We start from the raw sequence: 57,671 nt of genomic DNA on the forward strand, positions 1-57,671 counted from the left end.
CGCAGCTGGGTCGTCTTTAACCTGCGACCCGAAGCCCGCTTTCATGATGGGACGCCGATCACTGCCTACGATGTTGCCTTCTCCTACGACCTGTTACTAAAAGAAGGTCATCCGCAGTACCGCACCAATCTTCAGGAAGTCCAGCGGGTCGATATCCTGGGCCCCAAACGAATTCGTTTTGTCTTCAAGCGCTCAGGCAACCCGTTGCTGATTTTGCGCCTGGGCGAACTGCCCGTGTTGCCCCAGCATTACTGGGTAAAGCGCGACTTCAAAGCCACCACCTTCGAGCCACCGCTGGGTAGCGGCCCCTATCGCATTACCCGGGTTACCCCCGGGCGCCAACTGGTCTTTGAGCGCGTCAAGAACTGGTGGGGCGCCAACCTGCCGGTCAACCGCGGCAAATACAACTTCGACCGGGTTGAAGTGGAGTTCTACCGCGACAGCGATGTCGCCTTCGAGGCGTTCAAGGCCCGCGAGTTCGACATTTACATCGAGCACCAGGCCAAGAACTGGGCCAATGGCTATAACTTCCCGGCGGTACGCCGCGGCGATGTGATCAAGGCCGAAATTACCCACCAGATCCCGACACAAACCCAGGGGCTGTTTATGAACAGTCGCCGCGCCACCTTTGCGCAAAACAAAACCCGTGAGGCCCTGGGCCTTATGTTTGATTTTGAATGGACCAACCGCACCCTGTTCAACGGCGCCTACCAGCGCGCCGTGAGCCATTACCCCAACAGCGAATTCTCGGCCAGCGGCATTCCCCAGGGGCATGAGTGGCTGATGCTGTCACCCTGGCGCAGCCAACTACCGCCCGAACTGTTCAACCAGGCCTTTACCTTGCCGCAAACCGACGGCCGCGGCATCCCCCGCGCAACTCTGCGCCAGGCACTGGCACTGCTGGATGAAAGCGGCTGGAAACTGTCGGGCCAGCGCCTGGTCAATAGTGAAGGCAAACCCCTGCGTTTCGAAATATTACTGGTAAACCCGAACCTTGAGCGCATCCTGCAACCCTATGTGGAGAACCTGGCCAGCATTGGCGTCGATGCCCGGCTGCGCACCGTGGATCGCGCGCAATACAAGCAGCGCCTGGACCAGTTCGACTTTGACATGATCCTGATGACCCTTGACCAGACCCTGAGCCCCGGCCTTGAACAGTGGCAGTACTTCCACTCCAGCCAGGCCAACGTCAAGGGCAGCAAAAATTATGCAGGGGTAGCCAGCCCGGTGGTGGACCAACTGCTCGAGCGCCTGCTGGCCGCACGGACCCGCGACGAGCAATTGTCTGCCGGCCAGGCCCTGGACCGCGTGTTGCTTTGGCAGCACTACATCATTCCCAACTGGTATCTGAACTATCACCGCCTGGCGTACCGCAACCGGTTCGCCTTTGTGACTACGCCGCCCTACACCCTGGGCCTCAGCGCGTGGTGGCTTAAGCCTACGGAGAAAAAACAATGATGCCTTTGCGTACATGGCTAAAGCCCCTTGCCAGCTTGTTGTTTGCCGGTTTTGCCTGCACGGCCATGGCCGCTCCCCAGCATGCCTTGACCCTCTATGACGAGCCGCCGAAATATCCTGCCGACTTCAAGCATGTCGACTACGTCAACCCGCAAGCCCCCAAGGGCGGTACCTTTCGCAAGTCTGCGCTGGGCAGCTTTGACAGCCTCAACCCGTTTATCAATAAAGGCGTGCCAGCCGACGACATTGATCTGACCTTCGATACCCTGGCCCGGCAAACCCTCGACGAGCCTTTTACGTCCTACGGCCTGATTGCCGGGAAAATCGAGAAAGCCCCGGATAACAGCTGGGTGCGGTTTTACCTGCGCCCGGAAGCGAAGTTCAGCGATGGCCATCCGATTCGCGCCGAAGATGTCGTGTTCAGCTTCGATACCCTGATGAAAAGTGGCTCGCCGCTGTACAAGGGTTATTACAGCGATGTCGACCAGGCCATCGCGGAAAACCCACTGCAAGTGAAATTCACCTTCAAGCACAACAAAAACCGTGAACTGCCGCTGATTCTTGGCCAGCTTCCGGTTCTGCCCAAGCATTGGTGGGAAACCCGCGACTTCAACAAGGGCAACCTTGAAGTCCCGCCCGGCAGCGGCCCCTACACCATCGCCGAGATCAAGCCCGGGCGCTCGATCCGCTACGAGCGCAACAAGGACTATTGGGGCAAGGACCTGCCCATCAACAAGGGCCTGTACAATTTTGATGCCATCACGGTCGATTACTTTCGCGACAACAGCGTTGCCTTCGAAGCCCTCAAGGCCGGTCAGTTTGATTACTGGCTGGAGATCAGCGCCAAAAACTGGGCCGGAGCCTACAACTCTCCGGCATTTACTCAGGGCCGCCTGAAAAAAGAAGAAATCCGCAACCACAATCCAACAGGCATGCAGGGATTTGTCTTCAACCTGCGCAGGCCAATGTTCCAGGATGTGCGCGTACGCGAGGCACTAAGCCTGCTGTTCGACTTTGAATGGGCCAACAAGCAACTCTTCAACGGTGCCTATGCGCGCACTGGCAGCTACTTCGAAAACTCGGAAATGGCCGCCAAGGCGCCGCCGACCGAAGCTGAACTGACCATTCTGGAGCCCTTGCGCGGCCAGATTCCCGAGCAGGCGTTCAGCCAGGTGTTCAAGCCCAGCGTCACCGACGCCAGCGGCATGATTCGCGAGCAACAGCGCCGCGCCTATCAACTGCTGCAAGACGCCGGCTGGCGCATCGTCGATGACAAGATGGTCGACGCCCAGGGCAAGCCGGTGAAGATCGAATTCTTGCTGGCACAAACCGAATTCGAGCGCATCCTTCTGCCGTTCAAGCGCAACCTCAGCGACCTGGGCATCGATTTGCAGATTCGCCGGGTCGACACCTCCCAATACCTCAACCGCCTGCGCTCAAGGGATTACGACATGATTGTCGGCAGCTTCCCGCAGTCCAGCTCACCCGGCAGCGAGCAGCGCGAGTACTGGGAATCACAAAGTATCGACAAACCCGGCAGCCGAAACTTTATCGGCCTCAAGGACCCGGCCATCGACCAGTTGACCGAGGGCCTGATCAACGCCGAGTCACGGCAAAGCCTGATCAACCATGCCAGGGCGCTGGACCGTGTGTTGCAGTGGGGCTTCTACGTGATCCCCAACTGGCATATCAAAACCTGGCGCGTGGCCTACTCGAACCATATCGGCCATCCCGAAGTTACGCCCAAATACGATATCGGCACCAACACCTGGTGGGCCAAACCTGACGCAAAACCTGCACCCTCTACCAAACCTTCAAGCGCGAGCCAGGAGCCTTAAATGCTGGCTTATATTTTCAGGCGACTGCTGCTGATCATTCCGACACTGTTCGGGATTCTGTTGATTAACTTCATCATTATCCAGGCGGCCCCCGGCGGCCCGGTTGAACAGATGATCGCCAAGCTCGAAGGCTTTGACGGCGCCACCAGCCGCATCGCCGGTGGTGGTTCGGAAGTGTCGGTGGCGGGCTCCAACTACCGTGGCGCCCAAGGGCTGGATCCGGAACTGATCAAGGAAATCGAAAAGATGTACGGTTTCGACAAGTCGGCGCCGGAACGCCTGTGGATCATGATTAAAAACTACGCCCGACTGGACTTCGGCGAAAGCTTCTTCCGCGACGCCAAGGTCATCGACCTGATCAAGGAGAAAATGCCGGTCTCCATCTCGCTGGGGTTGTGGAGCACCCTGATCATGTACCTGGTGTCGATCCCCCTCGGGATCGCCAAGGCCACGCGCCACGGCAGCCACTTTGATGTCTGGACCAGTTCACTGATCATCATCGGCTACGCCATCCCGGCCTTTCTGTTTGCCATCCTGCTGATCGTGCTGTTTGCCGGGGGCAGTTACCTGGACTGGTTCCCTCTGCGCGGCCTGACGTCCAACAACTTTGACGAACTGAGCCTGGGCGGCAAGATTCTCGATTACTTCTGGCATCTGGCATTGCCCGTTACGGCACTGGTTATCGGCAACTTCGCCACCATGACCCTGCTGACCAAAAACAGCTTTCTCGACGAGATCAACAAACAGTATGTCGTCACTGCCAAAGCCAAGGGCCTGACCAACCACCGGGTGCTCTATGGCCATGTGTTCCGCAATGCCATGCTGCTGGTTATTGCCGGTTTCCCGTCGGCCTTTATCGGAATTTTCTTTACCGGCTCACTGCTGGTCGAAGTGATTTTCTCCCTCGATGGCCTGGGCCTGATGAGTTTCGAGGCTGCTATCAATCGCGACTACCCGGTTGTCTTCGGCACCCTGTTTATCTTTACGCTGGTCGGGCTGGTGGTGAAGCTGATCGGTGACCTCTCATACACCCTGGTCGATCCGCGTATCGACTTTGAAAGCAGGGAGCATTGAGATGAAGCTATCCCCCCTCAATCGACGCCGTTTTGCCCGTTTCAAAGCCAACAAGCGTGGCTGGTGGTCGCTGTGGATCTTCCTGGTGCTGTTCGGGCTGAGCCTGAACGCCGAGTTCATTGCCAACGACAAACCCTTGGTGATCAATTACGACGGGGAGTGGTATTTCCCGGCGCTCAAGCGCTATCCAGAGACCGACTTCGGCGGTGAATTCCCCCTCGAAGCCAACTACAAAAGCCCGTATATCCGTGAACTGCTGGCCAAGAAAGATGCCTGGGTTGTGTGGCCACCCATCCCCTACAGCTATCAAAGCATCAACTACGACCTGAAAGTCCCTGCCCCTGCCCCGCCCTCCGCCGAGAACTGGCTGGGCACCGACGACCAGGGCCGCGACGTGCTGGCCCGAGTGATTTATGGCTTTCGCATATCGGTGCTGTTCGCCCTGACCCTGACGGTACTGAGCTCCATCATCGGCGTGATCGCCGGGGCCTTGCAGGGCTTTTATGGTGGCTGGGTCGACCTGGCCGGTCAGCGCTTTCTGGAAATCTGGTCAGGCTTGCCCGTGTTGTACCTGCTGATCATTCTCGCCAGTTTTGTGCAGCCCAATTTCTGGTGGCTGCTGGGCATCATGCTGCTGTTCTCGTGGATGAGCCTGGTGGACGTCGTGCGCGCCGAATTCCTGCGTGGGCGCAATCTGGAGTATGTGCGCGCCGCCCGCGCCCTGGGCATGCAGGACATGGCCATCATGTACCGCCACATCCTGCCCAACGCCATGGTCTCCACCATGACCTTTATGCCGTTTATCCTCACTGGCGCCATCGGCACCCTCACTGCCCTGGACTTCCTGGGCTTCGGCCTGCCCCCGGGCGCGCCGTCGCTGGGCGAACTGGTGGCCCAGGGCAAGTCCAACCTGCAAGCGCCCTGGCTGGGCATCAGTGCATTCGCAGTGCTGGCCATCATGCTCAGCCTGCTGGTGTTTATCGGTGAGTCCGCTCGCGATGCCTTCGACCCGAGGAAATAAGATGACGCAGGACAATCTGATCGAAGTGCGCGACCTCAGCGTCGAGTTTGTAGCGGGTGACACACCGCAGCGGGTGGTGCAAGGCGTCAGTTTTGATATCAGGCGCGGCGAAACCCTGGCCCTGGTGGGCGAAAGCGGTTCGGGCAAATCGGTGACCGCGCACTCGATCCTCAGGTTGCTGCCCTACCCCCTTGCACGCCACCCCAGCGGCAGCATCGCCTACGGCGGCGAGGATTTGCTCAGCGTGGACGAGAAAAAGCTGCGCAACATTCGCGGCAACCGCATTGCGATGATTTTTCAGGAGCCCATGACCTCCCTGAACCCGCTGCACAGCATTGAAAAACAAATCAATGAGGTGCTCGGCATTCACAAGGGGATCACAGGCAAGGCCGCTACCCTGCGCACCCTGGAGCTTCTGGAGCTGGTAGGCATACCCGAGCCTCACAAACGCCTCAAGGCGCTGCCACACGAGCTCTCAGGGGGCCAGAGGCAGCGCGTGATGATTGCCATGGCCCTGGCCAATGAACCCGAACTGCTGATTGCCGACGAACCTACCACCGCCCTGGACGTGACCGTTCAGCTTAAAATCCTCGACTTGCTCAAGGATCTGCAAGCCCGCCTGGGCATGTCGTTGTTACTGATCAGTCACGATTTGAACCTTGTACGAAGAATTGCGCATCGCGTATGTGTCATGCAGCGCGGTTTAATCGTCGAACAAGCATCGTGCGAGCAGCTGTTCCGTTCGCCGCAGCATCCTTACACCCGGGAACTGCTCAGCGCAGAGCCCAGCGGAGGCCCGGCCAGCACCATTGCCGGTCCGCCATTGCTGCAAGTCGAGGACCTGAAGGTATGGTTCCCGATCAAGAAAGGCCTGCTGCGCAAGACCGTCGATTACGTGAAAGCGGTGGACGGTATCAATTTCAGCTTGCCCCAGGGGCAGACCCTGGGAATTGTGGGTGAAAGCGGATCGGGCAAATCAACGCTGGGCTTGGCGATTTTGCGTCTGATTGCCAGCAAGGGCCTGATCAGCTTTGAAGGCAAACGGCTAGACTGTCTGTCACAGAAAGAAGTCAGGCCATTGCGACGGGAAATGCAGGTGGTATTCCAGGACCCGTTTGGCAGTCTCAGCCCGCGCATGAGCGTCAGCGAGATTGTCGGTGAAGGGTTGCGCATTCACCGTATGGGCACCGAAGCGGAACAGGAAAGTGCAATTATTGAAGCCTTGCGAGAAGTAGGTCTGGATCCGGAAACCCGGCACCGTTACCCTCACGAGTTTTCAGGCGGACAACGGCAAAGAATCGCCATTGCCCGCGCACTGGTGTTAAAGCCGGAGTTGATATTGCTGGACGAGCCAACCTCTGCGCTGGACCGCACAGTACAACGCCAGGTTGTTGAACTGCTGCGCTCACTGCAAGCCAGGCACAACCTGACGTATTTGTTTATCAGCCATGACCTGGCTGTCGTCAAAGCGCTGAGCCACCAGTTGATGGTGGTCAAGCATGGCCAAGTGGTCGAACAGGGTGATGCGCAAAGTATCTTTGCCTCACCGCAACATCCATATACACAACAGCTGCTGGAAGCCGCCTTTTTGGCACCAGTGGCTGTCGATTAACCTGATAGAGGAACAACACATGGGTTTTCTCACCGGTAAGCGCGTACTGATCGTTGGTGTCGCTAGCAAATTGTCCATCGCTTCTGGCATTGCTGCCGCCATGCACCGTGAAGGCGCCGAGCTGGCTTTCACTTATCAGAACGAAAAGCTGAAAGGTCGTGTTGAAGAATTCGCCGCAGGCTGGGGTTCGAACCCTGAGCTGTGCTTCCCTTGCGACGTTGCCAGCGATGAAGAAATCGCCAAGGTCTTCGAAGACCTGAGCAAGAAGTGGGACGGTCTGGACTGCATCGTTCACTCAGTAGGTTTCGCTCCTGGCGACCAGCTGGATGGCGATTTCACCGACGCCACCACCCGTGAAGGCTTCCGCATCGCTCACGACATCAGCGCCTACAGCTTCGTGGCCCTGGCCAAGGCTGGTCGCCCGATGATGAAAGGTCGCAACGGCAGCCTGCTGACCCTGTCCTACCTGGGCGCCGAGCGCACCATGCCTAACTACAACGTGATGGGCATGGCCAAGGCCAGCCTGGAAGCCGGTGTACGTTACCTGGCAGGCAGCCTGGGCCCTGAGGGTACTCGCGTTAACTGCGTATCGGCAGGCCCGATCCGTACCCTGGCAGCGTCGGGCATCAAGAACTTCCGCAAAATGCTGGCGGCCAACGAAGCGCAGACGCCACTGCGTCGCAACGTGACCATCGACGAAGTCGGCAATGCCGGCGCCTTCCTGTGCTCCGATCTGGCATCGGGCATCAGCGGCGAAATCATGTACGTAGACGGTGGCTTCAACACTACCGCCATGGGCAGCCTCGAAGAGTAAACCCTTCGTTACAAGCGCTACTCAAAAACGCCCGGTGCAGAGATTGCATCGGGCGTTTTTTTGCCTCGCGACAATCTCTGGGAGATGATCTGTGGGAGCGGGCTTGCCCGCGATACGTCAGACAGAGCGCATGGATGCCATCGCGAGCAAGCCCGCTCCCACAAAAAAACCAGCGCAAAAAAACGGCCGCTCAATGAGCGGCCATTTTTAGCGAAGCAGGCTGAACTTAGTAGCGCTCAACCTTGGCTTCGTTTTCCAACTGCTTGCGGTAGGCAGCAAAGTCTTGCTGGCCAACACGCGAAGCGAGGAAGCGGCGATACGACGCTTTCTCTTCTTCAGTCGGCGCTACTGCATCGTTGACGCCGTTCAAACGCAATACAACCACAGTGCCATCTGCCAGGGTGACACTGCTGAATGTCGGCTTGTCCTTGGCTGCAGGTTTCGGCATGCGGAACACCGCTTGCAGCACGGCAGGATCAATACCTTCCTGACCACGAGCAACCGCTTCCTGGACCTTCCACGCCTGACCATCAACCGGCTGGTTCAACGGCAGCTTGCCATCGCGCAGCTCTTTGATGATTTCTTCGGCACGGGCTTTGGCCGCAGCACTGGCGTGCTCCTTGACCAGTTGCGCACGAATGCTCGAGGCAACAGCCTCCAGCGGCAACTGCTCAGGCTTGCGGTGCTCCTTGACGCGCAACACCACTACGGTCTCAGGGTCCAGCTCCAGGGCTGTACTGTTCGCGCCCTCATCCATCACTTCGGTGCTGAATGCGGCCTGAATCACAGCGCGATTGGCGGTGACACCCTCGCCCCCCTCGCGACCAAATGGCGCAGAGGTATGCACAGTCAGCTTAAGCTCTTGAGCTGGCTGAGCCAGATCGGACGCTTCAAATGCCGAGTCTTCCAATTGCTTGGTTGCATCGACAAACAGGCGTTCAACCTGCTGGGTTTTCAGGTCATGGGTCAGCTTGTCTTTCAGGCTGGCAAAGCTCGGCACTTCAGGTGCTTCAACACCCAGCAGCTTGATCAGGTGATAACCGAAGCTGGTGCGTACCGGCTCCGAAACCTGGTCCTGCTTCAACCCGTAAACAGCCGTTTCGAACACAGGATCGTAAACACCAGGGCCTGCGAAGCCCAGGTCACCGCCATTGGCAGCCGAACCCGGATCCTGGGAGAACTCCTTGGCCAGAGCTTCGAAGCTTTCACCTTTGGCCAGACGCTGCTGAATCTCGGCGATCTTGGCTTTGGCCTGCTCGTCGCTGACCTTGTCGTTCACTTCGATCAGGATATGCGCAGCGCGGCGCTGTTCGGCCAGGTTGGCGATTTCCTTTTGATACAACGCTTGAAGCTCATCATCCTTCACGGCTACCTGGTCAAAGAAAGAAGATTTCTTCAACTCGATATAGTCGATCACGACCTGATCAGGGGTCATGAATTCCTTGGCGTGCTCGTCGTAGTAAGCCTTGATTTCGTCATCGCTCAGTTTCACCGCAGCCGGGTCGGCCTTGATGTTCAGCGAAGCGAAATCACGGGTTTGTTTCTCAAGACGGGCGAACGCATTCACCTGTTCGTCGGTCACGAAACCACTGCCCGCCAGACCGGCACGCAGCTGACCAATCAGCATTTCTTCGCCCAGCATGTTACGGAACTGCAAGCGACCGTAACCCAGTTGACGGATCACCTGGTCGAAACGCTCAGGGCTGAATTTGCCGTCTTCCTGAAATTCAGGAGTCAACAGAATGACTTGGTCCAAAGCGGCTTCAGAAAACGAAAACTTCGCGTCTTTGGCGCCTTGCAGCAACAGCTTGCGATCGATCAACCCTTTGAGGGCCGCTTCACGCAGCATTTTTTCATCCAGCAACGACGAGTCGAAATCCTTGCCCAACTGCTGCAGCAGCTGCCGGCGTTGCATATCGACGGCCTGGCTCAGTTCAACCTGGGTGATTTCTTCACCGTTAACCTTGGCAGCATCCTGGCTGGTAGAGGTGGCTTGAAAAATGGCATCGAAACCGGTCAACGCCATTAACGCGACGATGACACCGATGATGGTCTTGGCAATCCAGCCTTGTGAATTGTCCCTGATATTTTGCAGCATGCTTCCCCCAGAAACGGTCTTGCATAATGAGCAACCGTGGAGCGTGGGTAGAGTCCGGATAGAAGAAAGGCGCATCCGAGGATGCGCCTTCTCGTAACTGGCGGAGCGGACCGGGCTCGAACCCGCGACCCCCGGCGTGACACATCGATGTTGCCACCGACTGCACTACCGCTCCGCTGCCAAGCCTGGCGTGCGCCTGACCCGGTTGGGTAAAAGGTGTTACAGAAACTTAGTTAACCGCTTCTTTCAGTGCTTTACCGGCTTTGAAGCCTGGCTTTTTGGCAGCAGGAATTTCCAGCGTTTTACCGGTCTGTGGGTTACGACCAATACGGGCAGGACGATCGGTTACAGAGAAAGTACCAAAACCAACCAGTACCACAGAGTCGCCAGCCTTAAGAGCGCCAGTGACGGATTCGATTACTGCGTCCAGCGCACGGCCAGCTGCAGCTTTCGGGATATCAGCAGATGCAGCGATAGCATCAATCAGTTCCGACTTGTTCACTCTAAGTCCCCTTATATCTGTCTGAGTATGTTTCTAAAGTTTTTTGGTAAAAGCAAAACGACTGCTGAAGCACTTACGGACACTTATAGAGCCGCTTTATAACAAGGGCTCTAAAAAGCGTCAAGAAAGCCCGTCAGGCGAATCCGTATTAATGCGTGCTAATTCTTTCCTTAGAGTCAGATTCTCGTTTGTCGTCCTTGGCAACAATCTCGGGAGCCACATCCGGCAAGGGCTCCGGGGCGTATTGCAGCGCAATTTGCAGGACTTCGTCAATCCATTTAACCGGTTTAATCTGAAGATCCTGTTTGATGTTGTCAGGAATTTCCTTCAGGTCACGAACGTTCTCTTCAGGAATAATTACAGTTTTGATGCCACCACGGTGAGCAGCAAGTAATTTTTCCTTCAGGCCACCAATCGCCAACACCTGACCACGAAGGGTAATTTCACCGGTCATGGCAACATCGGCGCGTACCGGAATCAGGGTCAATGCAGAGACCAGGGCAGTACACATTCCCACACCAGCACTAGGGCCATCTTTAGGCGTAGCGCCTTCGGGCATGTGAATGTGAATATCGCGTTTTTCGTGGAAATCCAACGGGATACCCAGGCTCTTGGCGCGGCTGCGCACCACCGTCAATGCAGCGGTGATGGACTCTACCATCACGTCGCCCAGCGAACCGGTCTTGATCAGCTGGCCTTTGCCAGGAACAACGGCCGCTTCGATGGTCAACAACTCGCCACCCACCTGGGTCCAGGCCAGGCCGGTCACTTGACCGATCTGGTCCTGAACTTCAGCCAAACCGTAGCTGAATTTTCTTACGCCCAAAAAGTGCTCAAGTAGCTCCGGCGTGACGGTGACCGCAAAGCGTTTTTCCAGCGCATGCTCTTTGACCGCCTTGCGGCAGATCTTCGCAATCTGGCGCTCAAGGCCCCGCACACCGGCTTCGCGGGTGTAGTAGCGGATCATGTCGCGGATGGCTTCGTTATCAAATGCCAGCTCGCCCTTCTTCAAGCCATTGGCTTCAATTTGTTTCGGGGCCAGGTATTTGACAGCAATGTTGATTTTTTCGTCTTCGGTGTAGCCAGGCAGACGAATGACTTCCATCCGGTCCAGCAAGGCTGGCGGGATGTTCATCGAGTTGGACGTACACAGGAACATCACATCGGACAGGTCGTAATCAACCTCGAGGTAATGGTCGTTGAAATTGTGGTTCTGCTCGGGATCGAGCACTTCAAGCAGTGCAGACGCCGGATCGCCGCGCATGTCACTGCCCATCTTGTCGATTTCATCAAGCAGGAACAGCGGGTTGCGCACACCAACCTTGGTCATCTTTTGAATCAATCTTCCTGGCATCGAACCGATGTACGTACGGCGATGGCCACGAATTTCCGCTTCGTCACGCACGCCACCCAAGGCCATACGCACGAATTTGCGATTTGTTGCGTGGGCAATGGACTCAGCAAGCGAGGTTTTGCCTACACCCGGAGGACCGACCAGGCACAGAACCGGACCACGAATTTTCTTCACACGCTTTTGCACGGCAAGATATTCGAGAATCCGCTCTTTGACTTCGTCCAGACCGTAGTGATCTGCGTCCAGAATGTCTTCAGCACGCTTGAGATCCAGGCGCACCTTGCTCTGAGCCTTCCACGGCACCTGCACCAGCCAGTCGATGTAGGAGCGCACCACGGTGGCTTCTGCGGACATTGGCGACATTTGCTTGAGCTTGTTCAGCTCCGCCTGGGCCTTGGCCATTGCATCTTTCGGCAAACCGGCAGCATCGATGCGTTTTTTCAGCTCTTCGATTTCATTGTGACCTTCGTCACCATCACCCAGCTCTTTCTGAATGGCCTTCATCTGCTCATTCAGGTAGTACTCGCGCTGGCTGCGCTCCATTTGCTTTTTGACGCGACCACGGATGCGCTTTTCGACTTGCAGCAAGTCGATCTCGGCATCCAGCAGGGCCAGAACGTGCTCGACACGGGCCTGCAGATCGATGATTTCGAGGATTTCCTGCTTCTGCTCGATCTTGAGTGCCATATGGGCAGCCATGGTATCGACCAGACGGCTTGGCTCGTCAATGCTGTTAAGCGATGACAGAACCTCGGCCGGGACTTTTTTGCCCAGTTGCACGTATTGCTCAAACTGCGAAAGCAGGCTGCGCACAAAGACCTCGGATTCGCGATCCGGGGCAGCCACTTCGTCAATCAGGGAGACTTCGGCACTCAGATAACCATCTGCCTGACCAAAATGCTCAACCGCACCGCGCTGCTCACCCTCAACCAGCACTTTGACCGTGCCGTCCGGGAGCTTGAGCAGTTGCAGAACAGTTGCAATGGTACCAACGCGATACAGGGCGTCTTCGCCCGGATCGTCGTCAGCCGGATTCTTTTGAGCCAACAGCAAAATTTGCTTGTCGCCCGTCATCGCAGCCTCAAGGGCCTCGATCGACTTCTCGCGTCCCACGAACAGTGGGATCACCATGTGCGGATACACAACAACATCACGCAACGGCAGGAGAGGCAATTCGATGGTTGTCTTCATGATTTCGCCTCTACGGCGGCCATAAGGCCGTAATCAGATGGATGTAAGCTTGAAGCCAAGATGGGGGCAGTCTTGAAAAAAAACAAGCGTTGAACGACAGGAAAAACAAAGGGGCCCGAAGGCCCCTTCTTTAACACGCAATGTGGAATGCCAGCATTACATTTACGCGTCAGGTGCAACCTTGGCAGTCGCTTCGTTGTTTTCATAGATCAACAACGGCTTGGACTTGCCTTCTATAACGCTTTCGTCGATCACAACTTTACTCACCTCGGATTGCGAGGGGATTTCATACATTGTGTCGAGCAGCACGCCTTCAAGAATCGAACGCAGGCCACGAGCGCCCGTTTTGCGCTCCAGAGCACGCTTGGCCACGGCCTTCAAGGCGTCGGCACGGAACTCAAGATCTACACCTTCCATCTCGAACAGCTTGCCGTACTGCTTGGTCAAGGCGTTCTTCGGTTCGGTGAGGATCTGCATCAAGGCAGCCTCGTCCAGCTCGTCCAGGGTTGCCAGCACAGGCAGACGACCCACGAATTCCGGGATCAGGCCAAACTTGACCAGATCGTCAGGCTCGACTTCACGCAGGGATTCGCCAACCTTCTTGCCCTCTTCCTTGCTGCGCACTTCGGCACTGAAGCCGATGCCGCCGCGAGTCGAGCGCGCCTGTACAACCTTCTCAAGGCCCGAGAACGCACCACCGCAGATAAACAGGATGTTGCGGGTATCAACCTGCAAGAACTCCTGCTGCGGGTGCTTGCGGCCGCCTTGAGGCGGTACGGAAGCCACGGTACCTTCGATCAGCTTGAGCAATGCCTGCTGCACACCTTCACCGGAAACATCACGGGTAATCGAAGGGTTGTCAGACTTGCGCGAAATCTTGTCGATTTCATCGATGTAGACAATGCCCATCTGGGCTTTTTCTACGTCGTAATCGCATTTCTGCAGCAGCTTCTGAATGATGTTTTCAACATCTTCGCCCACGTAACCGGCTTCAGTCAGCGTGGTTGCGTCAGCGATGGTGAAAGGTACATTCAACAGGCGTGCAAGGGTTTCTGCCAGCAGGGTCTTACCCGAACCGGTAGGGCCGATCAGCAGGATGTTGCTCTTGCCGAGTTCGACGTCGTCGTTTTTCTTGTCACGCTGGTTGAGGCGCTTGTAGTGGTTGTACACCGCTACAGCCAAAACCTTTTTGGCACGTTCCTGACCAATGACGTATTGATCAAGGATGCCGCTGATTTCTTTTGGCGATGGTAATTTATGCGCGCTGCTCTCGGCCTGGGCTTCCTGCACCTCCTCACGGATGATGTCATTGCACAGGTCAACGCATTCGTCGCAGATAAAGACCGAGGGGCCGGCAATCAATTTGCGCACTTCATGCTGGCTTTTGCCACAGAAGGAGCAATAGAGCAATTTGCCGTTGTCCTCGCCGTTGCGGGTGTCAGTCATTCGATCGATCCAAATCCGATAGGCTTGCAACACAAGATGAAGGCAACTGCGGGCTTTTTCAAGCCCGCAGGTGGTCGGTTAACCCAACCACCCACATTTGAGCTGCTTAAGCGGGCATTTGACGCTTGCTGAACACAGAGTCGATCAAACCGTATTCGGCTGCACGCTCGGCGCTCATGAAGTTGTCACGCTCGGTGTCGCGCTCGATGGTTTCGAGAGTCTGGCCCGTGTGGTGAGCCAGCAGCGAGTTCAAACGGTGACGGATGTTGAGGATTTCCTTGGCATGAATGTCGATATCCGACGCCTGGCCCTGGAAACCGCCCAGTGGCTGGTGAATCATCATGCGCGAGTTCGGCAGGCAGTGACGCTTGCCCGGTGCGCCACCGGCCAACAGGAAGGCACCCATGCTGCAGGCCTGGCCGATGCAGATGGTCGACACGTCAGGCTTGATGAATTGCATGGTGTCGTAGATCGACATGCCTGCAGTCACCGAACCGCCCGGCGAGTTGATGTACAGGTGGATGTCCTTGTCCGGGTTCTCGGCTTCAAGGAACAGCAGCTGCGCAGCCACCAGGTTGGCCATGTAGTCTTCTACGGGGCCGACCAGGAAGATGATTCGCTCCTTCAGGAGGCGCGAGTAGATGTCGTAAGCGCGTTCGCCACGGGCGGACTGCTCGACAACCATCGGGACCAGGCCGCCAGCGGCGTGGATATCAGAGTTCTGCTGAATATAAGAATTGCGGGACATGTCCGGCAGTCACTCCCAAATAGTCTTGTCTGGATACGCATAAGCCAGCTCGAGGCTGGCTTATGGTTGTGTTTTCTAACGAGTCAGAAATCAGTCGGCTTGTGGAGCTTCCACCGGCTTGACAGCTTCTTCGTAAGAGACCGCTTTATCGGTCACCTTGGCCTTCTGCAGAACAGTATCCACAACTTGCTCTTCCAGCACAACCGAACGAACCTCGTTCAATTGCGCGTCGTTTTTGTAGTACCAGGCTACAACCTGCTCTGGCTCCTGGTAAGCGGAAGCCATTTCCTGAATCATTTCGCGAACGCGATCTTCGTCAGGCTTGAGGTCGAACTGCTTGACCACTTCAGCCACGATCAGACCCAGCACTACACGGCGGTTGGCTTGCTCTTCGAACAGCTCTGCCGGCAGTTGATCAGGCTTGATGTTACCACCGAACTGCTGAACAGCCTGCACGCGCAGACGGTCAACTTCGTTGGCCAGCAGCGACTTCGGCACTTCGATCGGGTTGGCAGCCAGCAGGCCGTCCATTACCTGGTTCTTGACCTTGGACTTGATGGCCTGACGCAGTTCACGCTCCATGTTCTTGCGAACTTCGGCGCGGAAGCCTTCCAGACCGGTTTCCTTGATACCGAACTGGGCGAAGAACTCTTCGTTCAGCTCTGGCAGCTTAGGCTCGGAAACAGTGTTCACGGTTACGGTGAACTCGGCTTCTTTGCCAGCCAGGTCCAGATTCTGGTAGTCAGCAGGGAAAGTCAGTTTCAGAACGCGCTCTTCACCGGCTTTGGCGCCTACCAGGCCTTCTTCAAAGCCAGGAATCATGCGGCCCGAACCCAGCACCAGCTGAGTACCGGTGGCGGAGCCGCCAGCGAATACTTCGCCGTCTACCTTGCCAACGAAATCGATGTTCAGCTGATCATCGTTCTGGGCAGCACGGTCAGTCACTTCAAAGCGGGTGTTCTGCTTGCGCAGCACGTCCAGCATCTTGTCCAGGTCGGCATCAGCCACTTCGGCGCTCAGGCGCTCGATAGCGATGGTGTCCAGACCGGTCACTTCGAATTCAGGGAATACTTCGAAAGTAGCAACGTATTCCAGATCTTTGCCTTTTTCGAAAACCTTAGGCTCGATCGAAGGAGCACCAGCCGGGTTCAGCTTCTGCTCAACCACAGCTTCGTAGAACGAAGACTGGACTACATTGCCCAGCGCTTCCTGGCGCGCATCAGCTTCGTAACGCTGACGGATTACGCTCATTGGCACCTTGCCTGGACGGAAGCCCGGGATCTTGGCCTTTTGGGCAGTCTGTTGCAGACGCTTGTTGACTTCAGCCTCAATACGCTCAGCTGGCACGCCAATGGTCATGCGACGCTCAAGAGCGGAAGTATTTTCAACAGAAACTTGCATGGATATTCCTCGTTGCACAGACATTAGCCGGCCGTTTCCGACCCCATAATCAAGGGCAAGCATTCTAGTGGGTCAAACTCAAGAAGTCACCCTACCGCAAACACCCTAAGAAACGGCCGACAGAAATTAAGTAAAAGCAGCCATCCGCCTCGCCTTCTATATAGATAGAAGACTGCACTGATCAATTGGCGATAACGGGCAGCCTTTGGAGCTACCCCGATCTGCGCGCATTGTCACACAAATCACAGAGGACGCTAAGCATGCGGGAAACAAGGCGCCGAACGACACCCCTATACGCGATTCTCAAACCGCAGATACAAAAAAACGCCAGAGGGTTAGTCTGGCGTTTTCTTTTAATATGGGGTGGACGAAGGGGATCGAACCCTCGACAACGGGAGTCACAATCCCGTGCTCTACCAACTGAGCTACGCCCACCATAGTGCGCTTACAACGCTGCCTGCTCCTGGAAGCCGACAGTTACAACCAAAGAAAAAGCCGCTACAAGCGGCTCTATCAAAATTTGGTGCGGACGGAGAGACTCGAACTCTCACACCTTGCGGCGCTGGAACCTAAATCCAGTGTGTCTACCAATTCCACCACATCCGCATTTCAAACTCTTGAAGCAAAGACGCCAGACTTTTAATCTGGCGGCTTTCTAAATATGGGGTGGACGAAGGGGATCGAACCCTCGACAACGGGAGTCACAATCCCGTGCTCTACCAACTGAGCTACGCCCACCATATTGCCTGTACTGCTTTACTTGTGCCAAAGCTGCCTAATGGCGCACCCGGCAGGACTCGAACCTGCGACCATCCGCTTAGAAGGCGGATGCTCTATCCAGCTGAGCTACGGGCGCATTGTTAGCCTGTATTCTTTGACGACTACAAACCAAGTGCTTTCAGTATCACCAAGCTGGACAACAACTTCGCTCTACCTTCTTAACCAGTGCTAGGCTGTGCCCGACAAGTGCGACGAATGTTATAGGTGAGCCCGTAAGTCGTCAACTGTTTTTTAAAAAAAGTTTAGAAATATAAAGGAGTTAGGGCAATAAACAGACCAGGCGCCTTTGCCCTCGCGCCGCGGCATGCGAGAATGCACGTCCTTTTTCCACCCTTTACGATGGTTAATCACGCGTAATGACTGCACAACTAATCGACGGCAAAGCGATCGCCGCCAGCCTGCGCCAGCAGATTGCCAAACGTGTCGCCGAGCGCCACGAGCAAGGCCTGCGCACCCCTGGTCTGGCAGTGATTCTGGTCGGCAGCGATCCTGCTTCCCAGGTTTATGTTTCGCACAAGCGTAAAGACTGCGAAGAGGTAGGCTTTATTTCCCAAGCCTATGACCTGCCCTCCGACACTACCCAACAGGACCTCACCGACCTGATCGACCGTCTCAATGACGACGCGAACATCGACGGCATCCTGCTGCAACTGCCTCTGCCTGCCCATCTGGATGCCTCCAAACTGCTGGAGCGTATCCGTCCGGACAAAGATGTCGACGGTTTCCACCCCTATAACGTCGGTCGTCTGGCCCAACGCATCCCGCTGCTGCGCCCATGCACCCCCAAAGGCATCATGGCCCTGCTGGAAAGCACCGGCCAGGACCTGTACGGAATGGACGCGGTCATTGTCGGCGCCTCCAATATCGTTGGACGCCCGATGGCCATGGAATTGCTGCTGGCTGGCTGCACCGTGACCGTAACCCACCGTTTCACCAAGGACCTGGCCGGCCACGTTGGCCGCGCCGACCTGGTGGTGGTAGCTGCCGGCAAGCCTGGCCTGGTCAAAGGCGAATGGATCAAGGAAGGCGCCATCGTCATCGACGTGGGCATCAACCGCCAGGCTGATGGCAAGCTGGTGGGCGACGTGGTGTACGAGACCGCCCTGCCCCGCGCGGGCTGGATCACCCCGGTACCGGGCGGCGTAGGCCCGATGACTCGTGCCTGCCTGCTGGAAAACACCTTGTACGCAGCCGAAGAATTGCACGGCAGCTAGTGCAAAGCGCTGCAAAAAAACGGCACCTTCGGGTGCCGTTTTTATTGGCGCCGCTAAAATCCGGGCAAACAAAAGCCCGCACTTGGCGCAATGCCATGACCTCAATTGTGGGAGCGAGCCTGCTCGCGAAAGCCCACCCGAGACCTTCGCGAGCAGGCTCGCTCCCACAAAATCATCAGCATCACGCCCCGTACGGGCTTTTGTTCACACAACGGGCAATCTAGTCAGCCAAGCGCCAGGTTGTCCCGCCTTTACTGTCTTCCAGCACCACACCCATTGCCGCGAGCTGATCACGGATACGGTCAGACTCCGCCCAGTCCTTGGCAGCGCGGGCAGCCAGACGCGCATCGATCAAGGCCTGCACCTGAGCGGCATCGATCTTGCCTTCAGCACCGGCCTGCAGAAAGTCATCCGCTTCAAGCTGCAACACACCCAGCACATCGGCCAATTGCTTGAGACGTGCCGCCAGACCGGCAGCCGCCTGCAGATCGGTTTCGCGCAACCGGTTGATCTCGCGAACCATCTCGAACAGCACCGCACAGGCTTCCGGCGTACCGAAGTCGTCGTTCATGACCTGGGTAAAGCGCTCAACAAAGGCTTCACCACCGGCCGGAGCAACCTTGGGCAACCCTTTCAGTGCGTTATAGAAGCGATCAAGGGCTGCCTTGGCATCCTTGAGATTGTCTTCCGAATAGTTGATCGAACTACGGTAGTGGCTCGACACCAACAGATAACGCACAACCTCCGGGTGATACTTCGCCAGAACGTCGCGAATGGTGAAGAAGTTGTTCAAGGACTTGGACATCTTCTCGCCATTGATGCGAATCATCCCGCAATGCATCCAGGCATTGGCGTAGGTTTTACCCGTAGCCGCCTCGCTTTGGGCGATTTCGTTCTCATGGTGCGGAAACTCCAGGTCGCTGCCGCCGCCATGAATATCGAAGGTCTCACCCAGGCAGCAGGTAGACATCACCGAGCATTCAATGTGCCAGCCCGGACGACCCGGGCCCCACGGCGACTCCCAGCTCGGCTCGCCAGGCTTGACGCCTTTCCACAACACGAAGTCCAGCGGATCGTCCTTGGCCTCGTCGACCTCGATGCGCGCGCCGATGCGCAGATCTTCGATCTTTTTGCGCGACAGCTTGCCGTAGCCCATGAACTTGGCAACGCGGTAGTACACGTCACCATTGCCCGGGGCATAGGCGTAACCCTTGTCGATCAGGGTCTGGATCATCGCGTGCATGCCAGGGATATGATCCGTGGCACGAGGCTCCATATCCGGCTTGAGGATATTGAGCCGCGCTTCATCTTCATGCATGGCCGCGATCATGCGCTCGGTCAGCACCTCGAAAGGCTCGCCGTTTTCACGCGCACGATTGATGATCTTGTCTTCAATGTCCGTAATGTTGCGCACGTAGGTCAGGTTGTAGCCGCTGAAACGCAACCAGCGGGTCACCAGATCGAAGGCAATCATGCTGCGACCATGGCCGATGTGGCAGTAGTCGTACACGGTCATGCCGCACACGTACATGCGCACATTGTTGCCGTCCAGCGGCTTGAAAACTTCTTTGCTCTTGGTGAGCGTGTTGTAGATCGTAAGCACGGCTTGTTCCTTCAAAACTTGATCACTGGCCCCACGAATCACGCAGGGTCACGGTACGGTTGAATACCGGGTGACCGGGTTTCGAGTCCTTGATATCTGCGCAGAAGTAGCCTTCGCGCTCGAACTGGAAACGGTCTTCCGGCTGTGCATTGCCCAGCGAGGGTTCAGCACGACAACCGGTCAGTACCTGCAGCGAGTCAGGGTTGATGTTTTCCAGGAAGCCCGCGCCGTCTTCGGCCTTTTCAGGGTTCGGCGAGCGGAACAGACGATCATACAAACGCACTTCGCATTCGACGCTGGCAGCCGCCGGCACCCAATGCACAACACCCTTGACCTTGCGACCTTCAGGGTTTTTACCCAGGGTCAGCGGATCGTACGAGCAATGCAGTTCAACGATGTTGCCATCGGCATCCTTGATCGCTTCGTCGGCACGGATCACATAGCTGCCGCGCAAACGCACTTCGCCCGCAGGCTCAAGACGCTTGTAGCCTTTTGGCGGCTCTTCCATGAAGTCTTCACGGTCGATGTAGATTTCACGGGCAAACGGCAGCACCCGTACACCCATGTCTTCTTTCGGGTGGCAAGGCAGCTCGAGGTTTTCGACCTGACCTTCCGGGTAGTTGGTAATAATCACCTTCAATGGACGCAGCACGCACATGGCACGCGGCGCGCTGTGATCAAGGTCGTCACGGATGCTGAATTCCAGCATGCCGAAGTCAACAACACCGTCAGAACGGTTGGTGCCGACCATGTCACAGAAATTACGAATCGATTTAGGCGTGTAACCGCGACGGCGGAAACCCGACAGCGTCGACATGCGCGGGTCATCCCAGCCGTTGACGTGCTTTTCATCGACCAGCTGCTTGAGCTTGCGCTTGCTGGTGATGGTGTAGTTGAGGTTCAGACGGCTGAACTCGTACTGACGCGGGCGCGCCGGTACTGGCAGGCTGTCCAGGAACCATTCGTACAGCGGACGATGGCTTTCGAACTCCAGGGTGCAGATCGAATGGGTGATGCCTTCAATGGCATCCGACTGACCGTGGGTGAAGTCATAGTTGGGGTAGATGCACCACTTGTCACCGGTCTGGTGGTGATGGGCATGACGGATGCGGTACATGATCGGGTCGCGCAGGTTCATGTTCGGCGAGGCCATGTCGATCTTGGCGCGCAGCACACGCTTGCCGTCTTCAAACTCACCGGCGGTCATGCGGGCGAACAGATCCAGGTTCTCTTCAACGCTGCGGTCGCGGAACGGGCTGTTCTTGCCGGGCTCGGTCAGGCTGCCACGGTATTCCTTGGCTTGCTCGGGCGTCAGGTCGCAGACGTAGGCCTTGCCTTCTTTGATCAGGTAAATCGCCCACTCGTGCAGTTGATCGAAGTATTGCGACGCGTAACGCACTTCACCGGCCCACTCGAAGCCCAGCCACTTGACGTCGCTTTCGATGGCGTCGATGTATTCCTGGTCTTCTTTTGCCGGGTTGGTGTCGTCAAAACGCAAATGCGTCACGCCGCCAAACTCTTGAGCCAGCCCAAAGTTCACACAAATGGATTTGGCATGACCGATGTGCAGATAGCCGTTTGGCTCCGGCGGAAAGCGGGTCACGATCTGTGTGTATTTACCCGAGTCTAGGTCCGCCTGAACGATTGGACGCAGGAAGTTAGCCGGGACAGCAGGGCCAGCCTTTGGATTCAGAGTGGGGTCGACAGTGGGCTTGCTCATAGGATCCTTGAACGTAACAGGGTGCGCGGCCTGGGTCGGCCGACTAAATCAAAGCGCCTATCATAGCCGATGCCGCCAAGTCACTGACAGAGCAGGTGCTCAATCAAAGCGATTGAAATGCCGGCTTTTAGTCCCCATATGGGAAAAACACCATCGAAATGCCGTGCGAGCACGCTAAACTCCGCCCGCGGCTGTATCTACCCAGCCAGCCCGGGAGATTGAGGTGTGTTCACCCCGCTCCCCGGCCCGACGAATTCCCTGATAGAGCGATACGACCATGACCCAAGTAAAACTGAGCACCAACCACGGCGACATCGTGATCGAACTGAACGCTGAAAAAGCACCGATCACCGTAGCCAACTTCATCGAATACGTAAAAGCCGGCCACTACGAAAACACCGTTTTCCACCGTGTAATCGGCAACTTCATGATCCAGGGCGGCGGTTTTGAGCCAGGCATGAAAGAAAAGAAAGACAAGCGTCCAAGCATCCAGAACGAAGCCGACAACGGCCTGCCGAACGAGAAGTACACCGTGGCCATGGCTCGCACCATGGAACCGCATTCGGCTTCCGCCCAGTTCTTCATCAACGTGGCTGACAACAGCTTCCTCAACCACAGCGGCAAAACCGCTCAGGGCTGGGGCTACGCCGTATTCGGTAAAGTCGTTGCAGGCCAGGACGTAGTAGACAAGATCAAAGGCGTTGCCACCACATCCAAAGCCGGCCACCAGGACGTGCCTAAAGATGACGTGATCGTCGAGAAAGCAGAGATCATTGAGTGATACTGCTGATTTCAGATTTGCATCTGGAAGAGGAGCGCCCGGACATTACCCGGGCGTTTCTGGATTTCCTGACCGGGCGTGCGCGCTCGGCTCAGGCGCTCTACATCCTGGGCGACTTTTTCGAAGCCTGGATTGGCGACGATGCCATGACCCCCTATCAGCGCTCGATCTGTGCAGCGCTGCGCATCCTGAGCGAGACCGGCACGCAGATCTTTCTGATGCACGGCAACCGCGACTTTTTACTGGGCCAGGCCTTTTGTAAAGCGGCTGGCTGCACCCTGATCAAAGACCCCAGCGTGGTCGACTTCTATGGCGAACCGGTTTTGTTGATGCACGGCGACAGCCTGTGCACGCGCGACGAAGCCTATATGCGCCTGCGACGCATCCTGCGCAACCCCGTCACTTTGTGGGTCCTGCGCCACCTGCCGCTGAGCACCCGGCATAAACTGGCGCGCAAGCTGCGCAGCGAAAGCCGCGCCCAGACCCGCATGAAAGCCAACGACATCGTTGACGTGACCCCCGAGGAAGTACCCCGGATCATGGCGCACTTTGGTGTGCACACCCTGATTCACGGCCACACCCACCGCCCGGCGATACACAAACTGCAGATCGGCGAACAGACCGCCCGGCGCATTGTGCTGGGTGACTGGGACCGCCAGGGCTGGGTACTGCAAGTGGATGAGCAAGGCATGCAGCTGACGCCGTTTGATTTTGCTCCGCCTGGCGCACAGTAAACTCGTGGGAGCGAGCCTGCTCGCGAAGGTTTCTGCACAACATCACAGATAAACCGCATGCCGACTTTCGCGAGCAGGCTCGCTCCCACAAGGGACTTGCAGGGCTCCAGCCCCTCTACCTCTAATGCCCGCTAGTCGCCGGCCCCGCCTTGGCTATAAACGGTGGTTTCGCCAGCCACACCAGCAGAATCAAGCCCATAAACAGCCAACCCATCATGGTGAAGTAATCCACGGTGGAGAACATATAGGCCTGACTGGTCAGAATCTTGTCCATCTGTGCATAGGCGGGCGTGCTGGCGCCCCCCAGGCTTTCGAGCGTATGCCGGGTCACAGGGTCATAGGCGCTGATGCTTTCGCTCAAGTAGGCATGATGCTGATCCGCCCGGCGAATCCAGATCCAGGTGGTCAAGGACGCCGCAAAGCTGCCGCCCAGTGTGCGCAGGAAGGTCGCTAGCCCCGCGCCATCAGCAATCTGATGCGGCGGCAAATCCGACATCAAAATGGTCAAGGTCGGCATAAAGAACAGGGCCACGCCAATCCCCATGAACAGCTGCACCATCGCGATATGCTGGAAATCCACCTCATTGGTGAACTCGGCACGCATAAAGCAGCTCAGGCCAATAGCCAAAAAGGCCAGCCCGGCCAACAGGCGCAAGTCGAATTTATTCGCGTACTTGCCCACAAAGGGCGACATCAAAACCGGCAAGATCCCGATCGGTGCCACCGCCAGACCGGCCCAGGTAGCGGTATAGCCCATCTGCGTCTGCAGCCATTGCGGCAAAATCAGGTTGATACCAAAGAACCCGGCATAACCCAACACCAGCACAATGGTGCCAATCCGGAAGTTACGGTGAGCAAACAGGCGCAAGTTGACGATCGGATGCTTGTCTGTCATTTCCCAAATGATAAAGGCCGCCAGTGCCACTACCGATAACGCCGTGCCCGAGAGGATGAAACTGGACTCGAACCAGTCCAGATCATTGCCCTTGTCGAGCACGATCTGCAACGCACCCACACCGATGATCAAGGTGATTAGTCCCACGTAATCCATCGGTTGACGGGTAATCACCACCGGGCGCGCCTTGAGTTGCTGGCGAACCACCATCACGGCAAAAATACCGATCGGGATATTGATAAAGAAGATCCACGGCCAACTGTAACTGTCGGTGATCCAGCCGCCCAAAATAGGCCCGGCAATCGGTGCAACCACCGTGACCATTGCCAGCAATGCCAATGCCATCCCCCGTTTTGCCGGGGGATACACCGCAATCAGCAAAGTCTGGGTCATGGGATAAAGCGGCCCTGCCACCAACCCCTGGAGCACGCGAAACCCGACCAGCTCTGGCATCGAGGTGGAAATACCGCACAAAAACGAGGCCAGAACGAACAGCATCGTGGCCCACAGAAACAACTTAACCTCACCAAAACGCCGGCTGAGCCAGCCGGTTAACGGCAAGGCAATCGCGTTACTGACCGCAAATGACGTAATGACCCAGGTACCCTGCTCCGAACTCACTCCAAGATTACCGGAGATGGTGGGCAAGGCGACGTTGGCGATGGTGGTGTCCAGCACCTGCATAAAGGTCGCCAGCGACAGGCCGATCGTGGCCATTACCAGGCTGGGAGGGGAAAATGACGCGTTTGTACTCATCGCAAATCCTTTAAAACCGGGGATGCAGCCCCACCCTTGCGGCGGGGCTCATGGATTGGCGAATCAGCGTTGGGCGGCCATGTCGCCAGTGCCAGCGCTGTTGCTGTCAATCAAACGCGTAATCAGGGCTTCGGCATCGACCAATTGCTGCGCATACACCGTGGTGGAGAACGAAGCTTTTTGCGGCGGTTGCTGAGCCAGAACCGGACCACTTTGGTCACGCAGGTTGACATCCACAGTCGTCGACAAGCCGACCCGCAACGGGTGCTCGGCCAGCTCATCGGCATTGATATGAATACGCACCGGCACACGCTGGACAATCTTGATCCAGTTGCCCGTGGCATTTTGCGCGGGCAACAGAGCAAATGCACTGCCGGTACCGGCACCGATACTGTCGATGGTGCCGCTGTATTTCACGCCGCTGCCGTAGATATCAGACTCAATATCCACCGCCTGCCCGATACGCATCTTGTGCAACTGGGTTTCCTTGAAGTTGGCATCGATCCACAGCTGGTTAAGCGGAATGACCGCCATCAACGCCGTGCCCGGCTGAACCCGCTGGCCCAGCTGCACGGTGCGCTTGGCCACATAACCGGTGACCGGCGCAATCAGGGTGGAACGGGCATTGGCCAGGTACGCCTGGCGCAGTTGCGCCGCTGCAGCCTTCACATCCGGGTGGTTGGCCACCGTGGTGTTATCGACCAGCGCCAGGGTGGTGTCGAGTTTTTGCTCGGCATTGCGCAAGGCGCTTTGCGCCGAAGACAGATCATCCCGGGCATGGGACAACTCTTCCTGAGAGATCGCCCCGCCTGCTGCCAGGCTTTTACGGCGGCTGTAGTTATCCTGGTTTTTCTGCACTTCAACTTTCTGCGCAGCCACCTGGGCTTTCATGCCCTTCACATCACTGAACAGGCCGCGTACCTGGCGCACGGTACGGGCCAGATTGGCTTCAGCGCTCTGCAGGCCGACCTGGGCATCGCTCGGATCGAAGTCAATCAGCACCTGCCCTTCATGCACCAGATCGCCATCATCGGCGCCGATACTCACCACCGTACCGGTGACCAACGGGGTGATTTCAACCACGTTGCCATTTACATAGGCATCGTCGGTGCTTTCATTCCAGCGACCATAGAGCTCTTCCCAGGCCCAGACACCCAGCCCGAGCAGGATGACCAAAATTGCCAGGCCGCTCAGCCAGAGCTTGCGTTTGCGCTGGCTGGCAGCGTCCTGGGGTTGTTGCGTTTCATTCGGTGTTTGCACAGTGGCCATGACGGGTACCTAAATTATTCTGCCAGCGAGGGCTTCAGCGGGAGCGGCCGCAGCCGGATTGCCGGGCTCAAGTCCGCCGCCCAGGGCTTGCATCAGTTGAATCGAAAGGTCGATCTGCTCGGCATTCAGGCCCGCCAGCTGGCGCTGCGCCTGCAACAATTGCTGCTCGATGCTGAGCACGTCGAGGTAGTTGCCGACACCCGAGCCGTAGCGCTGCAAGACGGTATCGAACGACTCCTGAGCGATCTGGGTGGCCCGTTGCTGGGCGCTTATCTGCTGGCCCACGGCACTTAACTGCGCCAGGGTGTCACTGACATCGCCCAGGGCGCCGACCAGGATCTTGTTGTATTGCGCCACCGCCAGATCGTAATTGGCGTCCTCTGCGTCCAGCCCGGCACGCAAACGCCCGCCATCAAAGATCGGCAGCGAAATCGCCGGGGCAATATTGAGGAAGCGACTGGCAGAACCGAACAGCGCATCACCCAGCAACGACTGGGTTCCCGCCGCTGCACTCAAATTGAGATTGGGATAAAAACGCGTCCGGGCGGCGGCAATATTCTTGCTCGCTGCCTCTACCCGCCAGCGCGCAGCCACCAGATCGGGGCGACGCCCCAGCAGTTCAGCTGGCAAGCTGCTCGGTAACGCCACGGCGCCCGGGGCGAGGGTTTTCGGGCGAGCGATATCCATCCCGCGGTCCGGCCCCTTGCCCAACAACACCGCCAGCGCGATGCGTGCACTTTTGAGTTGTTTTTCAGCATTGATCAACTGCTCCTGGGAGCTGGCCTCAAGGCTTTCGGTTTGCTGGTACTGGTAATGGCTGTCGATACCGGCTTGCAGGCGGCGCTTGCTCAGGTCCAGCATTTTACCGGTGCGTTCCAGGTCATCCCTGGCCAGGTCGCGCACGATAAAGGCATGTCCCAGGCTGCTATACCCCCGCGCTACATCGGCAGCCAGGGTCAGGCTCGCGGCCTGAGTGTCGACTTCGGCAGCGCGGGCCTGGCCCAACGCCGCTTCCCAGGCCGCACGCTGGCCACCCCATAGGTCGAAGGTGTAATTAAATGTCAGGCTGGCGTTACGTAGCGTGTCGTAACGGCCACCCTGGCCGGTCGGATCCTGGGAACGCGACAGGCGCGAACGCGAAACATCGGCCTCGGCATCCAGGGTCGGCATGCGTGCGGCATCTGCAGCCCCGGCTGCAGCCGTTGCTTGATGGGCGCGGGCACTCGCTATTTGCATATCAGGGCTGTCGCGCAACGCTTGTTCGATCAAGCCATCCAGCTGAGTGTCGCCCAGGCGCTTCCACCAGTCCTTTTCAGGCCATGCCGCCGGGCTGACGGCAATGCCTGCAAGGGTCCTGGCCGCTTCCAGGTTTTTCCCGTCCTGGCTCACGCCCTCGGTGTTCAGCCCGCTGTAGCTGGCACAACCGGCCAGCAGCATCGACGTAAAAACCAGGCTCAGGCCTGTACGCAGTGTCTTGTGGCTCATTTTTCACCTAAACGCATGACAGTGATGGGATCACCCGCTGCCAACAGTATTTTCTTGAGGATCTGTTCCAGGCTTTGCAGTTCTTGCGGGCTGATGGCGCCGGCCAGCTGGTTCATCGCATCGGCACCGACCTTCGGCAGAAGGCCTGCCAGGGCCTTGCCGTCTTCGCTCAGTACCAGCCGCACCTGGCGACGGTCAGCCTCGGAACGCTGGCGCACCAGCAGGTTTTTCTGCTCAAGACGATCGAGCATGCGCGTCATCGAGCCGCTGTCCAGGCACAGATGGCGGCAAAGCTCAGCCGGAGTGTCGACGTCGAACTGGGCCATGATGATCAGCACCTTGAACTGCGCCGCGGTGATGCCGTAAGGCTCCATATGGCGGTCAATGATCTTGTCTTTGAGCATGGCCGTGCGCCCCAGGAGCAAACCCAGGGTGCAGTTTTGAAAGTTATCGGGGTGAAAATGCTTCATCAGGGCACCAGGAAGCTGCCTAGGCAGTAATGTTTCTAAATATTACTGTCTAGGCAGCTAATGTCAAGCCGATTATTAGGTGGCTATCTATCTGGTTTTTCAGCGGGCACGCAAACCGGTGCCTAAGAGAGCAACTATCTAGATAATGGCGGGATTGTTGTGGGAGCGGGCTTGCTCGCGAGGGCATCGCCCTGCCTGCATGACAGACCGCAGCGTCTGTATCGCGAGCAAGCCCGCTCCCACAGTAGATCTACAGAAGACTCAAGAAACTGCCGGCACACCACTATGAAAGCGGAATTCAACATCCGGCGACTCAATCAGCTCCTGCTCCGCCGCCCTCACCCGCTCGATCACCTGGGCGATATCCTTGGCGTCGCCATACTGGTAGGCCAGCTTCAGATAACCCTGGAAATGTCGGGCCTCGCTCTTGAGCAGACCGAAGTAGAACTTGCCGAGCTCTTCGTCCAGATGCGGCACCAGCGCCTCGAAACGCTCGCAGCTGCGGGCCTCGATAAACGCCCCCACCACCAGGGTATCCACCAGTTTGACCGGCTCATGGTTGCGCACCACCTTGCGCAGCGCCGAGGCATAGCGCCCGGCCGATAGCTGGCGCAGCTCGATCTTGCGCTTTTTCATCAGACGCATGACTTGCTCGTGGTGCACCAGCTCTTCACGAGCCAGACGCGACATCATATTGATCAGGTCAACATGGGAGTGATATTTGGCGATCAGGCTCAGCGCCGTGCTGGCGGCCTTGAACTCGCAGTTTTTGTGATCGATCAGCAGGGTTTCCTGATCAGCCAGTGCCGCTGCAATCCAGCCGTCAGGCGTTCGGCAACCCAGGAACTCATGAATTTCAGGAAGATTCACGCGCACACTCCCAGACATTGGGAATTGCACGGCAGACCGGCAGTGATTTGAACAATTGCTGACATGGGACTCACAAAGACTGAATTGAGGCGAGCCGGTGATTATACGGGCCCCGGCGCGCAGCACCAACGACACAACTTGATATGCATCAACGCAGGTTCAACTGCCGACCAACTATAGTGAATGCACGCCTTTTCTATTACATGTGGAGTCACCGGTCATGCACAGCATTAACAGCCTGTTGGTCGTCATCGAGCCTCACCTGATGGAAAGCCTCGCACTCAAGCGGGCCAAGCACATTGCCAGTCACACCAAGGCGCATCTGCATCTATTGATCTGCGATAAAAAAAATGACCACTCAGCCCTGCTGAGCGTGCTTGAAAGCAGCCTCAAAAGCGAAGCCTACAGTGTGAGCAGCGAGCAGGCCTGGCACGAAAGCCAGCACGCCACCATTATCAAAGTGCAGCAGGCGCACAACTGCGGGCTGGTGATCAAACAGCATGTGCCCGACAACCCGCTAAAAAAAGTCCTGCTGACCCCTGAAGACTGGAAACTGCTGCGCTATTGCCCAAGCCCGGTGCTGCTGGCCAAAACAGCACAGAGCTGGGAGCACGGCGTGATACTGGCAGCCGTCGACGTGGGCAATAACGACCCGGAGCATATGGCCCTGCATACCAGCATTGTCGACCACGGCTTTCGCATCGCCAGCATGGCCCATGCCGAACTGCATGTGGTCAGCGCCCACCCGGCGCCAATGCTCGCAACAGTCGACGCGGTCTACCCGCTGGATACCGAGCTGGAACAGACCTACCGCGCAGAATGTAAAGTCTTCCAGCAACAATGCGAAATTGACGACAGCCGCCTGCATATTGAAGAAGGCCCGGCGGACGTGATCATTCCGCGGGTAGCCAAAAACCTGGACGCCGTGGTCACCGTGATGGGCACCGTCGCCCGTACCGGTTTTTCCGGGGCCCTGATCGGCAATACCGCCGAAGTGGTGATCGACAAGCTGGAAAGCGACATTCTGGTGCTCAAGCCCGATGACATCGTCGAGCATCTGGAGCAACTGGCGAGCAAGCTCTGAGCGCTTACTCGCCAAACGCATCCTTCAGAAAGCCCGGGGCGATATAGCGCTGATAATGCGCTTCGGACAGGAGGAAAAATTCCCGATCAATGGCATCGCGCAGATCGGTCAGCGGCCAGCCGCGAAACTCCGGCAACAGCACCATGCCGTACAGCTCCAGCTGGTTGATCACCCGCGCCCCGCGGGCAATCAGCTGGTAGGCCCAGCAATACTCGGACTGGGCAGGCACAAAGCGGATTTTGCGCGCCACCAGCTGGTCACGCAGCGTGGCCCGGTCGAACACTTCGACCTTGCCGGCCATCACCTGCACCAACAACTGCTCGAGCCGACGCCACACGGCACGCTTTTCTTCCTCGTTGTAACCGTTCCAGTTGATCACTTCATGATGGAAACGCTTGCAACCACGGCACACAAGGTCGCCGTAAACCGTTGAGCAAAGGCCTATGCAGGGGGTCTTGATGGTTTGATTGGACATGGCGAAATAGAGCACTGCAGAACGAAACAGGTGGCCATGTTAGCCCTTTGTCTAACGCAGATCACCCCTCAACCTTCAGGGCCTAACTTACCTTTAACAAGTTTTTACCGTAGAATCGGCCTGCCTTTTAAGGCGCCAATGTCCGTTAGAAGCTGTTTTCAAAGCGTCACGAGCACAGTTGATCCCGAAGAACGGTGTTGGTGAGGGGTGTTTGCACTGCAGATACCCCCACCGACATTCATCATCTCCCCCGTTCGGAAGGCGTAAAACTTTGAAAACAGCTTCTGTTGGGAATCCTTGAAACTCTGGCCAAGCGGCTCATAAAGCCGCGCAGCGCATGAGTGCTCGGCATTCCTGGATGAGCGTCCCGGACACCCATTTGGGACCAATGATGAGGGTAATAACTGTGCTTGAAGCCTACCGCAAACATATCGAAGAGCGCGCAGCACTGGGTATCGTTCCCCAGCCGCTTAACGCCGAACAAACCGCAGGCCTGGTTGAGCTGCTGAAAAACCCGCCTGCCGGCGAAGAAGAATTCCTCGTAGACCTGATCACCAACCGCATTCCGCCGGGTGTTGACGAAGCTGCTTACGTAAAAGCCGGCTTCCTGGCCGCGATTGCCAAAGGCGAAGCGACCTCTCCGCTGATCAGCAAAAAACGCGCTGTTGAACTGCTTGGCACCATGCAGGGCGGCTACAACATCGTGACCCTGGTTGACCTGCTGGACGACGCGGAGCTGGCTCCGGTTGCCGCCGAGCAACTCAAGCACACCCTGCTGATGTTTGACGCCTTCCACGACGTTGCAGAAAAAGCCAAGAACGGCAATGCCCACGCCAAAGCCGTGGTGCAGTCCTGGGCTGACGGCGAGTGGTTCAAGAACCGCCCTACCCTGGCTGACAAAATCAGCCTGCGCGTGTTCAAGGTAACCGGCGAAACCAACACCGACGACCTGTCGCCGGCACCGGACGCCTGGTCGCGCCCTGACATCCCGCTGCACGCCCTGGCCATGCTGAAAATGGCCCGTGACGGTATCGTGCCGGACGTGCAAGGCTCCATCGGCCCGATGAAGCAAATCGAAGAAATGCGCGGCCAGGGCTTCCCTATCGCTTACGTCGGTGACGTAGTCGGTACCGGTTCGTCGCGCAAGTCGGCAACCAACTCCGTACTGTGGTTCTTCGGCGACGACGTTCCTTATGTACCGAACAAGCGTGCCGGCGGTTTCTGCTTCGGCAGCAAAATCGCTCCGATCTTCTACAACACCATGGAAGATGCTGGCGCACTGCCAATCGAATTTGATGTTTCCAACATCAACATGGGCGACGTGATCGACCTGTACCCGCACGCAGGCAAAGTCTGCAAGCACGGTACTGACGAAGTCATCACCACTTTCGAACTGAAAACCCCGGTTCTGTTGGACGAAGTACGCGCTGGCGGCCGTATTCCGCTGATCATCGGCCGCGGCCTCACCGAGAAGGCTCGCGCCGAGCTGGGTCTGGGCCCTACCGACCTGTTCAAGAAGCCTGAAGCACCGGTTGAAAGCACCAAGGGTTTCACCCTGGCGCAGAAAATGGTCGGCAAGGCTTGCGGCGTGACTGGCGTTCGTCCAGGCACTTACTGCGAACCGAAGATGACCACCGTAGGTTCTCAGGACACCACCGGTCCTATGACCCGTGACGAACTGAAGGACCTGGCGTGCCTGGGCTTCTCCGCTGATCTGGTGATGCAGTCGTTCTGCCACACCGCGGCTTATCCAAAGCCGATCGACGTGACCACCCACCACACCCTGCCTGACTTCATCATGACCCGCGGCGGTGTTTCCCTGCGTCCGGGCGACGGCATCATCCACAGCTGGCTGAACCGCATGCTGCTGCCGGATACCGTCGGTACCGGTGGTGACTCCCACACCCGTTTCCCGATGGGCATTTCGTTCCCGGCCGGTTCGGGCCTGGTGGCGTTCGCCGCAGCTACTGGCGTAATGCCATTGGATATGCCGGAATCGGTTCTGGTTCGCTTCAAGGGCGAAATGCAACCGGGCATCACCCTGCGTGACCTGGTTCACGCCATTCCTTACGTCGCTATCCAGAAAGGCCTGCTGACGGTAGAGAAGAAAGGCAAGATCAACGAATTCTCGGGTCGTATCCTGGAAATCGAAGGTCTGGACAACCTGAGCATCGAGCAAGCCTTCGAACTGTCCGACGCTTCGGCAGAACGTTCGGCAGCCGGTTGCACCATCAAGTTGTCCAAAGAGTCGATCACCGAATACCTGAACTCCAACATCACCCTGCTGCGCTGGATGATCGGTGAAGGTTACGGCGACGCACGTACCCTCGAGCGTCGTGCTCAAGCGATGGAAGCCTGGGTAGCCAACCCTGAGCTGATGGAAGCCGATGCTGACGCCGAATACGCGCACATTATCGAAATCGATCTGGCTGACATCAAAGAGCCTGTGCTCTGCGCGCCAAACGACCCGGATGACGCCCGTCTGCTGTCCAGCGTTGCTGGCGAGAAAATCGACGAAGTGTTTATCGGTTCGTGCATGACCAACATCGGCCACTTCCGCGCTGCGGGCAAGTTGCTGGACAAGGTCAAAGGCCAGCTGCCAACCCGTCTGTGGCTGTCGCCGCCGACCAAGATGGACGCTCACCAACTGACCGAAGAAGGCTACTACGGTATTTACGGCAAAGCTGGCGCGCGCATGGAAATGCCGGGCTGCTCGCTGTGCATGGGTAACCAGGCACGTGTAGAGCCGAACTCGACTGTTGTGTCGACTTCGACCCGTAACTTCCCGAACCGTCTGGGTGACGGCGCGAACGTTTACCTGGCTTCGGCCGAGTTGGCGTCGGTTGCCTCGATCCTGGGTCGCCTGCCTTCCGTTGAGGAATACATGGCCTACGCGGCAGAGATCAACACCATGGCTGCGGACGTGTACCGCTACCTGAGCTTTGATCAGATCGCCGAATTCCGTGAAGCGGCAGCCAATGCCAATATCCCGGTTATTCAAGCGTAAGCTGATGCAGTAACGAAAAAGCCCCGACTCTTACGAGCCGGGGCTTTTTCATCTCTGGCGTTCAGTGATTTACAGCAGCGGTGATACGACTTGCTGCTCGCGCGGCCAGGCATCGAGCACGGCTTTGAACAAGGTCGCCAGCGGGATCGCAAAGAATATCCCCCAGAACCCCCATAAACCGCCAAACAACAGCACCGCACAAATGATCGCCACCGGGTGCAGGCTCACCGCCTCGGAGAACAGCAGCGGTACCAGCACATTGCCGTCCAGGGTCTGAATGATCCCGTAGACCGCCATCAGGTAGATAAACTGATCGCTCCAGCCCCACTGGAACAGCGCAATCAGCAGCACCGGCACCGTCACCACCACCGCCCCGACATAGGGCACCACTACCGAAACCCCCACTAGCAGCGCCAGCAAGGCCGCATAGTTGAGGCCCATGGTGACAAAGGCGATATAGGTCACGCCGCCACAAATGATGATCTCGATCACCTTGCCGCGAATGTAATTGGCAATCTGGCGGTTCATTTCTTCGGCCACGCGGGTAATCAATGCCCGTTCACGGGGCAAATAACCCCGCACCCAACGGCCAATCACCGCGCGGTCCTTGAGGAAGAAAAACACCAGGATCGGCACCAGCACCAGATAAATCATGATGTTGACCAGCAGCGGCAAACTGGACAGCGAAAAGGTCAGTGCCAGTTGCCCGAACTTGCCGATTTCACCCCGTGCAACTTCGATGGCCTGTAACACCTGCTCATCCGACACGAGGTGAGGGTAGCGCTCAGGCAGCAACAGCAACAACGATTGCCACTTGGCAAGCATGCCCGGCAGCTCGTTGAACAGGGTGATCAACTGATGCCAGAGCAAAGGCACTACCACCACCAGAAACACCAGCAACAGCCCCATAAACAGCGCAAACACCAGCCCGACTGCCGCCGCGGCCGGCATCCGCATGCGTTCCAGTGCAACCACCAGGCCCTGCATCAAATACGCCAGCACCATGCCCGCCAGCACCGGCGCCAGCATGCCGCCCAATGTCAGTACGGCGGTGAAAGCCAACACCAGCAACACCGCCAGCACCACTGCTTCTTCATCAGAGAAATAGCGCTGCACCCAACCACGTAAAACCTTGAACATCGATATTCCTTAAAAGAAAGTGCAGCGCTTCTGCGGCAGCTATTCATTCGCGAGCAGGCTCGCTCCCACAGCGAGGTCAAGCAGGCTCAGGCCTTGCGTAACCAGTAGCGATAAGTGCCAGCATCTACTTCTTCACGCAGCAACTCATGGCCTGCCAGGCGCGCGAAGGTACGAATGTCCCGTTGTGAGCCGGCATCGGTGGCAATCACCTTGAGGGTCTGGCCACTGCCCATTTTGTTAAGCGCCATCTTGGCCTTGAGCAGTGGCAGCGGGCAATTGAGCCCGGCAGCATCCAGTTCGGCATCATGGGCCAGCACATCAGTCATTGCATACGTCTCCACAGAGGGCTTTTTTTATGCGGGCTAGAATACCCCAAGCAACCCCGCCACTGGTCGCCAGCCAAGTGTCCAGCTACAGTAAGCGCTTTACCGACCAGAGCCTTGTGCATGACTTTTCTGCGCCCTACCCTGTTGACGCTCGCTTGCCTGCTCGCATCACCGAGTTTCGCCGACGATTTACCGTCTCTGGGTGACGCCAGTTCGTCCATTGTCTCGCCACAGCAAGAGTACCAACTGGGCCGCGCCTGGCTGGGCATGTTGCGCGGCCAGGTGTCACAACTCAACGACCCGCAACTCAAGGACTACGTCGAGACCAGTGTCTACAAACTGGTCGAAACCAGCCAGGTGCAGGACCGCCGCCTGGAATTCATCCTGATCAACAGCCCGCAGCTCAACGCCTTCGCCGCACCCGGCGGCATCATCGGGGTTAACGGCGGCCTGTTCCTCAATGCCCAGACCGAAGGTGAATATGCCTCGGTAATGGCCCACGAACTGGCTCACTTGTCCCAACGCCACTTTGCCCGTGGCGTGGAAGCCCAGCAGCGCATGCAACTGCCGATGATGGCAGCGCTGCTCGCCGGGATCATCGTTGCAGCCTCTGGCGCAGGAGATGCCGGCATCGCTGCGATTGCTGGCACCCAGGCTGCGGCCCTGCAAGAGCAGCGACGCTTCTCGCGCCAGAATGAGCAGGAAGCTGACCGCATCGGCATTCTTAACCTGGAGAAAGCCGGTTACGACCCGCGCTCCATGCCCACCATGTTTGAGCGCCTGATGCGCCAGTACCGTTTTGATGGCAGGCCGCCGGAATTTTTGCTGACTCACCCGGTCACCGAGTCGCGTATCGCCGACACCCGCAACCGCGCGGAACAGGCCCGGCCAGGCGGCACTGAAGACAGCCTGCGCTATCAGTTGATCCGCGCCCGGGTGCAACTCAATTACGAAGAAACCCCGGGGCTGGCGGCCAAACGCTTTCGCCAGCAACTGGATGAAAATCCGAAAAATAACGTAGCCCGTTATGGCCTGGCGATTGCCTATATAAAAGGCAGCCAGTTCAACGAAGCCCGCGAGACGCTCAAGCCACTGCTGGAAAAGGCGCCCAACGACATCACCTATAACCTGGCACAGATCGAGCTGGACATGGACAGCAACCGCCTGAGCGAAGCCCAGCAACGTATCGACCGGATGCGCACCCTGTACCCGGGCAATTACCCGCTCAATCAGGCCCGGGTTGATTTGCTGCTCAAGCAGAATAATCCCAAGGAAGCCGACAAGGCCCTTGAGGCGCTGCTCAAGAGCCGCCCCGACGACCCGGATGTCTGGTATTCGGTTGCCGAGACCCGAGGTTTGTCAGGCAATATCATCGGCCTGCACCAGGCCCGTGCGGAGTACTTCGCATTGGTGGGGGATTACCGCCAGGCCATCCAGCAGCTGGATTTCGCCCAGAAGCTGACCAACAACTTTCAGCTGTCGGCACGCCTGGATGCGCGCAAGCGGGAGTTGATGGATCAGGAACGGGCGCTCAAGGAAATGATGAACTGAGCCTGACTGGCTCAGTTCCTGTGGGAGCGGGTTTGCTAATCAGGCATTCCCCGCCAGCTTCAACCGCGCCGCCTGGGTGAAATCCAGCATGCGCTTGAGCGGGCGAATGGCATGGGGCACCAGTGCCGGGTCGACAAAGATTTCGTTGCTGCCCTGCTGCAAGCATTCCAGCGTGCGCTCCAGGGTATTCATCGCCATCCACGGACAGTGTGCGCAACTGCGGCACGCCGCACCGTTACCCGCGGTCGGGGCTTCGATAAACACCTTGTCCGGGCACAACTGCTGCATCTTGTAGAAAATGCCGCGATCGGTGGCCACGATAAAGGTCTTGTTGGGCAGGTTCTGCGCCGCAGCAATCAACTGACTGGTAGAGCCCACGGCATCGGCCAGATCGATCACCGACTCTGGCGACTCCGGGTGCACCAGAATCGCTGCATCCGGGTACAGCGCCTTCATGTCTTCCAGCTGCTTGGACTTGAACTCTTCGTGAACGATGCAGGCACCGTCCCACAGCAGCATGTCGGCACCGGTCTGGCGCTGGATATAACGGCCCAGATGCTTGTCCGGCCCCCAGATAATGGTTTCGCCGTTATCCATCAGGCTTTCGACGATTTCCAGCGCGCAGCTTGACGTCACCACCCAGTCCGCCCGGGCCTTGACCGCCGCCGACGTGTTGGCATACACCACCACTGTGCGCTCGGGGTGCTTGTCGCAAAACGCGGAGAACTCTTCCACCGGGCAGCCCAGGTCCAGCGAGCAGGTGGCCTCCAGCGTCGGCATCAGCACGCGTTTTTCAGGGGTGAGGATTTTTGCGGTTTCGCCCATAAAGCGCACACCGGCGACCAGAATGGTCTTGGCCGGGTGAGCCGCGCCAAAGCGGGCCATCTCCAGGGAGTCAGAGACACAGCCGCCAGTTTCTTCGGCCAGGGCCTGAATCACCGGATCACAATAAAAGTGCGCCACCAGCACCGCGTCGCGGGCTTTAAGTTCAGCCGCGATTTGCGCCCGCAGGCTGAGGGCTTGAGCCTCAGTCAACGGCTTGGGCTGCTTGGCATCAAGGTGGGCTTGAACCAGAAGTCGTTCAGAAATTTGCGTCATGTTCGCAAGACCTGCAAGCGCTGTTGCGCGAAAGTCGAGTGTACCACCAGCTCCGGGCCGGCAAGCCCCGCTGGGAGAATGTGTGTTATCAGGCACGGACAAGCACTGAAGCGCGACAAGGCTACAGAATATCCTTGGGATTCAAAAGTTTAATGTGGGTATCAGGCAGGTAGATGCAGGCTGAGGGGCCTGCATCGGCTTTAGAACGGGGATTTTACTGAATCGCCGCCAGTACCAGCTCGGCCACCGGCCCGCCCGATGCCGGGTTTTGCCCGGTAATCAGCCGTCCGTCTGCGATGGCAAACGGTGCCCATGGGGTACCGGCCTTTTGATACAAGGCACCGCGCTTCACCAGCTCGGTTTCGGTCAGGTACGGCACATGCTGGCTTAATCCGGCCAGGTCTTCCTCTTCATTGGAAAAACCAGTGACTTTCTTGCCCTTGACCAGCAGTTCACCATTACTCAGCTTGATATTCAGTAAACCCACAGCGCCATGACACACCGACGAAACCACCCCGCCGTGCTCATAGATATGACGGCTGAGCGCTTGCAGTTTCTCGTTGTCAGGAAAATCCCAGATCACACCATGGCCGCCCGCGTAATAAATGGCGATATAGTCATCCGGGTTGACCTGATCCGGCGTCAGTGTTGCCCCAAGCCGGTTCATAAACGCCTTGTTGTGGTACCACTGCCAGTCAATCGGCGACGCCATGTCGGCGGCAAGGCTGTGGGGGTCGATCGGCGTGTACCCACCTTGCGGGCTGACGTAGTCGACGGCATAGCCTGCGGCCTCGACCTTGTGCACAAAATGCACGGCTTCGCCCAGCCATAAGCCTGTGGCGCGATCAAGGTTCGGGTATTTCTCGACGCTGGTCAGTACCACCAAAATCTTCTTGCTCATGGTCAACCTCCTGTTTGTGCGAACACCGGCAAACCGGTGGGAACAAGAGCATAGACCACAGCAACACGCATTCGTCCTGTGCACTCAAATCTTGCCGAACACCTTGAACACACTGATGATCGCAGGCCCGATGGCCACCAGGAAAAAGCTCGGCCACAGGCAGAAGATCAGTGGAAACACCAGCTTGGTACCGACTTTGGCGGCCTTTTCTTCAGCCAGCTGGGTGCGCCGATCGCGAAACTCTTCAGCATAAATCCGCAGGGTCGTCCCCACACTGGTACCAAAGCGAATGCTTTGTGCCAGCAAGCTCACCAGCCCGCGAATATCTTCCAGCCCGGTACGCTCGGCCAGGTGCTTGAGCGCCTCAGTACTGGGCACCCCGGCACGCACCTCGGCGTTGACCAGCGCCAGTTCCATGGCCAGGTCAGGCTGGCTGACGGCCATTTCCTCGGCCACCCGTTCAATAGCCTGGGGCAAGGCCAGGCCCGATTCCACACACACCACCATCAGGTCGAGGGCATCCGGGAAGGCAATGAGCAACCGCGACATGCGCGACTTCTTGCGTGAGCTGACATAGATCGCCGGTATCAACCAGCCCACCCCGAGCGCTACTGCCAGGATGCCGCCCCCCAACAGCAGCGACATGTTGGGAATAAACGGCAATGCCAGAAGCGCAATACCCATCAGCAGCAGTGGCAGCAGCAGACGAATCGCCCAGTACACCTGCACCGCAGACGGCGAGCGATAACCGGCATGGATCAGCAGGGTCCGGGTGGCCGATGCCCCCCGGGTCTCACCGGAGCTGAAACGCTGCCCGACCTGCTCCAGCATCATTTGCAGATTGCTCGGCGGCGCCCGGTGGTCGACACCATGCCCGCGCTTGATCAACATCAAGCGCCGCTGTACCGGGCTTTGCAGGCCCTTGACCAGCACCGCCAGGGTGACCACCACCAACACCACACTCAGGCCGATAAGCCCGGCAAACAGCATGCGGGTCAGTTGCTCGTTACCCACCATCCGGTTGATCAGTTCGAGTAAATAGTTCATGTCACCCTCCAGGGCGAGCCGTGTTCAAACCTGAATCCGGATGATTTTGCGAATCCAGAAAATCCCGATGATCATGGCCACAAAAGCCCCCATGATCAGCTTCTGGCCCATGGGCTCCTTGAACAGCAGGGGCATATAAGTCGGGCTGGAAATCAGGATGGCCAACGCCAGCACAAAGGGCATCGACACCAGAATCCAGCCGGACATCCGCCCTTCAGCCGAGAGCGTCTTGACCTTGCGATGGAAGCGAAAGCGCCCGCGGATCAGGCTGCTCAAGCGGGTCAACACCTCGGTCAGGTTGCCGCCGGTTTCGCGGTGGATCAGCACCGTGGTCACCAGCATCATCACCGTCATGCTGGGCACCCGTTCCAGCAGGCCGAGCATGGCCCGGCGCACATCATTGCCATAGTTGATATCGGCAAAGGCCAGGCCGAACTCGTAAGCCACCGGCCCGTGATGCTCTTCGGCAACCAGTTGCAGGGTTTCGTTAAACGGATGCCCGGCGCGCAAAGCCCGGCACATGGCATCCAGCGCATCGGGCAAACCCTCTTCAAACTGGGCAAAACGCTTGATGCGATCGTGGGAAATCTTCCAGATGGGTAGCCAGAAGCAGACAAACGCCGCTGGCAACGCCACCCACCACAGCTGCAACAACGACCACAGCACCAGCCCCACCGCCGTAGCCAGCACCAGCCCCAGCAGCAACACGCGGTAGGCCCTGTATTCATGGCCGGCCTGCTCGATCATCTGCGCCAGGGTTTCCATCATCGGCAACTGCTCAAGGCGGGCCTCAAGGGGTGGCAGACGCCGCAGGTATTTCTGGCGCAGGATCGACTGCATATTGGGCAGGTTACTCGCCCGCTCCAGCAGGTTCAGACGCCCGCGAATGCGCTTGCGCACCTGGTTGGCCTCACCGAACACCGGAATGGTCAAACCCTGACTGAGCAGGAACATGGCAGTGAACACCATGCCCAGGAACGCCAGGATAAATTCGCCAGGAACCTGATTCATGACTGCCCCTCCATCCATTCCGGCCGGAACAGGCTGAGCGGCAGCTCAATACCCCGTTTGGCCAGCACATCACGAAATGCCGGCACCATGCCGGTTGAGCGGAACTCGCCCAGCACTTCCCCTTTTTCGCCCATGCCGCTGCGTACAAAGGCGAAGATCTCGGTCATGGTAATGATGTCGCCTTCCATGCCGTTGATTTCCTGCACGCTGACCAGGCGCCGGGTACCATCCTCCTGACGCTCCAGCTGGATGACCACGCCGATGGCCGAGGCAATTTGCTGACGCATGGCCTTGATCGGAAAGGTGGCGCCGCTCATCGACACCATGTTTTCGATCCGCCCCAGCGCGTCGCGGGCCGTATTGGCGTGAATAGTGGTCAGCGACCCGTCGTGGCCGGTGTTCATGGCCGTCAACATATCCAGCGCCTCGGCGCCACGCACCTCACCGATCACGATCCGGTCAGGGCGCATACGCAGGCTGTTGCGCACCAGTTCACGCTGACCCACCTCGCCACGCCCCTCGATATTCGAGGGCCGGGTTTCCAGGCGCACCACATGGGGCTGCTGCAATTGCAGCTCGGCGGAGTCTTCAATGGTGACGATGCGCTCGTTGTGCGGGATAAAGCTGGAGAGCACATTGAGCATGGTGGTCTTGCCGCTGCCGGTGCCGCCGGAGATCAGCACATTGAGCCGCCCGCGCACGATGGCCTTGAGCATCAGGGCAATGGCCGGGGTCAGGGTGCCCATCTGCACCAGGCTCTGGGTATTGAGCAGGTCTACGGCGAAGCGGCGGATCGACATGCTCGGCCCGTCGATGGCCAGCGGCGGGATGATCGCGTTGACCCGCGACCCATCCTTGAGCCGTGCATCCACCAGGGGCGAGGACTCATCGATACGCCGCCCGAGGCTGGAGACAATACGGTCGATGATATTGAGCAGATGATGATCGTCGCGAAAGCGCACATCGGTTCTCTGCAATTTACCGAAGCGCTCGACGTACACCGAGTCAAAACCATTGACCAGAATGTCCGATACGCTGCTGTCACCCAGCAGCGGCTCCAGCGGCCCGAGGCCCAGCACCTCGTCGGTAATCTGCTTGATGATCAACTGACGGCTGCTGGCACTGACCGGTGCCGAGTATTCATCCAGCAGGCGCTGACTGATCTCGCGAATCTGGCGCCCTGCATCGGCCAGCTCCAGGGTGTCGAGCAAGGACAGGTCCATGACCTTGAGCAACTGCTGGTAAATCTTCTCCCGCCACTCGGCCTCCATGGAGCTGAGCTTGGTGCGGGTTTCATACACCACATCCGGCACGCTGGCTTCCCAGGCCATCAATACACTGGTGCAATCGGCGCCCTCGACAGGCAGTGCCACCACTTCTGCGGAGGCCAGCTTGCCGGCTTGCTGACGCAGACGATTACGAAAGTCGCTGAGCATGGCTTATCCTCCGAACAGACGGCTGAAAGTACGTTTGAGCAAACCTGCTTCAGTGGCCTCGATGCCGATCAGGCTCTGGCTCAGCTCACGCAGGCTCAAGGTGATGCTGGCACGGGGAGCATGCAGCTCCAGGGGCACCCCGGTATTCTGGCTTTCACTGACCACCGCATAGTCATTGGGCAACTTTTGCAGTTCCGCGCAGCGCAAGGCTTCGCTGATGTCCTTGGGTTTAAAGGGCGACGCCTTGTCAAAGCGGTTAAGCACCACATGCAGACGATTGCCCTGCACGCCCAGGTCGTCGCGCAGAATGCGCACCAGGCGGTTGGCGTCCTGCAGATGGCTCAAGCTTTGCTGCAGCACGATATAGACCCGGTCCGACTGTTCCAGGGTGATGCCGGTGAGGTGATCAATATGCCGCGGCAAATCCACCACGACCCAGTCATAGGTGCTGCGCGCCAGTTTCAGCAAACTGTCCAGTTGCTCCAGGCGAATTTCCTGGGACAGGCACAGCTCATCGGTGCGGCCGCCCAGCACATGCAGACTGGGGCTGAAATGACTGCAGAAACCCCGCAGCGCCACGCTGTCCAGGGTATCGATCTGTTGCAGCACATCGGTATGGCTGTGGGTGGGCAACACATCCAGACTGTGAGCCAGGCTGCCGAATTGCAGGTCCAGATCCAGCAGCAGGGTTCTGCCGCCCTGCACACTTAATTGATGAGCCAGATTGCAAGCCAGCATCGAGGCACCCGAACCGCCCTTGGCATTCATCACCGACACCAGTTTGCCCTTGCTCCCATACTCGCTGTGCTGCTCCAGCTGCATGCGCTCCAGCGCCGACTGCAAGTCCTCGGCCGACACTGGCTCCGGCAAAAAGTCACGGGCCCCGGCCTGCATGGCCATACGCATGCCTTCATGCTCATCCAGCGACCCGCACACCAGCAGTGGCGGACGCTCCTTGAGCGGATGCTGCAACAACGCCGCCAGTTCCTCGCGCCATAAATGACTTACGCGCAACAGCAGAAAATCAGGCTGCTGTTCCAGGCCGTAGAGCGGGTCAGTGTGGCCATTGCTCACCAGCCGCGTACTCACCTGCAAGTGGGCTATGCCCTGGCTCAAGGCCTTGAGATGATTCAAGGCCGCGGCATCACGGCCGCTGATCAACAGGCGCATTCCCTGGCGGTCTGATGACGTAGCCGCCGTCACTTCTCGGACACTTAACATGGCGTAATCCCCGGTGTAACCGCCGGATCAGGCTGGCGGCCAAGACTCTCACGAGGCACGGTCGACCTGAACGTGGGCAGAATGAAGACCCCCCTGAAGCCGGGGATCAACAGATTGAAACTGAAGTTGGTCACCTGCAGTTGCACATAACGAATGGCGGCAAAACCGCCGGCCCCCACCAGATCATTGGGGCTGGAGACCACTGCACCGTTGGCGTCCAGATAGATCAGGTTCAGATTGGCACTGGTCAGGCTGGCGATCAGGCTGCTTGGCCCGGCATTGCCCGCCGTGTTGAACATGGCACGACGCAGGATGACCGGGTCCTGGATATTGCACACCGCTGCCAGCCGCGCGCCGCGACGCACCGACTCGCTCAGCACATTGACGGTGAAGTACAGCCGGCCCATTTCCAGTGCGCCAAACAGCAGGGTGAAGAGCACCAGAGCGGTGATGGCGAACTCGACGATATACACGCCACCCATGCGTTTTCGGTTCATCACAAGGCCCTCATTACGACCGTTGAAGTCAACAGCAGGCCCAGTGGCACGCTGCTGCCATACAGCGCAGGAATGGCGCTGCCGAGCGCCGGGACAAAGGTGTAGGCAATGCTGACCCGTACATGGTTGGTGCCCACCGCACTCACCGTGACATCACCGGTGGTCAGGCCTGGTGCCGCCGCCGGGTAACCGTTGGGGTTGGCCGGCAGGCCATAAACGGCAACGTTTTTGGTCTTGGTGACCAGCGCCGCGTTCAGGTCCAGCGTGCCCAGGGTGGCGTTCCACGCCTGGCTGGCCACATAACGCCCGGCATCACGGCTGGCCTGCTGCAGGCTGTTGTACTGGAACAGCATGCGGCCGAACTCGGCGAAGGCCAGCATCAGCAACACCAGCAGCGGCAGGGTCAGCGCCAGTTCGACCATCGCCAGGCCCCGCTGGGCGCGGGACGACCTGAATCCACAGCGTCTCATGAGACCTCCTAGGAGTCGGTGCTCGGCGTCTGGTTGTTGTCGATATAGGTTTTGTACAGCTGGATCACCTGTGGCCCGGCGTTGGCCGCAGGGTTGGGACCCGGTACGTTGTCGCCTTCGCACACGCTGACGAACTGGCCGAAGATTTGCGCTTCATTACCCTGCTGAGCGGCTGGCTGCATCACGAAATAGCAGCCAAAGCCCAGCACCGGAATCGCCGAGGCTCCGTCGTTCTTGCCCGAGCAATCGCCGATCACGATTTTCAGGATCCGTCGTTCAAATACACCATTGCCCTGGCAACCGGCGCCGCCGCCCACACAAGCTGCCTCGTCCTGCTTCCAGTTGTTGTAGTCGTACAGGGCACCGCTGCTGGTGGACAGGTTGCCGCTGCTGGACGTGACCGTATTGCCGTCATACAGAATCGGCGCAGGCGACCCGGCGTAGGTAAATGACTTGGGATTGACGGTAACCACCAGGTCCGGCGGATAGTCAGAAGCACTGAGGCCACCCTTGTATTCGTTAAAGCGCGTATTGAGGCCCTGGGAAGCCGGGCCCACGGTGTTGCCCGGCTTGGTCTGGGCAGTTGCACCGACGATATTGCACTGGTCGATCCCCCCCGCCAGCGCTTCCCTGACCGTCTTGCCGCCCGAACCGAAATCCAGCAGCTGAAAATTGCCCGGACCGATGGGCGAATTGTTGTTGGCGGCAGTTTTCAGTACCTGCAGATCACCGAACGTGAAACCCCAGAACATCCCCGCAGCCGGATTGTTCTGCGCAGGGTTGCCGCACACCAGCAGCGGCGTCAGATCACAGGGGCCGCTGCTCGGGCTGGGCCCGGCAGTGGCCACCGCCGCGACGGCCTTGCCGGTGGCGTTACCGTTGTCCAGCGCCTGGAATACGCCCCAGAAAAAACTGCTCAGGGGATAGTTGTTCACCGTGACCCGAACAAAGGTCGCATTGGTCGGCCCCGGGAAAGAAAACGGCCCGTAGACACTGGTGGCCAGTTCCACCGAGGCAAAGCCTGACGGGTTGGCCGTGATGGCCCTGCCCAATTCCTCGTTGCCCGTCGCATTGGCATTGAGGCTCAGGGTATTGAGGGCCGCTGTTTGCGTCAGGCTGGCCGAGCCGGTCGCCCCCACTACCATGCTGAGCGTCTTGGCCCCGCTCAACGCCGCCGCATCCACGGCGTTTTGCAACCGGGTCTTGTTCAGCAGCATATGGCTGCCGTCCAGGGCCAGGGCGCCCATCAACAGGAGCGAAGCCATGGCAATCACCACCAGGACCAGCATGGCGCCGCGCTGTTGCCGGGGAAACGCGGTGTGGGGCTGTTGGATACGCGCGTTCATGATGGTTCACCTTGATAGTGTTGCGCGGCCGCTGCCCGGCCCTCTACATCGCTTTTTCAACCGTGGCCGCGACACCGCGGATGACAATCACGCCACCGTCATTGGCCGGTGCACGACGGCGAGCCACCGGCTTGGCCATCACGGTCGGCAGTACCGGCGCCGCCATGGCAACGGGTTCAGCCGCAATGGGTGTCTTGTTGTTATCCAGCGGGTTGCGCAAGGCCAGTTGCACCTTGCCAGCGCTCATGCCCTTGACCAGCACTTCGGCCTGGGCGGGGGTCATCTCCAGGGTTACCGCACGCACCACCACCGGTTGGGTCTTGTCAGTGCTGGCGGTCTGGTCAACAGCCAGTACCCGCAGGTCCTGGAGAATGGTCTTCGACTCGGCATTACCTTCGCTACCAACCTGCCGGGTTGCCAGCACGTCGACCCGATTACCCGGCAGCAGGAAGCCGCCGACGCCCACCACGTCATCCACCCGCACCGAGATGGCCCGTTTGCTGGGTTCGATCAGCGAGGCCAGGGTGCTGCCACCCATATGCTCGGCCAACCGTGCCCCCCGCAGAATGTCGCCGCGCAGCAGGGAGAAGGTGGCGATCTTGCCGACCACTTTTTCAGTGGTGTCGAAGGCGTCTTCGGGGGCTGCATCCCTGGGCATGCGCACCACCGTCACTTGCTGGGGCTCGATCATCTGCCCGAAAGCGATTTCCACCGTGGCAATCACCACGTTTTGCTGGTTATCGTCAGGGCTGGTGTTCAGCCGTGCCGTGAGCCAGTTATTGGCCATCCATGTAGCCCCCAGCCCGAGGATCACGGACAGGACAATCAAAGTCAGCGTGCGCGAGTTCATGACGGTAACTCCTTAGCCAAGAAAATCGAGTTGGACGAAATAGTTGCGCCACGCCCACTCAAGCTCCTGAGTAGTCAGTGGCCCCGCCCCCTCCAGATAACGCTGGCGATCGCACGCCATATTCAACAGATCCCGGGGATGACATGGCACCAGGGGCATGTTTTCGGCGCCATACAGGTCGTGCAGCACGAAACTGAGCAACAGCGGGTCATAGGGGATACCCAGGCGCTGCGTCTCTTGAATCCAGATGCGTTCGTATTCGCCAGGCTTGAGGTAGCCAAATTGCAGCTTGTAGCCAATGCGCCGCAAAAATGCTTCGTCAGCCAGCTCCAGCGGATTGAGGTTGGTGGAGAACACCAGGATCAGGTCAAACGGCAGTTCGCAGTGGCGCCCGCCCCCCAGGTTGAGGAAATCTCGCCTCTCTTCCATGGGCACAATCCAGCGGTTCAACAACTCGCCCGGGGTCATGCGCTGACGCCCCAGATCGTCGATGATCAGCAGGCCGTTACTGGCCTTGAGTTGCAACGGTGCCTGGTACTGACGGGCATAAGGGTCATAACGCACATCCAGTTGTTCCATCGTCAACTCACCACCGGTGATCACGATCGGCCGTTCGCAGCACAGCAAGCGGCGGTCTATGCCCTCGTTGAGCATCAAGCCGTTTTGATGTTCGTCATCGCCCAGGCGCTTGTGTACCTGAGGGTCAAAGATCTCGATCACCGATTCATTGATGGCGATGGCATGAGGCACCCAGATCGCTTCGGCAAACAAGCGGATCAGCCGACTGCTGACATAGGTCTTGCCGGTACCCGCAGGCCCGTAAATCATGATGGCGCGCCCGGAATTCAAGGCAACACCCAGTTGATCGAGCATGCTTTGCGCCAGCACCATCGAACCGAAACAGTGGTGCATGTCATGGGCGCTGATACGCCCGTGGTGAATGGTCTGCAACTTCAGCAGCGAGCGGTAGGCACTCACCGGGTAAGGCGCTGCACCTATGTAGCCACTGCGGGCCAGGGCATCGCGGGCACTGTTGCGGCCGCGCTCGGTCAAGCCGTAGCGCATGGCCTGCCCCCCTGCCTGGCCCAGTACTTCGACGCGACGGTCCTTGCGCAGGAACGTGAGGATTTCTTCCATTACCGCACCGGTAAGCGCCAGTCGCGCCACCAGCTGCACCATGTCCAGCACACCCGCATCGTATAAATGCTTGCACACCAGATCACCGAGAAAATTGTCTGCCAATCCGGTTTCAAGGATGGTCCGTGGTTGTGGAGCCAGTAGTTGTACCGCTTCGCGCTCATCGAGAGAAACACGGTTGCTGCTGATGGCGTACATGGTGTTCTCCTGAACTAGTGGCCCAAGGTCAGCCAAAAGACGCTGGCCAAGGTGCCGAGCAAAACGGCGACCGAATAAGGGAAAGGTTTGCCGGCCACTTCAGCAGCGTGGGGGGGGAAGTAGGCGCGTGCCCTGAGCATCAACCAGTAGCGGCCCAGGGTTTGCAGGGCCTGGCCCTGCACCAGGACGATCAATAACCCGCATACCCCACCTGCAATCAGGCTGAAAAACGCAGCCCAGAGGGCGTCATGGGGGGTTAAAAATGCGCCGGCCATGGCCATTAACTTGACGTCCCCGGCGGCCATCCCGCCAACGGCGTACATGGGCAGGAAAATTCCGAAACCGATCAGCATGCCCAGCAGTGAATGCCCCAACCCGATAAAGCCTGCGGCCCAGGTCTGGCCGACCAGGCCCAGTACCAGCCCCAGCAAAACAAGAAGGTTGGGAATGCGGTGACTGCGAAGATCGCTCACCACCGCAACTCCCAGCAGCCCTAAAAGCAATACGACAGGAGCAATCAGTAACTCGCTCATGGCTGCACCCTCAACAGGAGACATCGTGTTAGCAGACAGTGCCCTTGACAGCACATCCCAGACTGGTGATTGCTGTTTTCACATTGCCGCCCAGGGTGATAAACGCGGCGACAGCGCCCAGTGTTATCAGCCCGCCTGCCACTGCATATTCCACAATGGTCAGGCCATCTTCGTCGTTGATAAACTTCACTACGGAAGTCTTGATTGATTGCAGGCTCATTTCGTCCACCTCACTCAATGTTTGATATCAAGAAGCAGGGCTATTTGCGCTGCTTGATTGGATCTTAGCCAGAGGGTTATTTGAGGGTTAGGAGATTTTTGCTGACTGCTAGGACTTTATTGACATTACCCAGAAACAGTTAAACCCCACCTATTCAAGAGCAGGTAACTGCCACTAACAGACTCTTTATATGCAATCCGTACTACAATTAATCAGGCACAAAAAAACCGGCTTAAGGGTGCTGGGCTAGAGGGGACGTATAGCGCAACAGACTAAGCCGGGGGTTTCATAGCAGGATTTAATCTTCACAACCTCACAGCAACAGCGATACTTATGTACGGGTTGGTATCATTGGCGCTGCAAACCGGCAGCCAGCAACTGCAAAGGAGCCATGCCCCAGTGATCATTGCCCGTGCATCAGCAGGTAGTACCCTTGACCGCACACCCCAGGCTGGTAATGGCGTCCTTGACGTTGCCACCCAGGGTGACGAATGCCGCAACCGCCCCCAGGGTTATCAAGCCACCGGCCACGGCGTATTCAACAATGGTCAGGCCGTTCTCATCCTTAATAAAGGCCTGGACGGAAGTTTTAATGGTTTGCAAGTTCATTTTGTTCACCTCACTCGAGTGGCTTGCCCAAAGCGATTACTAAATGCACCGCCTGATTGAAGGCTAGCCATCGGTGGAAGGAGCGGTTAGGAGTTTATTGTCGAACAGCAGGATTTTTTTGCACTAATTAGATAGGCAAACACCCTGATCGGATCCAATTAAAAACCAACTTGAAAGTGCGCGTACATATTGATTCGACCTATCAACCCGACAGCGCTCTGCACAAGAAAGGATTAGGTGAATGAAATCTGAAGCTGTCAAACAACCTCATCTCCTATGGTTCGACCTTACCCGCAATCAATCCACTGAAGCCCTCATGCTGCCCTTTCGTTCCGCCTGTCACTGCCTGCTGGACACCCCCCGGGCCTGGGCCAACAAACACCGCGAACCAGTGCCAGACATGATCTGCATGCATTTTGACTGCCCCGACCTGGCGGGGCTCAGCCTGTTGCAGGAAATCAAACTCAAGTCGCCCTCTATCCCGATCACCATGTTTACCGTGCAGCACTCCGAAGAGCTTGCGATCTGGGCCATGCGTTCGCGAGTCTGGGAATACGTGGTGCTGCCCTTGAGTGCGGCCGAGATCAACCGTTACCTCAACGCCCTTGAGCAACTGTGTACATTGAGAAGCGCCGCCGGGAACAACAAGGCATTGCCGATCGAACATGGTCCTGCTCTGCCCGACAGCATCCGCCTGACCACCGACCATCAAAAGCACAACGCACTGCACAATGTGCTGCAGTACATCGATCAGCATTACTGCGAAAGCATTGACCAGAAAGACCTGGCCAAGCGCTGCGGGATGACTACCTTTCGCTTTAGCCGCCTGTTCAAGGAAGTCTACGGGCTGGGCTTTATGGACTACATACTGGGCAAGCGCATGGACAGCGCCAAGGACCTGCTCGACAACAGCCAGATGCCCATTACCAGTATCGGCTATGAAGTCGGCTTCAAGGACCCCTCCTACTTCGCCCGCGCATTCAAGCAATACGCGGGCAGTACCCCCAGCGAGTATCGCCAGGCGCGACGCAGTGATGTGCCATTATCGGATGAAATCCTCACCCAGGTCATCCAGAGCCTGGCGCGCAGTGCCGAGGGCTGAAGACCTCAGCGTTGCAGCGGTGCATAGGGCGTGAAAAAGTCCGAGCCCAGCCACTGCGGGGTTTTTTCATCCACCGCGTTTGGGCTGCGCACATAACTGTCGGCCGATTTAACATCGCCCTTGCCGTCATACACCGCCACATCCGGGTACGGTAACACCAGGCGTGTACGCCCGTCGTTGGCAGGGTCCTGGGCGACAGACCGGGGCGCCATCATTGACGGTTTTTGGTCCGCAGCAGCCCGGCCCGGCAGATTGGTCGGTGCGCCAAACTCGCTGGCAGCGGCCTGTTTGCTGCTGGCCTGCAAGGTCACAATGGCAGCGGGGGCCTGACCCTTTTCGACCCATGACATCATGGGTGTCAGCAGGTCCAGCAGGCTCGGGCCTTCACCGCCACCACAGTGGTAAACCCCTGGCAGCAGATAAAGCCGCTCGAAGGACTCGGCCTTCGACTTGCCCATCTGCACCTGCACCGCCTGGTGGTAGGCGATGGTGTTCAGGGGCGAGATATGCTGATCGGCCCAACCGTGCCACAGGATCAGCTTGCCGCCGCGGTCTGCGAATGCCGACAGATCCGGGTTGGTGGCGTCATACAGTGGGTGCAGGGCGCGCAATTGATCCAGGGTGCTGCGATCAAACTTCACGTCCGCCAGGCTGTAATCTGCTCCCGGATTGCGCTCGAAGGCCAGATTGCGCAAGACATCCAGGGCCATCTTTTCACTGTTGATCGGCTGATCGACGCTGTCCGGCACAAACACCCCGGCCCAGGCCAGTTCGGAACCCGGCTGTGGCCCGGCAATGGTCAGGCGTTCACCGGTAGCCGGGTCACGCGGGCCGTCATAAAGGCTTCGGGCCGCCTCCACCTCCCTGGCGCTCAGGCAGTCCGAAGTATCCGTCGCAGAGGCCTTGCACTGCACAGTTGCAGGATCAAAACGGCAAGCCCGGGGGTCGCTGATCAGACCATCGACCTGCCCGTCCAGCGCGTCGCACTGCTGCAGCACAGCCTGGTGCAGGATCGGCAGGCGCGAGGCTACAAGAATCGCCTTGCCCTCCCCGTCCTGATTGGCGCGGGCCTGCCAGGCATGATAAATCGAATTCTGCACCAGAAAATTCAATGCCGGCGCCCCGGCAATGATGCCGTTGAAATCGTCGGGATAGCGCTGGGCTTCGATCAGGGCTTCGCGCCCGCCATCGGAGCAGCCGGTAAAATAAGCGTACGCAGGTTGCTGGCCGTAATAGGCGCCAATCAGTTGCTTGGCGGCCAGTGCCGTCAGGTGGACGCCGCGATGGGCGAAATCAGCACGTTTTTGTGCATCGTTGCCCCAACTGTTGTCCATGCCCTCGTGACCCATATCGGTAGCTGCCAGCACAAAGCCGCCGCTGTTCAGGGGGGCACAGCCTTCGGCCGCGCCCACCTGCAATGAAATCCGCCCGCACAGGCCGCCGCAACCCACTTGCAGATAACGCTGAGTCCAGGTGTGGGTTGGCAGCATGACCTTGAAACCGATGCTCGGCGCCAGCGTGCCTTGCACTTCACAGGCGGTAACCCCATTGCTGGTGGTTTCGCTGGCCGACACCACCTGGCTGCCCTTGCCGCCGATTGCCTGCAGATCAACCCGGGTCAGGGCCGCGCAGCTGATGGCGGGTTTGACCACGGGCAGCGCGGCGATGGGCGTTTCGGCCTGGGCCAGGTTCGGCAGTTGCAGGAGAAGCACTGTGCTGCCGAGAAATAGCCGGCGCAGGGTTTGGAGGGCGATCATGACAGCTCCTTTTCAATGAAAAATCCGGGGTAAACCTGCGCTCAGTTCCAGCCACCGCCCAGCACTTTGTATAACGTCACGCGGTTGCTTTGTTCGGCCAGTCGCAGGGTGATCAGATCTTGTTCGGCGCTGTACAGCGAACGCTGGGAAACCAGTGCTTCAAGAAAGCTTTGCGAACCACTGCGGTACAGTGCATCCGACAGCTCGTAGCTTTTGCGACTGGCCTCGGTCAGCGCTTGCTGGGCGCTCAGGCGCTGGTCCAGGGTGCTGCGCACCGCCAGTGCATCGGCCACTTCCTTGAACGCAGTCTGCAAGGTCAGCTGGTAGGTCTGCGCCTGTATCTCGCGTTCCACTTTGGCTGAGTCCAGCGTAGCCCGATTACTGCCGGCGTCGAAGATCGGCAGGCTAATACTCGGCGCAAAGCTCCACGCGCCGCTGCCGGCCTTGAACAGGCTCGACAGGCTGGTGCTGGCTGACCCGGCACCGGCGGTCAGGGTGATGCTGGGGAAGAACGCCGCCCGCGCCGCGCCAATGTCGATGTTGGCTGACATCAAGCTATGTTCAGCGGCCAGTACGTCCGGGCGACGCTGCAACAAGGTGGACGGCAACTCGGCTGGCACTTGCACCAGCATCGCCGCCGATTCCAGGCTGTCGCCCGGCAGCAGGCTGGCCGGGATGTCGCTGCCCACCAGCAGACGCAACGCATTCTGATCTTGCAGCACCTGACTGGCGTATTCGGCCACATCAACCCGCGCCGATTCCACGGTGGTTTGCGCCTCAGAGACCGCCAGCCCCGATGAACCACCCAAACCATGGCTGCGCTGGGTCAGTTCGTAGGTGGACTGCTGGCTGGTCAGCGTCTCTTGTGCCAATTTCAGGCGCTCGTTGTCCGCCGCCAACGTCAGCCACGCGGTGCCCACTTCGGCGACCATGCTGATCTGAGTGCTGCGGCGGGTTTCGGTCAGCGCCAGATAGGACTGCAGCGCTTCGTCCTGAAGGTTTTTGACTCGCCCGAACACGTCCACTTCGTAGCTGCTCAACCCCAGTTCGGCACTGTAGCTGTGGCTGGTGCTGCTGTTGGCCCGACTGGAACTGCCACTGACGCTGGCGTCGATCCCCGGAAACGAGGCGGCACGCTGGATGCGGTATTGCGCCTGCGCTTTTTCGATATTCAGGCTGGCCACCCGCAGGTCGCGGTTATTGGCCAAGGCCAGGGTCTGCAACTGCGCCAGACGCGGGTCGGTGAAAAACTGCTGCCATTGAATGTCCGCCGCCACCTGCCCTTTGGGCGTAGCGGTGCCCGGCAGCCATTGTTCGGCCACCGAGGCTTGCGGGCGCTCGTACTCAGCCGCCAGATTGATGCAGCCGCCCAGCAGTGCGAAAACGGCCAGCAGCGACCAACGAAAGTGACTCATGCTTCACCTGTACGGTCAGTGGTGGGGGTCGACACGCGGCTGAAACGGCGGCGAATCAACACGAAGAACAGCGGCACAAAGAAGATTCCCAGCACCGTGGCGCTGAACATGCCGCCCAGCACGCCGGTGCCGATGGCTTGACGCCCGGCCGAACCTGCACCGGAACTCATGGCCAGCGGCAACACGCCAAACATAAAGGCCAGCGAGGTCATCAAAATCGGCCGCAGACGTTGCCGTACCGCGATCAGCGTGGCGTCGATCAAACTGTTGCCCTGCTCTTGCAGATGCTTGGCGAACTCGACGATCAGAATGGCGTTTTTCGCCGCCAGCCCCACGGTGGTCAACAGCCCCACCTGAAAGTACACGTCATTGCTCAAGCCGCTGAAGCGGGTGGCGAGCACCGCGCCCACCACGCCCAATGGCACCACCAGCATCACCGAAAACGGCACCGACCAGCTCTCGTACAGCGCCGCCAGGCACAGGAACACAAACAGCACCGAAATCGCATACAGCAACGGCGCTTGCGAGCCGGACAGACGCAGTTGATAGGACTGCCCCGTCCATTCGTAGCTGATGCCTTCAGGCAGTTGCTTGATGATCGACTCCACAGCGTCCATCGCCACCCCGGAACTCACGCCCGGTGCCGGATCACCCACCACTTCCAGCGACGAACTGCCGTTGTAGCGCTCCAGCAGCGGCGAACCCGAGGTCCATGAGCTGCTGGCGAACGAGGAGAACGGCACCATTTCGTCATTGCTGTTGCGCACAAACCAGTGATCAAGGTCGTCAGCCTGCATCCGCGACGACGCCTGCCCCTGCACATAGACCTTTTTCACCCGGCCCTGATTGAGGAAGTCATTGACGTAACTGCCGCCCAACGCCGTGGATAACGTGGTGTTGATATCGCTGGTGGTCAGGCTCAGCGCCCCGGCTTTGCGGTCATCAATCGTCACCTTGAGCTGCGGCGTGTCGTCCAGACCGTTGCTGCGTACGCCTTGCAGGCGCGGGTCCTGTCTGGCCAGCTCGATCAGTTGCTCACGCGCCGCCACCAGCGCTTCATGGCCCAGCCCGGCGACGTCCTTGAGTTGCAAATCAAACCCCGAGCTTTGCCCCAATCCGCGCACGGCTGGCGGCTGCATGACAAACACATCGGCATCGCCGATGCTCGACAGCGCCTGCGTGGCGCGCTGCGCGATCGACGCTGAATCCTGCCCGGCGCCGGTGCGCTCGCTCCAGTCCTTGAGACGGATAAACGCCCGCGCCGAGTTCTGGCTATTGCCACCCATGCCCATGCCGGAAATGCTGATCATGGCCTCGACTTCCGGCTGTTGCAGGATGTAGCTCTCGAACTGTTTGAGCACCGCCTGGGTGCGGTCATCGGTGGCGCCTACCGGCAATTGCATCTGCGCCATGAGGATGCCCTGATCTTCATCGGGCAGGAACGAGGTGGGCAGTTTGGTGTAACCCACCGCCATCGCGGCGACCACCAACACGTACACCATCAGGCTGCGGCCACTGCGCTGCAAAATCTTGCCGACTACCCGTTGATACGCCTGGGCGCCGCGTTCAAAGGTGCGATTGAACCAGCCGAAGAAGCCGGTCTGCGGGCCGTGCCCGTTTGGGTCAACCGGCTTGAGCAAGGTCGCACACAGGGCCGGGGTCAGGGTCATGGCCACCAGCACCGAGAGCACCATCGCCGACACAATCGTCACCGAAAACTGGCGGTAGATAATCCCGGTTGAACCGCTGAAAAACGCCATGGGGATAAACACCGCGCTCAGCACCAGGGCGATGCCGATCAAGGCGCTGGTAATTTCATCCATCGACTGGCGCGTTGCCTCCAGCGGCGACAGGCCCTTCTCGCTCATCACCCGCTCGACGTTTTCCACCACCACAATGGCGTCATCCACTAGCAAGCCAATGGCCAATACCATGGCAAACATGGTCAGGGTGTTGATCGAGTAACCAAACATCGCCAGCACGCCAAAGGTGCCCAGCAGCACCACCGGCACGGTGATGGCGGGGATCAGCGTGGCGCGAAAATTCTGCAGGAACAGGAACATGATCAGCACCACCAGCACGATGGCCTCGCCCAGGGACTTGACCACTTCTTCGATGGACAGGCTGACAAACGGCGTGGTGTCGTAGGCGATCACGTTTTTGAGCTGCATTTCGCTCGGGTAGTACGGTTCCAGTTCGGCGAGCTTGGCCTTGACCGCCTCACCGACTTCCAGCGCATTGGCGCCGGTGGCCAGTTGCACGCCCATGGCGGCGGACGGTTTGCCATTAAGGGCCGAGTTGACGTCATAGCTGTCACTGCCCAGCTCCACCGTGGCCACTTCGCCGAGCAACACCACGGCACCGGCGCTGTTGGACTTGACCACCACATTGCGAAATTCTTCGGCGGTTTGCAGCTTGCTGCGCGCGGTGATGGTGGCATTGAGTTGCTGGCTGGCCACGGCGGGCAAGGCGCCCAATTGCCCGGCCGACACTTCGGTGTTTTGCGCCTCCAGGGCGGTGGTCACGTCAGAAGGCATAAGGGAATATTTTTGCAGCAGCGCCGGGTCCAGCCAGATGCGCATGGCGTAGCCCGAGCCCATGGCTTTGACTTCACCGACGCCGTCGATGCGGCTGATGGAGTCGAGCAAGGTGCTGGAGATGTAATCGCCAATCTGCGTGCCGGTCACGCTCGGGTTATCCGAGGCCAGCGCGGCAATCATCAAGAAATCCGAGCCGCCCTTGGTCACGGTCAGGCCTTCGCTCTGCACCGAGCTGGGCAGGCGCGATTCCACTTGCTGGAGCTTGTTTTGCACCTGCATCTGCGCCACGTCGGGATCCGTGCCGGCCTCAAAGGTGAGGTTGATACTGGCGCTGCCCGCCGAACTGCTGGAGGCCGACATATAGGTCAGCTTGTCGATACCGGTCATTTGCTGCTCGATCACCTGTGTCACCGAGTCCTCGACCGTTTTGGCCGATGCGCCGGTGTAGGTGGCGGCGATTTTCACGGTGGGCGGTGCAATGTCCGGGTACTGTTCAAGGGGCAATTGGGTGATCGACAGCGCGCCCGCGAGCATGATCACAATGGCAATCACCCAGGCAAAAATCGGCCGATCAATAAAGAAACGCGCCATGCTCAACCCTCCTTGGCAATTGCAGTGGGTGCGGCACGGGTTGGCAGCGCACGGGTTTCGCTGTTTTGTGCCAATACCTCGTTGCCCACCCGGACTTTCTGCCCGCCCTCGACAATCACCTGATCACCGGCATTCAACCCGGAGGTGACCCACCATTGATTGCCCACGGCACGGTCAATGGTCAGCACGCGCTGTTCGACCTTGCCCTCGACCACCACCAGCACCGAGGTCACGCCGCTGGCGCTGCGGGTGACGGCTTTTTGCGGGATCAAAATCGCCCTGTCGTCGGTGGCCTGATCCAGCACGGCGCGTACATACATACCCGGCAATAACAGGTGATCGGGGTTGGGGAAGACAGCGCGCAGGGTCACGGTGCCGGTGCCTTCAGTGACGGTGACGCCACTGAACTTGAGGCTGCCGGCGTGGTTGTAGGTGCTGCCGTCATCGAGTTTGAGCAACACCGGGGTTTCGCCCTGGCCATTGTTTTGCAGGGTGCCGCTGGCCAGGTCGCGTTTCAGGCGCAGCAACTCGCTGGTCGACTGGGTGACGTCGACATAGATCGGGTCCAGTTGCTGCACGGTGGTCAGCGCGGTGTCCTGGCTGGCCACCACCAAGGCGCCGGGGGTCACGGTGGAGGTTTCGATGCGGCCACTGAGCGGCGAACTGATGCGCGTGTAAGCCAGATTGATGCGCGCGGTTTCGACGTCGGCCAAGGCCACTTGCAGGTCGGCCTCGGCCGTTTGCAGGCTGACCTGCGCGTCTTCATTATCTTGCTGGCTGATGGCGTCTATTTTCGCCAGTTGCGCGTCGCGCCGGGCCGTGGCCTGAGCCGATTTGACGGTGGCACGGGCCTTGGCGGCGGTGGCCTGCATCTGGGCAAAGGCGGCCTTGTATGGCGCCGCATCAATTTGATACAGCGCCTCGCCGGCCTTGACCTCGGCCCCTTCGACGAACAGGCGCTGCTGCACAATGCCG

Annotated in this window: 47 protein-coding genes and 4 tRNA genes (2 of these 51 only partly in view); 13 read left to right on the forward strand and 38 right to left on the reverse strand. The window is 58.5% G+C overall.

Features of this window, described 5'->3' with window-relative positions; genetic code table 11:
* The 6 genes in view from V6L81_RS19550 to fabI are tightly spaced (at most 19 nt apart) and all read left to right on the forward strand, a layout consistent with a single transcriptional unit that may run on beyond the window.
* On the forward strand, positions 1–1,458 hold the 3' portion of the coding sequence (locus V6L81_RS19550; protein WP_338660275.1) for an extracellular solute-binding protein. Its footprint begins 375 nt before the window's first position; 1,458 of the gene's 1,833 nt are visible here — the last part of the coding sequence; the start codon falls outside the window, past its left edge; it ends in the stop codon at positions 1,456–1,458.
* The gene (locus tag V6L81_RS19555) at positions 1,455–3,296 is read left to right on the forward strand and encodes an extracellular solute-binding protein (RefSeq protein ID WP_338660276.1); all 1,842 of its coding nucleotides are present in this window, start codon (positions 1,455–1,457) and stop codon (positions 3,294–3,296) included. Before V6L81_RS19550 ends, V6L81_RS19555 begins: the two co-directional genes overlap by 4 nt.
* A complete protein-coding gene (locus tag V6L81_RS19560) occupies positions 3,297–4,370 on the forward strand; it encodes a microcin C ABC transporter permease YejB (RefSeq protein ID WP_095019319.1) in 1,074 nt (357 codons plus the stop codon).
* Between the two features lies 1 nt (position 4,371).
* Positions 4,372–5,391 carry an ABC transporter permease gene (locus V6L81_RS19565; RefSeq protein ID WP_095019320.1) on the forward strand — a complete coding sequence of 340 codons (1,020 nt, stop codon included), beginning with the start codon at positions 4,372–4,374 and terminating at the stop codon, positions 5,389–5,391.
* Between the two features lies 1 nt (position 5,392).
* Positions 5,393–7,003 carry an ABC transporter ATP-binding protein gene (locus V6L81_RS19570; protein ID WP_095020904.1) on the forward strand — a complete coding sequence of 537 codons (1,611 nt, stop codon included), beginning with the start codon at positions 5,393–5,395 and terminating at the stop codon, positions 7,001–7,003.
* A 19-nt stretch (positions 7,004–7,022) separates the two neighbouring features.
* On the forward strand, positions 7,023–7,817 hold the full coding sequence (gene fabI / locus V6L81_RS19575) for an enoyl-ACP reductase FabI (protein ID WP_016782317.1): 795 nt from the start codon (positions 7,023–7,025) through the stop codon (positions 7,815–7,817).
* A 226-nt stretch (positions 7,818–8,043) separates the two neighbouring features.
* Here fabI and V6L81_RS19580 read toward each other — a convergent pair whose 3' ends face one another.
* From V6L81_RS19580 to V6L81_RS19625, 10 genes are all read right to left on the reverse strand, one after another.
* Positions 8,044–9,915: a SurA N-terminal domain-containing protein gene (locus tag V6L81_RS19580; RefSeq protein ID WP_095020905.1), complete on the reverse strand. Its 1,872-nt coding sequence runs from the start codon at positions 9,913–9,915 to the stop codon at positions 8,044–8,046.
* Between the two features lie 229 nt (positions 9,916–10,144).
* The gene (locus tag V6L81_RS19585; RefSeq protein ID WP_016782315.1) at positions 10,145–10,417 is read right to left on the reverse strand and encodes an HU family DNA-binding protein; all 273 of its coding nucleotides are present in this window, start codon (positions 10,415–10,417) and stop codon (positions 10,145–10,147) included.
* Positions 10,418–10,565: 148 nt separating this feature from the next.
* Positions 10,566–12,962 carry an endopeptidase La gene (lon, locus tag V6L81_RS19590; RefSeq protein WP_095001708.1) on the reverse strand — a complete coding sequence of 799 codons (2,397 nt, stop codon included), beginning with the start codon at positions 12,960–12,962 and terminating at the stop codon, positions 10,566–10,568.
* Between the two features lie 162 nt (positions 12,963–13,124).
* On the reverse strand, positions 13,125–14,408 hold the full coding sequence (gene clpX, locus V6L81_RS19595) for an ATP-dependent Clp protease ATP-binding subunit ClpX (RefSeq protein WP_016782313.1): 1,284 nt from the start codon (positions 14,406–14,408) through the stop codon (positions 13,125–13,127).
* Between the two features lie 106 nt (positions 14,409–14,514).
* A complete protein-coding gene (clpP, locus tag V6L81_RS19600) occupies positions 14,515–15,156 on the reverse strand; it encodes an ATP-dependent Clp endopeptidase proteolytic subunit ClpP (RefSeq protein ID WP_095001709.1) in 642 nt (213 codons plus the stop codon).
* A 90-nt stretch (positions 15,157–15,246) separates the two neighbouring features.
* Positions 15,247–16,557 carry a trigger factor gene (tig, locus tag V6L81_RS19605; protein WP_029611584.1) on the reverse strand — a complete coding sequence of 437 codons (1,311 nt, stop codon included), beginning with the start codon at positions 16,555–16,557 and terminating at the stop codon, positions 15,247–15,249.
* A gap of 359 nt (positions 16,558–16,916) precedes the next feature.
* Positions 16,917–16,992: transfer RNA gene (locus V6L81_RS19610), tRNA-His, on the reverse strand.
* An 86-nt stretch (positions 16,993–17,078) separates the two neighbouring features.
* A tRNA-Leu gene (locus V6L81_RS19615) sits at positions 17,079–17,163 on the reverse strand.
* A 56-nt stretch (positions 17,164–17,219) separates the two neighbouring features.
* Positions 17,220–17,295, reverse strand: a tRNA-His gene (locus V6L81_RS19620).
* A 41-nt stretch (positions 17,296–17,336) separates the two neighbouring features.
* A tRNA-Arg gene (locus tag V6L81_RS19625) sits at positions 17,337–17,413 on the reverse strand.
* A gap of 280 nt (positions 17,414–17,693) precedes the next feature.
* Here V6L81_RS19625 and folD point away from each other — a divergent pair.
* Complete coding sequence (gene folD / locus V6L81_RS19630) at positions 17,694–18,551, forward strand: bifunctional methylenetetrahydrofolate dehydrogenase/methenyltetrahydrofolate cyclohydrolase FolD (RefSeq protein ID WP_095020907.1); 858 nt, start codon at positions 17,694–17,696, stop codon at positions 18,549–18,551.
* 220 nt (positions 18,552–18,771) lie between these two features.
* On the opposite strand, the gene cysS is transcribed toward folD, so the two are convergent.
* Both cysS and V6L81_RS19640 read right to left on the reverse strand, forming a co-directional pair.
* On the reverse strand, positions 18,772–20,154 hold the full coding sequence (cysS, locus tag V6L81_RS19635; protein WP_095001710.1) for a cysteine--tRNA ligase: 1,383 nt from the start codon (positions 20,152–20,154) through the stop codon (positions 18,772–18,774).
* A 22-nt stretch (positions 20,155–20,176) separates the two neighbouring features.
* Entirely contained in the window at positions 20,177–21,874 is a 1,698-nt protein-coding gene (locus V6L81_RS19640; RefSeq protein ID WP_095019323.1) for a glutamine--tRNA ligase/YqeY domain fusion protein, read from the reverse strand.
* Between the two features lie 277 nt (positions 21,875–22,151).
* On the opposite strand from V6L81_RS19640, the gene V6L81_RS19645 reads away from it, so the two are divergent.
* Both V6L81_RS19645 and lpxH read left to right on the forward strand, forming a co-directional pair.
* Positions 22,152–22,655 carry a peptidylprolyl isomerase gene (locus V6L81_RS19645; RefSeq protein WP_095001712.1) on the forward strand — a complete coding sequence of 168 codons (504 nt, stop codon included), beginning with the start codon at positions 22,152–22,154 and terminating at the stop codon, positions 22,653–22,655.
* Positions 22,652–23,389 carry a UDP-2,3-diacylglucosamine diphosphatase gene (lpxH, locus tag V6L81_RS19650; RefSeq protein ID WP_338660277.1) on the forward strand — a complete coding sequence of 246 codons (738 nt, stop codon included), beginning with the start codon at positions 22,652–22,654 and terminating at the stop codon, positions 23,387–23,389. Before V6L81_RS19645 ends, lpxH begins: the two co-directional genes overlap by 4 nt.
* Before the next feature lie 121 nt (positions 23,390–23,510).
* Here lpxH and V6L81_RS19655 read toward each other — a convergent pair whose 3' ends face one another.
* The 5 genes from V6L81_RS19655 to V6L81_RS19675 form a co-directional block, all read right to left on the reverse strand.
* A complete protein-coding gene (locus V6L81_RS19655) occupies positions 23,511–25,040 on the reverse strand; it encodes a DHA2 family efflux MFS transporter permease subunit (protein ID WP_095001714.1) in 1,530 nt (509 codons plus the stop codon).
* Between the two features lie 63 nt (positions 25,041–25,103).
* The gene (locus V6L81_RS19660) at positions 25,104–26,309 is read right to left on the reverse strand and encodes an efflux RND transporter periplasmic adaptor subunit (protein ID WP_095019325.1); all 1,206 of its coding nucleotides are present in this window, start codon (positions 26,307–26,309) and stop codon (positions 25,104–25,106) included.
* A gap of 9 nt (positions 26,310–26,318) precedes the next feature.
* Complete coding sequence (locus V6L81_RS19665) at positions 26,319–27,794, reverse strand: efflux transporter outer membrane subunit (protein ID WP_095001716.1); 1,476 nt, start codon at positions 27,792–27,794, stop codon at positions 26,319–26,321.
* On the reverse strand, positions 27,791–28,264 hold the full coding sequence (locus V6L81_RS19670; protein ID WP_095020911.1) for a MarR family winged helix-turn-helix transcriptional regulator: 474 nt from the start codon (positions 28,262–28,264) through the stop codon (positions 27,791–27,793). The genes V6L81_RS19665 and V6L81_RS19670 overlap by 4 nt, the downstream gene beginning before the upstream one ends.
* A 261-nt stretch (positions 28,265–28,525) precedes the next feature.
* Positions 28,526–29,134, reverse strand: a complete 609-nt coding sequence (locus tag V6L81_RS19675; protein ID WP_095001718.1) for a tRNA-(ms[2]io[6]A)-hydroxylase — start codon at positions 29,132–29,134, stop codon at positions 28,526–28,528.
* A gap of 220 nt (positions 29,135–29,354) precedes the next feature.
* Here V6L81_RS19675 and V6L81_RS19680 point away from each other — a divergent pair, with 220 nt between their 5' ends.
* The gene (locus V6L81_RS19680; RefSeq protein ID WP_095001719.1) at positions 29,355–30,218 is read left to right on the forward strand and encodes a universal stress protein; all 864 of its coding nucleotides are present in this window, start codon (positions 29,355–29,357) and stop codon (positions 30,216–30,218) included.
* A gap of 4 nt (positions 30,219–30,222) precedes the next feature.
* On the opposite strand, the gene V6L81_RS19685 is transcribed toward V6L81_RS19680, so the two are convergent.
* Positions 30,223–30,693, reverse strand: a complete 471-nt coding sequence (locus tag V6L81_RS19685; RefSeq protein WP_095001720.1) for a DUF1289 domain-containing protein — start codon at positions 30,691–30,693, stop codon at positions 30,223–30,225.
* A gap of 406 nt (positions 30,694–31,099) precedes the next feature.
* Between V6L81_RS19685 and acnB the strand changes: the two genes are divergently transcribed.
* Complete coding sequence (gene acnB / locus V6L81_RS19690; RefSeq protein WP_095001721.1) at positions 31,100–33,700, forward strand: bifunctional aconitate hydratase 2/2-methylisocitrate dehydratase; 2,601 nt, start codon at positions 31,100–31,102, stop codon at positions 33,698–33,700.
* Positions 33,701–33,769: 69 nt separating this feature from the next.
* Here the strand turns inward: acnB and V6L81_RS19695 are convergent, their stop codons facing one another.
* Together V6L81_RS19695 and V6L81_RS19700 are read right to left on the reverse strand one after the other, a co-directional pair.
* Entirely contained in the window at positions 33,770–34,840 is a 1,071-nt protein-coding gene (locus tag V6L81_RS19695; protein ID WP_095001722.1) for an AI-2E family transporter, read from the reverse strand.
* 86 nt (positions 34,841–34,926) lie between these two features.
* Entirely contained in the window at positions 34,927–35,166 is a 240-nt protein-coding gene (locus V6L81_RS19700) for a sulfurtransferase TusA family protein (RefSeq protein WP_095001723.1), read from the reverse strand.
* Between the two features lie 120 nt (positions 35,167–35,286).
* Here V6L81_RS19700 and V6L81_RS19705 point away from each other — a divergent pair, with 120 nt between their 5' ends.
* Positions 35,287–36,717 (forward strand): M48 family metalloprotease, encoded by a 1,431-nt coding sequence (locus V6L81_RS19705; RefSeq protein ID WP_095001724.1) that lies wholly within the window; start codon positions 35,287–35,289, stop codon positions 36,715–36,717.
* A 39-nt stretch (positions 36,718–36,756) separates the two neighbouring features.
* On the opposite strand, the gene nadA is transcribed toward V6L81_RS19705, so the two are convergent.
* The 14 genes from nadA to V6L81_RS19775 form a co-directional block, all read right to left on the reverse strand.
* A complete protein-coding gene (gene nadA / locus V6L81_RS19710; protein ID WP_095001725.1) occupies positions 36,757–37,815 on the reverse strand; it encodes a quinolinate synthase NadA in 1,059 nt (352 codons plus the stop codon).
* A gap of 214 nt (positions 37,816–38,029) precedes the next feature.
* Positions 38,030–38,716, reverse strand: a complete 687-nt coding sequence (locus V6L81_RS19715; protein ID WP_095019328.1) for a type 1 glutamine amidotransferase domain-containing protein — start codon at positions 38,714–38,716, stop codon at positions 38,030–38,032.
* A gap of 84 nt (positions 38,717–38,800) precedes the next feature.
* Positions 38,801–39,763, reverse strand: a complete 963-nt coding sequence (locus V6L81_RS19720; RefSeq protein WP_095001733.1) for a type II secretion system F family protein — start codon at positions 39,761–39,763, stop codon at positions 38,801–38,803.
* A gap of 24 nt (positions 39,764–39,787) precedes the next feature.
* Positions 39,788–40,774: a type II secretion system F family protein gene (locus tag V6L81_RS19725; RefSeq protein ID WP_095001734.1), complete on the reverse strand. Its 987-nt coding sequence runs from the start codon at positions 40,772–40,774 to the stop codon at positions 39,788–39,790.
* Positions 40,771–42,210, reverse strand: a complete 1,440-nt coding sequence (locus tag V6L81_RS19730; RefSeq protein WP_095001735.1) for a CpaF family protein — start codon at positions 42,208–42,210, stop codon at positions 40,771–40,773. Before V6L81_RS19730 ends, V6L81_RS19725 begins: the two co-directional genes overlap by 4 nt.
* Positions 42,211–42,213: 3 nt before the next feature.
* On the reverse strand, positions 42,214–43,431 hold the full coding sequence (locus V6L81_RS19735) for an AAA family ATPase (protein ID WP_095001736.1): 1,218 nt from the start codon (positions 43,429–43,431) through the stop codon (positions 42,214–42,216).
* Entirely contained in the window at positions 43,425–43,928 is a 504-nt protein-coding gene (locus V6L81_RS19740; RefSeq protein WP_095001737.1) for a TadE/TadG family type IV pilus assembly protein, read from the reverse strand. The genes V6L81_RS19735 and V6L81_RS19740 overlap by 7 nt, the downstream gene beginning before the upstream one ends.
* Positions 43,928–44,398 (reverse strand): TadE/TadG family type IV pilus assembly protein, encoded by a 471-nt coding sequence (locus V6L81_RS19745; protein ID WP_095001738.1) that lies wholly within the window; start codon positions 44,396–44,398, stop codon positions 43,928–43,930. Before V6L81_RS19745 ends, V6L81_RS19740 begins: the two co-directional genes overlap by 1 nt.
* An 8-nt stretch (positions 44,399–44,406) precedes the next feature.
* Positions 44,407–45,747 carry a TadE/TadG family type IV pilus assembly protein gene (locus V6L81_RS19750; RefSeq protein WP_238705536.1) on the reverse strand — a complete coding sequence of 447 codons (1,341 nt, stop codon included), beginning with the start codon at positions 45,745–45,747 and terminating at the stop codon, positions 44,407–44,409.
* 40 nt (positions 45,748–45,787) lie between these two features.
* Positions 45,788–46,594: a Flp pilus assembly protein CpaB gene (cpaB, locus tag V6L81_RS19755; protein WP_095020918.1), complete on the reverse strand. Its 807-nt coding sequence runs from the start codon at positions 46,592–46,594 to the stop codon at positions 45,788–45,790.
* Positions 46,595–46,606: 12 nt separating this feature from the next.
* Positions 46,607–47,929: an AAA family ATPase gene (locus V6L81_RS19760; RefSeq protein ID WP_095001741.1), complete on the reverse strand. Its 1,323-nt coding sequence runs from the start codon at positions 47,927–47,929 to the stop codon at positions 46,607–46,609.
* Positions 47,930–47,943: 14 nt separating this feature from the next.
* The gene (locus V6L81_RS19765; protein WP_095001742.1) at positions 47,944–48,462 is read right to left on the reverse strand and encodes a prepilin peptidase; all 519 of its coding nucleotides are present in this window, start codon (positions 48,460–48,462) and stop codon (positions 47,944–47,946) included.
* A gap of 28 nt (positions 48,463–48,490) precedes the next feature.
* Positions 48,491–48,682 carry a Flp family type IVb pilin gene (locus V6L81_RS19770; protein ID WP_016782274.1) on the reverse strand — a complete coding sequence of 64 codons (192 nt, stop codon included), beginning with the start codon at positions 48,680–48,682 and terminating at the stop codon, positions 48,491–48,493.
* Positions 48,683–49,099: 417 nt separating this feature from the next.
* Positions 49,100–49,291 (reverse strand): Flp family type IVb pilin, encoded by a 192-nt coding sequence (locus tag V6L81_RS19775; protein ID WP_095001743.1) that lies wholly within the window; start codon positions 49,289–49,291, stop codon positions 49,100–49,102.
* Between the two features lie 241 nt (positions 49,292–49,532).
* Between V6L81_RS19775 and V6L81_RS19780 the strand changes: the two genes are divergently transcribed.
* Entirely contained in the window at positions 49,533–50,393 is an 861-nt protein-coding gene (locus V6L81_RS19780) for an AraC family transcriptional regulator (protein ID WP_095001744.1), read from the forward strand.
* Between the two features lie 5 nt (positions 50,394–50,398).
* On the opposite strand, the gene V6L81_RS19785 is transcribed toward V6L81_RS19780, so the two are convergent.
* The 4 genes in view from V6L81_RS19785 to V6L81_RS19800 are tightly spaced (at most 41 nt apart) and all read right to left on the reverse strand, a layout consistent with a single transcriptional unit that may run on beyond the window.
* A complete protein-coding gene (locus V6L81_RS19785; protein ID WP_338660279.1) occupies positions 50,399–52,150 on the reverse strand; it encodes a tannase/feruloyl esterase family alpha/beta hydrolase in 1,752 nt (583 codons plus the stop codon).
* Between the two features lie 41 nt (positions 52,151–52,191).
* Positions 52,192–53,565 carry an efflux transporter outer membrane subunit gene (locus V6L81_RS19790; RefSeq protein ID WP_338660280.1) on the reverse strand — a complete coding sequence of 458 codons (1,374 nt, stop codon included), beginning with the start codon at positions 53,563–53,565 and terminating at the stop codon, positions 52,192–52,194.
* Complete coding sequence (locus V6L81_RS19795; RefSeq protein ID WP_218722839.1) at positions 53,562–56,696, reverse strand: efflux RND transporter permease subunit; 3,135 nt, start codon at positions 56,694–56,696, stop codon at positions 53,562–53,564. The genes V6L81_RS19790 and V6L81_RS19795 overlap by 4 nt, the downstream gene beginning before the upstream one ends.
* A 2-nt stretch (positions 56,697–56,698) precedes the next feature.
* Positions 56,699–57,671: the 3' portion of an efflux RND transporter periplasmic adaptor subunit gene (locus V6L81_RS19800; RefSeq protein ID WP_095032092.1), read on the reverse strand. It continues 224 nt past the right edge of the window; 973 of the gene's 1,197 nt are visible here — the last part of the coding sequence; its start codon lies off the right edge, out of view; its stop codon occupies positions 56,699–56,701.

The sequence above is a fragment of the Pseudomonas bubulae genome, assembly GCF_037023725.1.
GTDB classification, from domain to species: Bacteria; Pseudomonadota; Gammaproteobacteria; order Pseudomonadales; family Pseudomonadaceae; genus Aquipseudomonas; species Aquipseudomonas bubulae.

Excerpts from the sequence above, each read along its gene's own strand:
- V6L81_RS19735 (WP_095001736.1), bottom strand. The coding sequence starts at position 43,431 with ATGTTAAGTGTCCGAGAAGTGACGGCGGCTACGTCATCAGACCGCCAG.
- V6L81_RS19640 (WP_095019323.1), bottom strand. The coding sequence starts at position 21,874 with ATGAGCAAGCCCACTGTCGACCCCACTCTGAATCCAAAGGCTGGCCCT.
- V6L81_RS19695 (WP_095001722.1), bottom strand. The coding sequence starts at position 34,840 with ATGTTCAAGGTTTTACGTGGTTGGGTGCAGCGCTATTTCTCTGATGAA.
- V6L81_RS19670 (WP_095020911.1), bottom strand. The coding sequence starts at position 28,264 with ATGAAGCATTTTCACCCCGATAACTTTCAAAACTGCACCCTGGGTTTG.
- V6L81_RS19680 (WP_095001719.1), top strand. The coding sequence starts at position 29,355 with ATGCACAGCATTAACAGCCTGTTGGTCGTCATCGAGCCTCACCTGATG.
- V6L81_RS19705 (WP_095001724.1), top strand. The coding sequence starts at position 35,287 with ATGACTTTTCTGCGCCCTACCCTGTTGACGCTCGCTTGCCTGCTCGCA.
- V6L81_RS19720 (WP_095001733.1), bottom strand. The coding sequence starts at position 39,763 with ATGAACTATTTACTCGAACTGATCAACCGGATGGTGGGTAACGAGCAA.
- fabI (WP_016782317.1), top strand. The coding sequence starts at position 7,023 with ATGGGTTTTCTCACCGGTAAGCGCGTACTGATCGTTGGTGTCGCTAGC.
- V6L81_RS19555 (WP_338660276.1), top strand. The coding sequence starts at position 1,455 with ATGATGCCTTTGCGTACATGGCTAAAGCCCCTTGCCAGCTTGTTGTTT.
- V6L81_RS19645 (WP_095001712.1), top strand. The coding sequence starts at position 22,152 with ATGACCCAAGTAAAACTGAGCACCAACCACGGCGACATCGTGATCGAA.
- cpaB (WP_095020918.1), bottom strand. The coding sequence starts at position 46,594 with ATGAACTCGCGCACGCTGACTTTGATTGTCCTGTCCGTGATCCTCGGG.
- V6L81_RS19795 (WP_218722839.1), bottom strand. The coding sequence starts at position 56,696 with ATGGCGCGTTTCTTTATTGATCGGCCGATTTTTGCCTGGGTGATTGCC.
- nadA (WP_095001725.1), bottom strand. The coding sequence starts at position 37,815 with ATGACGCAAATTTCTGAACGACTTCTGGTTCAAGCCCACCTTGATGCC.
- V6L81_RS19665 (WP_095001716.1), bottom strand. The coding sequence starts at position 27,794 with ATGAGCCACAAGACACTGCGTACAGGCCTGAGCCTGGTTTTTACGTCG.
- V6L81_RS19725 (WP_095001734.1), bottom strand. The coding sequence starts at position 40,774 with ATGAATCAGGTTCCTGGCGAATTTATCCTGGCGTTCCTGGGCATGGTG.
- clpX (WP_016782313.1), bottom strand. The coding sequence starts at position 14,408 with ATGACTGACACCCGCAACGGCGAGGACAACGGCAAATTGCTCTATTGC.
- V6L81_RS19715 (WP_095019328.1), bottom strand. The coding sequence starts at position 38,716 with ATGAGCAAGAAGATTTTGGTGGTACTGACCAGCGTCGAGAAATACCCG.
- tig (WP_029611584.1), bottom strand. The coding sequence starts at position 16,557 with ATGCAAGTTTCTGTTGAAAATACTTCCGCTCTTGAGCGTCGCATGACC.
- V6L81_RS19745 (WP_095001738.1), bottom strand. The coding sequence starts at position 44,398 with ATGAGACGCTGTGGATTCAGGTCGTCCCGCGCCCAGCGGGGCCTGGCG.
- V6L81_RS19685 (WP_095001720.1), bottom strand. The coding sequence starts at position 30,693 with ATGTCCAATCAAACCATCAAGACCCCCTGCATAGGCCTTTGCTCAACG.
- V6L81_RS19565 (WP_095019320.1), top strand. The coding sequence starts at position 4,372 with ATGAAGCTATCCCCCCTCAATCGACGCCGTTTTGCCCGTTTCAAAGCC.
- V6L81_RS19775 (WP_095001743.1), bottom strand. The coding sequence starts at position 49,291 with ATGAACTTGCAAACCATTAAAACTTCCGTCCAGGCCTTTATTAAGGAT.
- V6L81_RS19770 (WP_016782274.1), bottom strand. The coding sequence starts at position 48,682 with ATGAGCCTGCAATCAATCAAGACTTCCGTAGTGAAGTTTATCAACGAC.
- V6L81_RS19570 (WP_095020904.1), top strand. The coding sequence starts at position 5,393 with ATGACGCAGGACAATCTGATCGAAGTGCGCGACCTCAGCGTCGAGTTT.
- V6L81_RS19560 (WP_095019319.1), top strand. The coding sequence starts at position 3,297 with ATGCTGGCTTATATTTTCAGGCGACTGCTGCTGATCATTCCGACACTG.
- V6L81_RS19730 (WP_095001735.1), bottom strand. The coding sequence starts at position 42,210 with ATGCTCAGCGACTTTCGTAATCGTCTGCGTCAGCAAGCCGGCAAGCTG.
- clpP (WP_095001709.1), bottom strand. The coding sequence starts at position 15,156 with ATGTCCCGCAATTCTTATATTCAGCAGAACTCTGATATCCACGCCGCT.
- V6L81_RS19785 (WP_338660279.1), bottom strand. The coding sequence starts at position 52,150 with ATGATCGCCCTCCAAACCCTGCGCCGGCTATTTCTCGGCAGCACAGTG.
- lon (WP_095001708.1), bottom strand. The coding sequence starts at position 12,962 with ATGAAGACAACCATCGAATTGCCTCTCCTGCCGTTGCGTGATGTTGTT.
- V6L81_RS19790 (WP_338660280.1), bottom strand. The coding sequence starts at position 53,565 with ATGAGTCACTTTCGTTGGTCGCTGCTGGCCGTTTTCGCACTGCTGGGC.
- V6L81_RS19780 (WP_095001744.1), top strand. The coding sequence starts at position 49,533 with ATGAAATCTGAAGCTGTCAAACAACCTCATCTCCTATGGTTCGACCTT.
- V6L81_RS19700 (WP_095001723.1), bottom strand. The coding sequence starts at position 35,166 with ATGACTGATGTGCTGGCCCATGATGCCGAACTGGATGCTGCCGGGCTC.
- V6L81_RS19765 (WP_095001742.1), bottom strand. The coding sequence starts at position 48,462 with ATGAGCGAGTTACTGATTGCTCCTGTCGTATTGCTTTTAGGGCTGCTG.
- V6L81_RS19760 (WP_095001741.1), bottom strand. The coding sequence starts at position 47,929 with ATGTACGCCATCAGCAGCAACCGTGTTTCTCTCGATGAGCGCGAAGCG.
- folD (WP_095020907.1), top strand. The coding sequence starts at position 17,694 with ATGACTGCACAACTAATCGACGGCAAAGCGATCGCCGCCAGCCTGCGC.
- V6L81_RS19660 (WP_095019325.1), bottom strand. The coding sequence starts at position 26,309 with ATGGCCACTGTGCAAACACCGAATGAAACGCAACAACCCCAGGACGCT.
- V6L81_RS19580 (WP_095020905.1), bottom strand. The coding sequence starts at position 9,915 with ATGCTGCAAAATATCAGGGACAATTCACAAGGCTGGATTGCCAAGACC.
- V6L81_RS19740 (WP_095001737.1), bottom strand. The coding sequence starts at position 43,928 with ATGAACCGAAAACGCATGGGTGGCGTGTATATCGTCGAGTTCGCCATC.
- V6L81_RS19655 (WP_095001714.1), bottom strand. The coding sequence starts at position 25,040 with ATGAGTACAAACGCGTCATTTTCCCCTCCCAGCCTGGTAATGGCCACG.